Below are 57,671 nucleotides of genomic sequence, written 5' to 3' on the forward strand. Positions count from 1 at the left end.
ACCGTACGGGCCGGTGCTGGCGGCTCGGCAGGCTGCGCCCAGTCGTCCAGCGGCAGGGAGAGGAAGACCGGCCCGGCCGGCGGCTGGACCGCGGCGGCGTACGCCCGCATCAACGCCGCCGGCACGTCCTGCGCCCGGACCGGCTCGTGCGCCCACTTGACGTACGGCTGAGGCAGCTCGGTGGGCTGGCGGGCGGTGAGCCGGGGTTCCAGCAGCAGCATCTCCCGGGTCTGCTGGCCGGCGGTGACGATCAACGGGGTGCGGTTGTGCCAGGCGGTGACGATGTTGCCCATGGCGTTGCCGGTGCCCGGCGCAGTGTGCAGGTTGACGTGCGCGGCCCGCCCGGTGGCCTGCGCGTACCCGTCGGCCATGCCCACCGCCGACGCCTCCTGCAGCGCGAGCACATACTGGAAGTCATCGGGGAACGCCTGCAAAAACGGCTCCTCGGTGGAGCCCGGGTTGCCGAAGACGGTGGTCATGCCCAGGGCGCGGAGCAGGTCGTAGGTGGTGTCGCGAACGGTTGCCATCGCCCCTGAATCTAGCCCGGCGCCTCAGATTTGCAGGGCCTTCTCGGTTTTGTCCGGCGTCCCAGCTCGCGGGCGCCCGCCGGTGGTCTGCGTACGCGTCGTCGCCGGTGACCTGGGCCTGACGAAAATCGGTGCCGATCGACCGGTGGTCAGGCCATCGCCAGGGTCCGTGGGCGCACGCTATCGTGCGAGGCATGGCAGTGACAGCGCGGATGGCACCGGTGCGGCCGGCCGTCCCGGGGTGTGGCCGGTTCCGCCTTCCGGTGCACGACTGACGGGTGCGTGATGCAGGGAGAGGGGCAGGCGATCGGCGGGCGGACAACGGAGGCGATGACCGGGAAGCTGCTGGTGGCGACACCAGCGCTGAAAGACCCGAACTTCGATCGTACGGTCGTGCTGTTGGTCGCTCACGAACCCGGTGGCGCACTCGGGGTGGTGCTCAACCGGGCCACCGAGGTGGCGGTGGCGGACGTGCTGCGCGACTGGGGTGACCTGGCTCGCCATCCGGCGGTCCTGTTCGAGGGTGGCCCGGTGCAGCCCGACTCGGCGATCTGTCTGGCCCGCATGCGCCAACCGGTCCGCCGGCTCAAGGGCTTCCACCAGGTCTCCGGTGCGGTCGGCACGCTGGACCTGTCGGTCGACCCGGACCGGCTGCGCGAGAACGTGCAGAGCATCCGGGTCTTCGCCGGGTACGCCGGTTGGGGCGCGGGGCAGGTGGAGCAGGAGATTGAGGAAGGCTCCTGGTTCGTGCTGGACGCCCTGCCCGGAGACGCCTTCGTCGACCGGCCCGACGACCTGTGGCCGATGGTGCTGCGCCGACAGGGCGGCATGATGGCGGCGGTGGCCCACTTCCCGCCCGACGTGGCGCTGAACTGACCCGGCGCGGCTGTGCTCGCGGGAGACCCCCGCGAGATGACCATGCCGGCGGGCGTGTGTATAGTTCTCCCAGTGCCCGGGAGACCGGGTGCGACACCAAGGGGCCGTGGCGCAGCTGGTAGCGCACCACACTGGCAGTGTGGGGGTCAGGGGTTCGAGTCCCCTCGGCTCCACCTTGTGTCCGTGCAGGTCAATCGGCATCAGTCACCGACTGGTGCCGATTGTTTGTGATCTCGTGGTCACATAGCGCCCCACACTACGTTGCGGCGATCGGTGTCGAAACGTCCGATAAAGTTGCCTCTGACCAGGGATTCTGCTCCTCGGGATGTCCGAGATGCCTAGGCCGGAATGTGGGGCGCAGAACCGTGTAGTACGGCGATGTCTGCTCGTGTCGCTACATACGGATCGGTCGCTGGTTTACCCGTTCGATGCCTTTCCGTCCGAGGGAAGTCCTCCGGCGAGTGATCGGGGCCCAGCAGTCGCCGATCTGCGTTGATTCAACGCCGTCTGACCTCCCGAAGCAAAGCGATTGGACTACCGGAAGCCCGATCTGGTCGTCCAGCCAATCCTTTTCGGTAAACGGCCAATATGGACAGACGGCCGAGGACCAATACGCGCGAGTGTGGTACTCATCGAAGGCGTTCGCCGTGTCGGGTCGGAGGTAGTGGTATGGACGTAGATGTGACTTCGGTGGCGGGGGCGGTGGTGCCGTTCGTGACAGCCGCCGTCGGAGCGTATGGCGCCGGCGTGATCAGCCGGATTCAGGACGGAGCAGCCGATGCGACCGTGAACATGGGTGGAGAGTTGCTTCGTCGCCTGCTCAGGCGTCCGGAATCGGCGCCGGAGCTGCAGCAGGCCGTCACCGATCTCGCCGTTGACCCTGCCGACGAGGGGCGGCTGGCCATCCTCCAGCTGCGCGTCCTGGAAATCCTGCACGCGGATCGGCAGATCCGCAGTGAGGTCGTCGAGATTCTCCAGGCGTCAAAGCCGGACGTGAGCGCCGTGGGCACCCGTTCCGTCGCCACCGGCAGTATGAGCGGCGGAATCGTGGTCACCGGCGACAACGCCCAGATCACCCGATGACGACGCCGCCCCACGGATCGGCCGAGGACCCGATGTCGGATATCCGCGCCGACGATGCCCCGCCCGGCGAGCCCGGTGTAACGCTGGAACGGCTGCTCGGCGAGATTCGCAAGTTGCAGACCAGCTTCGATGCCAAGATCCGATACGACGAGTCGCGGGAACGTTCGATCCAATCGATGAGCGACGAAATCGCGGCGTACCGGGAGAACAGGGCGCAGCTACAACTACGTCCACTCCTGATGGACCTGATCACTCTGTACGACGACTTGACCAGGGTCGGCGGGGCAAGCGACTGTGCACCGGGCACCGCCAAGATACTCGGTGAGTTCCGGGACGCTGTGGAGCAGACCCTCGCCCGTTACGGAGTGGAGCCATTCACCACAGCGGGAGAGGCGGTCGATCGGAGCCGGCAACGAGTGATCAGCGTATTGGCCGGTGACGAGCCGTCACACGACCGAAAAATCGCCCAGCGGCTGCGGCCGGGGTTTCAGTGGCACGACCAGGTGTTGCGCCCGGAGTGGGTGAACGTATACCGCTACACCGCGCCGAGCTCGTCGGCCGAGCCGAAGCCTTTGTCACCGGCCGAACTGGCCGAGCCGTCCGCTCTGCCGACAACGCCGGTCGAACCGAGCGTGCCGTCGGCCCCATCAGCCGTCCCGGAAGCCGACGAAGGAGCCCTCCATTGACCGACAGTCGTGTCTACGGCATCGACCTGGGAACCACCTACGCCTGCATTGCGTACTTCGACGACCGCAGTGGCCGGCCGATGATCACCCCGAACATCGAGGGGGAACTCACCACCCCGTCCGTCGTGCTCTTCGAGGACGAGCAGACCCGCGTCGTGGGGCGCGAGGCGAAGAATACCGCCGTCCTGGAAGCCGACCACGTGGTCGAGATGGTCAAGCGGGGGATGGGGACCCCGGAATGGCGCCGAGAGTTCTTCGGCCGGGAGTACTCCCCGGAGGAGATCTCCTCGTACATTCTGCGCAAGGTCGTTGACGACGCAGAGCGCTACGAAGGAGTGCGGCCGACGAAGGTCGTGATCACCTGCCCGGCGTACTTCGGCATTCCGCAGCGGGAGGCGACGGCGGCGGCCGGCAAGATCGCTGGCCTGGAGGTGCTGGAGGTCATCAACGAGCCGACCGCGGCGGCGATCACCTACGGCAGCCAGCACCCGGAGGACCAGGTGGTCCTGGTGTACGACCTCGGCGGTGGCACCTTCGACGTCACCGTCATCGAGGTCAAGGACCGGGCTATCACCGTCATCGCCACCGACGGCAAGCACGAGTTGGGCGGCCGGGACTGGGACGCGGAGGTGGTCAAGTACCTCGCCGCACAGTGGACCGCCCAACACCCGGGCGCGACGAGCGATCCGCTGGACTCCCCGGAGACCGTCCAGGATCTGTGGCTGCGGGCGGAGAGCCACAAGCGCACCCTCAGCAGTCTCATGCAGACCAAGGTGCCGGTGATCCATGACGGCCAGCAGGTCACGGTGCCGCTGACCCGGGAGAAGTTCGACGAGCTGACCCAGCACCTGCTGGCGGACACCGTCAGGTTGACCAGGAAGGTCATCGAGACCGCCGGCGAGCTGGGATACCCGACGATCGACCGACTGCTGCTGGTGGGTGGCTCGACGAAGATGCCACAGGTCGCCGAGCGGCTAGCTGCCGAGTTCTCCTTCGAAATCAAGGGCTTCGAGCCCGACCAGGCGGTCGCGAAGGGAGCGGCCATCTATGGCCAGAAGCTCGCGATCGGTGACGAGGTCTGGCGTGAGATCGGCAAACGGCTCCCGGACCACGCTCCGGATCGGGACATCGCCAGCGTGCCGGCGGAGATTCGGCAGGCGGCCGAGGAGGCTGTCGCCAGCGACCTGGGACTGCGGCTAGACACGGTGCAGCAGTTCGGCGAGATGACGGTCAAGAACGTGGTCAGCCACAGCTTCGGCATCCGGGCGTTGAAGGGCGATAAGGAGATCCCGGTCATCGCCAATCTCATCCTGGCCCAGCAGACGCTGCCGATCGAGGTCAAGGGCACGTTCGGCACCCGTCGGGAGGCGCAGCCGTCGGTCAGCATCGAGATCTACGAGAACACCTCCCGGGAGAAGTACGTCGAGGACTTCGAGACCGGCGAGCAGGTGGGCAACGCGATTCTTGAGCTGGCACCGGGGCTGCCGGCGAACTCGCCGATTGAGGTGACCTTCCAGCTCGACAACGACGGGCGGCTGCTGATCACCGGCCGGGACGGCTCACCGGGTGGCAAGGAGGTCACCGCCACCGTGCAGACCGACCGGGCCCTCTCGGCGGAGCAGGTCGCGCAGGCCATCGAGCACGCGCAGGGCATCCGGGTGATCGGTTGACCGGGCGGCTGGGCGAGTCGGCTCAGCTCGCCGTCGGTATCGACCTCGGGACCACGTACTCGGCGGTGGCGTGGATCAATCCGGACGGCGACCCGGAGATCATCCCGGACGCCCTGGGTGAGCCGCTCACCCCGTCGGTGGTCGGTCTCCTCGACGGCCGTCCGGTGGTCGGCGCGGAGGCGAAGGCGGAGCAGGCCCGGGGCGGCACCGAGGTGGCGCACCTGTTCAAACGGGCGATGGGTAACCCGGCGTACGCGTTTCCACTCGGCGGCGAGCTGTGGACCGCTCCGAGGCTCTCCGCGTTGGTGCTCCAGCGACTCAAGCGGCAGGCCGAGGCGGCACTCGGCCGCCCGGTGAGTCGGGCGGTGGTCACCGTGCCGGAGTACTTCACCCATCCGGAGCGGGCCGCCACGCTGGAGGCGGCCCGCCTCGCCGGGTTGTATGTACCCCGGATCATCAGCGAACCCACCGCCGCCGCCCTCGCGTACGGGTTGCGGCCGGGACCGCAGACCCGAACGGTCCTGGTGTACGACCTCGGCGGCGGCACCTTCGACATCACGCTCGTCCGGATTGCGGCGGACGAGATCCGGGTGCTGGGCAGCGCGGGCAACCACGAACTGGGCGGCCGGGACTGGGACGACCGCCTGGCCCAGCTCGTGCTGCGCGAGTTCCCCGCCGAGGCGGAGGCCCTGGCGGAGGAGCCGGACGCGCTGCTGGTGGAGGTCGAGAAGCTCAAGCGCACCCTCTCCGTCCGGCAGTCGACCGAGTTCCGGGTCCTCTTCGGCGGCCGGTCGCTGACCTGCCGGGTGACTCGGGAAGCGTTCGAGGAGGCCAGCCGGGACCTGTTGGAACAGACCGGCTGGCTCATCGACCAGGTCCTGCGGGACGCGGAGCTGGGGTGGGCCGACATCGCTGGCATGCTGCCGGTGGGCGGGTCGACCCGGATGCCGATGGTCCAGCGGTATTTCGAAGAACTGTCGGGTCGGCCCCCGATGGGTGGCATACATCCCGACCACGCGGTGGCCCTTGGCGCCGCGGCGCAGGCCGCGATCCTGTTGGAGGAGGAGGCCGAGACGCGGCTGCGGCTGGACGGATCGGTCGAGCCACTGCTGCGACTCGACGCGCCGCGCCGGGTCCACAACGTGGTCGCGCACAGTCTCGGCATGATCGCCGAAAACACCGCAGGTGACCGGTACGTCAACAGCGTCCTGCTGCCGCGTAACCGACCCATTCCCGGTGCGGAGACCCGGCCGTACCAGTTCCAACTGGACGGCAGCGGCACGGAACTGCTGGAGGTCTTCCTCACCCAGGGCGAGACCGACGATCCGGCCACCTGCGTCTACCTGGGCCGCTACCTGGTGACCGGCTTCCCGCCGGGCGCCCGGGGCCCGATCGTCGTCGACCTGACGTACGCCTACGACGACAACGCCATGGTCGTGGTCACCGCGTCGGAGGGAAAAACCGGCGGCGCGCTGCGGGTGGAGGTGGCCAGCCTGCCGGAGGACATCCCGCAGCGGTTCCTCGAAGCACCAGAGCGTCCTGTCTCCCGGGAACCGAAGACCATCTACCTGGCCTTCGACCTCTCCGGCAGCATGGCGGGCCATCCGCTGCTGGAGGCGCAGCGGGCCGCTCGTGCCTTCGTCAGCCAACTGGACCTCACCACCACCTCGGTCGGCCTCGTCGCCTTCTCCGACGATGTGGCGGTGACCCAGCAGGCGACCAGCAACGCAACCGAGATCGAGCACGCGATCCGTGGCCTGACGGTGGGCAGCACCGGCTACGGCAACGCCACCCACCCCTTCGACGAGCTGCGTGAGCTGCTGGAATCGGTGCCCGGCCGACGCTTCGGGGTGGTACTGGCCGACGGGGTGTGGGCGCGGCAGGATCTCGCCGTACGGCAGGCACAGAGGTGCCACCGCGCGGACATCGACATCGTCGCCGTCGGGTTCGGCGGCGCCGACCAGGCGTTCCTGCAGCGGATCGCCTCTTCGACCGAACAGGCGCTCTTCACCGATCTCGGTGAGCTCACCGCCGTGTTCGGAACGATCGCGCGGGAGATCACCGAGGGTGCCGCGGCGTCATGACCGGTCAGGACGACAAACGGCCGAACTTCTTCCTGTTGCTCGGGCTCGACCCCAACGCCTCTTGGGACCAGGCGCTGTTCACTCGCGAGTTCGCCCAGCATCGGGCGAGCTGGACGAAGGCATCGACCGGGTTGGGCCGGCGTGCCCAGGAGGCCAAGAAGAACCTGTTCTTGGCGAAGAAGATCGAGCAGCTCATGCGCGATCCCACGTTACGAGAGCAGGAACGAGACCAGGCCAGCCAGCTCCAGGAAGCCGGCCGGATCGCCCGGCGCAGGGATCTGAACGACCGGCTCGACGTCCTGCTCGCCCGGGGTTTCCTGCTCGACGAGGAGGTGAGCAAACTCCGGGAGGACTTCGCCGAGGCACTGGAGTCCAGCCCGGAGCTGCGGCAACGACTGGACGCGGCCTCGGTCCGTGAGGCGAAGCCGGCCGACGAGGCGTCGCTCGCCCCGTCCGTGGAGACGGAACTTCTCAACAATCTCAGCGGGGTCGGGGCGAAGTCGCTGTACGACGTGTTGCGGGACATCGACCAGGCGATCACCGACACCAGCCCACGCGAGCTGCTGCTGGCCGCCGCCGATCAGCTCGCCGACCGGGCCCACAAGATCAAGGACAAGCGCGACCCGAAGGTGCTGCACTGGGAACGGCTCAGCAGGCTCGCCCGAGTCGTGTTCGGTACCGAGGAGGAACGGCGCCGGCACGACGTGTCGATGCGGCGAGCCCAGCTCCGATTTCTGGTGTCGACCTTCGAGGAAGCCCTGTCCGTCGCTCGTGAGATGACCGCGGGCCAGGTGGAGCTGTTTCTGCGTAGGGCTCGGGAACAGGGGATCGACGATCTCGACGACGCCCGGTCCTATCTCGTCGCGTACTTTCAGACCCGGAAGTGGCCGGTACAACTGCCGGCCGAGGAGAGCCAGCGGCAGATCGCGCGCTTGATTCAATGCGTGTACTGCCATGAGTTGAACCAACCCAACGAGCGGGCCTGCCGGACCTGTGCGGAGGATTTGCAGATTCCCTGCCCGAACTGCGGTCAGGTCGAGCCACGGTACGGCGGCGGCTGCCGCTGTGGTTTCCCGATCGGGCAGCGGATGCTGGTGGAGAGTCTGCTCGTCGAAGTGCGGTCGGCGACGGAACGGCTCGACTTCGCACAGGCGGGGCTCCATCTGGAACGGGCGGAGCGGATCTGGCGCCTACCGCCCGGCCGGAGCGACGACCTGACCGTTTCGATCCTGGCCGCCCGAGGTGCGCTCGACGAGACACAGAGGCAGGTCACCACGATGGTGGCGACGGTCGAGCGGTTGATCATGGGGCGTCAGTTCGTCGCCGCGGAGCAGCGGTTGCGGGCCGCGTCCGAGGGACTGCCGCGGCGGGACCAACTGCTGAAGCAGGCCGGGCGAGCCGTGGCGCAGGCCCGAAAGCTCTACCAACGGGCGCGGCACCCCGACCTGCCGGCGGCCACCCGGGCCGAGCTGTACGCCGAGGCGCTGCGCATCTGCGACGACTTCGAGCCGGCCCGGTCGGAGCTTCAGCAGATCCCGCCGGAACCGCCCAGCCAGGTCGTCGCCCTGGTGGACAGCCCGGCCGTGGGAGTCCGGTTGACGTGGCGGCCCGCCCCCGAACCGGACGTCTCCTACCTGGTGGTTCGGGGCACCGCAACCCGCGCTCCGCGCCATCCCGAGGACCTGCCCGACCAACAGCGGCTCACCACGACGACCGAGACCACTTGGTGGGACCGAACAGCGACCGAGCTACCGGGACAGACGCTGTGGTACGCGGTCTTCACCGAGCGGCGCGGCACCTTCTCGACGCCGGCCGTAGCCGCGCCGGTGCTTGTCGCCGCCGACGCGGCCGACGTACGCGCCACCGCCCAGGACAGTGCGGTGGTGCTGACCTGGCGGGCACCTAAGCACGCCGCCCGGGTCGAGGTCCGCCGGACACCGCTCGACTCCGGAGCGGACGGGGCGGTGCTGACCGGATTCGCGGCCGGCCGGGCGGTCGACATCGAGGTCCACAAGGGAGTGCGCTACCGATACACGGTCCGGGTCGCCTACCGGGACGCCAGCGGTGCCCTCTGGTGGTCGCCCGGGGTGCACCAGGACATCACTCCGGTCGAGCGGCCGGCTCTGCCCGGACCACTGACCGTCACCGCGAAGCCCACCATCACCGGGATGTACCGGCACCGAGTGCAGCTACGGTGGCCGGCGGCGGACGCCGGGGCCGTCCGGGTGGTCCGCCAGGCCGGTGCTGGCTGGCTCCGGGAGGGCGAGGTGGTGGCCGAGAAGGTGCTGGGTCGAGACGGCCGCATCCTGGCCGATGGCGAGGACGACATCTGGATCGATTCGCAGTTCGACGTCTGCTCGTACTTTCCGGTGTTGTTGCTGGAGAACCTCGGCTACGTGGGCCGGGCCCGCCGGTACGCCCACGTCGACGAGCCGACCGACGTCGAGGGCGAGTTCGGTGGCGGGTCGGTCCGGCTGGGCTGGAGGTGGCCGGACGGGGCGGTGGCGGCGTTGGTCGGCCACGACGCGGTGGCGTTGCCGGTCGACCCGACCACCGCGCCCGGGCAACTCATGGTCAACCGGGTCGGCGCGGAGCTGTACGGCGGGCTTGAGCTGCCGGACGGCGGCGACGAACGATACGCCCTCGTGGCGACTGTGATACGCCGGGACGGGCTGGAGTTCGTGACCTCCGGTGTACCCGTGTCGGTTCGGCGGCCTGCTGTCCGGGTCGAGTACGCGGTCCGGCACCCGGCCCTTCGACGTCCCGAGTTGATCCTGTGGGCCGAACGGCCTACGGCGCTACCCTCTCTGGTCCTGGTCAGTCGGCTCGGACGGGCCCCGCACACCCGCGCCGACGGCACTGAGGTCATGAAGGTGCCCGAGCGGACGGTGCGCGGACAGCAGACGCTTGCGCTGCCGCGCAGCACCGGTGACGAGCCGCAGTACCGACTCTTCACCGCCACGACGAGCGACAGCGTGGCGGTGGAGTTGGCGCAACGGCCAGCGGTCAGCGCCTGACCGGCAGCGACGGGTGCGCTGTCGGGGCGCAGTCAGAGCTTGAACAGGTAGACGTCGATGGTGAGCGCCGAGGGCGGTGAAGCGAGGCTGAGGAACGGACGGTAGACCGTCCCCCGGAAGATGATTCCCTCGTCGCCCAGTTTCTTGAGTGCGGCGTTCGCTCGGCGGGCGATCCGCATGGCCCGGTCGGTGTTGTCGTTCGAGGCGCCGCCGAAGGTCAACACCAGCCCGGCGCGGCGGCCCTGCAAGCCGGGATGCTTGCGCACCTTGTTCTGCAACGTACGGATCGCCCGGGGATCGTTGGCCAGCAGGCCCTGCCAATCGACCGAAGTCAGCCGAATGCTGACCGGCTTGAGTTCCAGCACCGGCTCGGGGGTGGGGGACGCCGACGCCGACGGCGACGGCGATGCCGAGGCGGCCGGTTCGGGTTCCGCAGGCAGGGGCGCCCCCATCGTCGTCGCTACGAGATAGATCATCGCGAGTGCGAACATCAGGTCGGCGAAAAGCCAGCCGATGGTGCCGAAGACCAGGTTTCCCTGGTCACGTCCAGCCGCCCGGTACCGCCTTCGAGCCAGGAACCACATGCGACTTCCTTCCGCGGGTCGTAGGCTGGCTTGTTTCGCCTCGTCATCGGCTGAGGGGCCGGAACCTGGGCCACCATCCGCCCCGGCTGGTGCTCGCTGCCGCGAGGCCGGCCGCGACGCCGGCCAGGTCGCTGGCGACCCGGTCCAGGTTGGTCGCGGTCGCGTGCAACGCCCTGGTGGTCAGTTCGAGGGCACTGCCGGTGGTGACCAGGTCCCGGTCGACCTCGGCCAGCCGGGTGCTGGCGGCGACCACGTTGCGGGTCAGGGCCTCCAGGTCGGTGCGGAGCCGACCGCTCATCGTCTCGGTCGCCTCGCGCATCGAGGCCGCCGCCGTCGCCATGCTCGCCGAGTTCTCGGTGAGCCGCGCCACGAAGGCGCTCTGCGACTCGTCGATTCGCCGTAGGTGTTCGTCGATGGAGGTGACCGTCCTCGCGTGCGTACCGGTGCTCTCCGTGAGCAACTGCGCCGCGGCAGCCAGGTCGGTCACGCCACTGGCCAGCGTGGCGGCGCTGGTCTGGTATGTCTCGTGGTCGCCTCGGTACTCCCGCAGAGCTTCCCGGAAGCCGGCGAACAGCGGCGACATCTGCTCCTCGATGAGCTGCCGGTTGGCCGACCCGGCCTGCTGGAGAACCTCTTTGGCCTGCTCGGTCGTACCGGCGATCAGTTGGGCGTTCTCGGCGCGTACCGCGATCATCGTGGCCCGGGTCTCCTCCGCCAGCCCGCTGACGAACTCCCGTCCCTGTTCCTGGAGGGCCTGCGCGGCCTGCTGCCCCTGCGCGTACAGGGCGGCCAACTCCGTGCGGCCCTGCGCGTAGAGAGCGGTCACCGCCTCCCGCCCTTCGGTGACGAGTTGATTGTTCGTCTCGGCGAGGGCCTGAGTGTCGCGGACCGCCGCCTCCAGGAGGCGCTGAGTCTCGCCGAGCACCCGCTGTGCGGCCGCCGCCCACTCCTCCGCGGTCATCGGGGGCCGGATTCCGCTCGTCTCGGTGGCCAGGGCGAGGGCGGCAACCGCGTCGTCGGCTCGGGCGCGGAACCGACTGATGACCCGGTTGGCCTCGGTTTCCCGCCAGTGTGCCAGCACGGTGAGCACCAGCACCAGCGTGAGCATCAGGAAGGCGACGATCGCCGTTTGGGCGAAGGTGGGGACGAGGGCGCCGTCGAAACGCTGCTCCCAGAGCAGAAGGAAGGGCTGGGCGGCCAGCTCCGGGTTCGCCGTGATCTGACGGTGGTAATGCCAACTGGCCAGGCCGAGGAAACACCAGGTCAGCAGGAGAGGAACCAGGGCTGCCGCGTTGCGCCAGCCGTTGAGCGAACGAGCCCGGGCGTGCTTGAGCTCCGCGAGCTGGTCGAGCGGATGCTCGACGGCGAGCATCCGCTCCAGACTGGGGTAGTCGCGCCGGGCGGCCGCCCGATCCAGGGCGAGCAGACGCTCCGCGTCGGCCGTGGCACCGGCCGCGACCAGGTCGCCATGCAACGTCCGTAGCTTCCTGGCCGCCTCGGCGCCGTTGGGTTCCAGGGTGGCTACGTTCTCGAACGGGTCGTCGCTTGTCTGGGCCGTGGGTGGTACGGCGACCATGAACCGCTCCTCAGCAATCAGCGCGGATAAAGGGTGAAAAGCCGAAGCGTATCGACCTTAGGTACATCTGGTAGCGGACGAATCCGTCGGACCGCGCAACCCGACTGTCCAATGTGACCATGATCGGCAGTCGAACGTTGTCTATCGGCCGTCGAGTCGGGCTCTGATTTCCCCGATCGTCGGATCGTCTGCCGGAAGGTTGCTCGTCGCTATCCGCAACGCGCGTTTGAGTAACGAGATCTCACTCCCAGGTCGGCCGCCCTCTCGGTAACTGGCGGCGAGGTTCATTAACCGGAGCACCAGGTCCGGATGGTGTTCGCCACCGGCCTGTTCGGTGATGGCCAGTGCGCGTTCCTCGACCTTGATGGCGCTGCCGAACTGGCCGTGGTTGTAGTAGTAGTAGCCGAGACAGCCGAGTAGTTCGGCGAGATCGAGATGATCCCTTCCATACGTCGCTTCGGCCAACGCGACTGCCCGGCATTGCAACAGGATCGCCTTGGCATACTGCCCGGCCCCGGCATGCGCCGAGGCGAGCCGGGTCAGTCGGGGCAGCACCTCGCGGTCGTCCTGCCCATACAGTTCCTCCGCGAGGCCGAGAGCACGTTCGTCACGGGCGAGGGCCTGCCCGGCCTGCCCCGCCATCCGGTGGCTCGCGGCCAGGCTCTCCACCCGTAGCAGCAACTCATCGCGGTCTCCGGACGCCTCGGCGATCTCCAGTGCCCTGGTCTCGAACGGAATGGCCTCCGTTGCCCGGCCAAGTTCGTAGTAGGTGAGACCGAGGCGTACGAGCAGGGGAGACACCTCGGGATGACGTGGACCGTACAGGTGCTCCATGATGGCCAGTGCGTGATGCAGAAACGGTAGGGCTTCCAGAGGCCGCTCCAGCCGGGCATACGCCGAACCGAGCATGCTTAACGACTCGGCGACTTCGTCGTGTTCTTCGCCGTACTCATCCCTGGCGACCTCGACGGCGCGTTCCAACAACGGCACTGCCTCGGCCCATCGGTCCAGGTCGCTGTACGTGATGGCGAGATTGTGCAGACGCAGCAGCAGTTCCGGCCGGGGCGTGTCGGGGTCGGCTGCGACGATGGCCAGTGCTCGTTCCTCCAGCGGTGCCGCCTCGGCGTACCGTCCGGCCCGGTGGTAGGCGGTGCCGAGTAGGCCGAGCTGTTCAGCCGTCCGGGGGTGATCGGGGCCGTCGATCGCCTCCGCGATGACGAGTGCCCGCTTCAGGGTCGCGATCACCCGCTGGGGCCGGCGCAGCTTGCGCTGCAGGCGTGCGGCGGTGTTGAGCCGCTCGATCAGCTCCTCGTCGTGCCGGCCGTGCGTCAGCTCGATGATCCGCAGGGCGCTCTGACACAGCGCGTGCGCCTCGTCGAACCGGTTGAGGTGCTGGTAGTTGTCGGCGAGGGCGTCCAACCGGGGTACGAGGTCCGGGTGATCCTCAGGCACCAGCTCGCGTGTCACGGCCAGCGCTTGGCGGTTGGCCTTGGCCGCGTCGGTCACCCGGCCCAGGCTCTCGTAGACGTCGGCCAGCTCGGTCAACGTGTACGCCAGCTTGGCGTGCTTCTCCCCGTACGTCTGCCGGGTGATCTCGACCGCACGTTTCAGCAGCGGCTCTGCGTCCTGGAACCGCCCCAGCCCGCGGTAGCTGTTGGCGAGGCCGATCAGCCGATCCGCTACGTCTCGGTGGTCGAAGCCGAAGTGGGTCTGGGTGATGGTGAGGGCGCGCTGGTCGAGCCGCCGGGCCTCCTCGGCCCGCCCTTGCAGTCGATAGGTGGTGGCCAGCCGGGCGAGGCAATCGGCGACGTCAGGGTGGTCGGGGCCATGCCGGGACTCGGTGATTCGCAGCGCCCGCTCGTGCAGGTCGGCTGCCTGCGTGACCCGTCCCAGATTCCGATAGGTGCTGGCCAGATCGTTCAGCCGGGTGGCGACATCGGGGTGATCGTCGTCCAGGGCCGCCGTGGTGATCTCCAGCGCGGCTTCTTCGAGCTGCAACGCCTCCTCGTGCTCGTCCAGCTCAGTGCGGACCGCGGCCAGGGCAGCGAGGAACGTCGCCAAGTATGGGTGCTCCGGCTCCAGCCGGCTTTCGGCGATGGCCCGGGCCCGCTGGGCCAGTTGCAGGGCCTCGGCGGTCTGCCCCAACTCGCGGTAGCTGCCGGCCAGATCAATCAAACGGCGTGCCACATTGATGTGCTCCGACCCGAGTTCTCGCTCGGTGATCGCCAGGGCGCGTTGCTGCAATGGCACCGCCTCCTGGGTCTGGCCGAAGTTCTGGTACACGGCGGCAAGGTTGGCCAGGTGCAGCGCGACGTGGTAACTGTCTGAGCCGTACGCCTGCTCGGTGATCCGTACCGCGTCAAGCAGCAGCGGTACGCCCTCGCTGGCTCGGCCGAGCCCCGCGTAGGTGATGGCGAGGTTGCTCAACCGGGTGGCGATGTCGGCGTCGTCCGCCGCGTGGCTGCGTCTGGCGATCCGGAGTGCCTCCTCCTCCAATTCGACCGCGTCGGCGGGCCGACCCAGCTGCGAGTACGCGACGCCAAGGTTGCCGAGCAGCGTCGCCAGCTCCGGATCGGTCAGAGTCGGAGCAGACCTGCCGATGTCAAGGGCGAGGCGCGCGAACTTCATGGCCTCGCCGTAGCGGCCCTGACTGGCGGCGAAGAGGCCGGCCTGGTTGAGCAGTCGACTCAGCGTCCAGTCCTGGTTGTCGGCACCGATGTTGTCGGCCAGGGAGTGGACGTGTGGCAGCAGGCTCCACCAGCGAGGCCAGCCGTCCATGTTCTCGTCCGGATCGCGGGGCATCGCGGCGTCGATGAGATCGACGGCGAGACTGGCGGCCGGCGTGAGACCGGTTTCGGTCCGTTGTGTCTGCGCGCCTCGCAGCACCGCTTGGACCAGCCGGTGGATGCTTACCGTGGCCGGTGTCAGGCTGACCATGCTGTAGGAGTGCAGCAGGCTCAGCAGCCGGTTCGCGTCGTTGACGCTGCCATCGGCAAATGTGGTGACCAGATCGCGGGGCAGGTCTGTCGGGCCGAGCCAGGCGAGCACGTCGAGCAGATCGACGGCGCGTGGATCCTGCTCCATCAGCGCGTCGAGGGTGATCTGCCAGACCTGGCTGACCGCCAGCTCCTGCCGGGCGCCGGGGGCTACCTCCGCCATGGCCGCCGGAAGGCCGGTCACCAGCCGGTCGGCGTACGAGGACAACGGCTCCGCGGCCGCCTTGACGTACGCGATGGCCTGTTGCAGGGCCAGCGGAAGGCAACCCAGGGCGGCAGCGATCCGTTCCGCGGCGACCCGGTCCCGCTGGCCGGTGCGCTGAATCAGCAGGTCGACCGCCTTGGCGGGGTCGAGCATGTCGAGCCGGACGGGGCTGAGCCCGTAGTCGACCCAGTCGACATCGCGGCGAGTGGTCACCAGGATGTGACCGCCGTCGGCATTGGCGAGGATCTCGGTGATATCGGCCGGATTCTCGACGTTGTCGAGGACCAGCAGCCAGTCCGGGTAGCGCTGCAGCCAGGCCATCGCCCAGTCGGCGGCGGCCTCGGGAGGAGCGGACAACCCCGGTGCCAGCCGGCGGGCCACCTGGGCGAGGCCCTGAGTCAGGTTCGTCGAACTGTCGGCGGTAATCCAGAAGACCGAAGAGTATTCCGCCCGCTTCGCCGTCGCGTACTGGAGGGCCAGCTCTGTCTTGCCGACTCCGCCCAGGCCGGCGACACTCTGTCCGACGACCCCGCCCCGGCCGGCCATGGCCCGCGTCAGGTCAGTAAGAGCGCGATCCCGACCCACGAATATTGCCACGGGGCGTCGGGGTGCCATCCACACCCGTCGTCGGCCGATATCCTCAAGCGGAGGCAGGTTGGCCGGAAAATTGTTGATCGTTGCGTTGTCGCCGGTCGCGATGGTGCTATTGCTGATCGTCCCGCCCGCGAAGGACCGTTCGCCGCCCGCACTGACCCGTCCTGGTCCCGGGCTGCCGGGGCGGCCCCACCGCTGGTCGGCACGATTTCCATCGGGGCGGCTCAACAGATCGAGTCCTATAGTCGTGATCTTTCCGCAGGTGCGAGAGTCATCAATGCTACATGGATCCTCGAGGGCGCGATCGTCAACGGGCCGAAGGTGTCACTGCCGCCTCCTTCTCCGTCGTGGCGTACACCGCCCCGAGCATGCCTCCCGCGGCCTTCAGTGCCTCGTCCTGAGAGTGCACATAGGTCTTCATGGTGAAGGCCACGTTGGCGTGGCCCAGCGCCAGCGTCCCGGCACGTTCTTCTACCTCGATGACGCAGCGGCCGATCTCGTCGCGCGCCAGGGGTTCCGGCTGCCGACGAGGCGCAGGTATAGGTAGATGAGGTGGCCGCAGTGGCGGCAGGTCGCGTCGCGCTGTCCGCCGGGCGGCAGTCGCCGCTGCCCTGGGTCGCGGCCCAGGCACTACGCTGGTTCGGGTCGAGAGGAGCCCGATGTCGCACACCGCGACCCACGCCGGTCACCCCGGCACCGACGGTGGCGAGAGCGTTCCGCAGATCGGGCAGCAGGCCGGCTCGGCCGACGGTGAGCTGCTGCGGGAGCCACTCGGTGACCGGATCCGCCGGCTGCGGGTGGCTCGGGGGCTGACCCAACGGCAGGTGGCCGGCACGCGGTACACCCGCGCCTTCCTCGGCGCGGTCGAGGCCGGAACGCGTACTCCCAGCCGTGACGCCTTGGCCCATATCGCCGGCCAGTTGGGGACGTCCGTGGACGACCTGCTCTTCGGCCGGCCCGCGAACGTGACCGCCGAGCTGACGGCCCGGTTGGAGGCTGCCCGACGCGCGTTGTCAGCCGGCGAGCTGCGCACCGCCGAGCGGGACCTGACGGACGTACACCGTCGGGCGGAGCACTACCACCTGACCGAACTCGCGTGCTGGGCGCGGTATCAGCTGGCCGAGGCGCTGCTGCACCGAGGGCGGGCGAGCGAGGCTGCGGCGGCGTATGACGAGCTGGCGGTGGCCGTGCAGGGATCGGCGTCGCCGTTGCGGGCAGCGGTAGCGGCCCGCCGGGCGTACTGCCTGCTGGTGGGCGGCAACGCCCCCCGCGCCGTGGCGCTGCTGGAAGCCGAGCTGCGCCGGCTGGGTGCGGCGCCGCCGGTGGACCCCGATGCCGAGCTGAGGTTGACCAATGCGCTGATGTACACGTTTCTGGAGTTGGGCTGGCGGGACCGGGCGCGGCGGCTGGAACGCGCGGCGGCGGTGCTGGTCGACCGCGCCACGAACCGCGAGTGGGTGGCCCAGTTCCATGCGGTGGCCGGCCAACTGCGCCGCGACGGTGAACTCGACGAGGCGGACCGCCATCTGCGGGAGGCGGCACGCCGCTACGCCGAGCTGGGATTGACCCGCGAGATAGCCCTGTGCCACTGGGGCCGGGGTTATGTGCTGCTGCGGGCGGGCCGACCGGCCGAGGCCGAGGCGCAGTTGCGGCGGGCCCGTGACATGCTCGGCGAGGTCGGCGCGGTCCTCGACCACGCGGGGGCGACCTTGGAGCTGGCGGAGGCGTGCCGCCGTGTGGGCGCGCTGGCCGAGGCGGGTGAGCTGGCGCTGGAGGCCGCGCGGGTGGCGGCGGCCGGCCGGCACCGGGAGATCATGGCCGAGGCGGACCGGGTCCGGGGGTTGGTGCGGGCCGCGGAGGGCGACAGCCCGCAGGCACGTCGGTTGCTCGCCCGATCCATCGACCGGTACGAGCGGGCCGGGCTGCTAGCGGAGGCCGTGGTCACCTGCCGTCACCTCGCCGATTTCCTGCTCGCCGCGGGAGAGCGCGCCGAGGCCATGGTGGTGCTCCGGCGTGGCCTGCAGGCGGCGGAGCGGCTGCCATGACGATCGACGTGCCCGCGGTGGGCCCCCGCATCCAGCGGCTGCGGACCGCCCTAGGGCTGACCCAACGGGCGCTGGCCGAGCCCCGGTACACGGCGGCGTACGTCTCGGCGGTGGAGAGCGGCCGACGGGTTCCGTCCGGCGAGGCGCTTGCCCATTTCGCCGACCGGTTGGGCGTGACACAGACCGACCTGACCACCGGCCGATCGCCGGCCGACCGGGTGAGGTTGCTGCTGCGCCTGGTGCGGGCCGCCGGCGTGGCGCGCACCGACCGGGCGGAGGCGGAGGCGACCTACCGGGAGACGGTGGACGCCGCGGCGACGTTCGAGGACGCCATCCTCGGTGCTCGTGCCCTACTCGGCCTGGCCGACATCGCGCTGCGGGCTGGGCAGACCGATGTGGCGGTGGCACACGTGGGCCGGGCCGAGGCGCTGCTGTCCGGTGCCTCGCCGCATGTACGGGCCGAGGCGGTGGTGGCCCGGGCGCAGGTGGTGGGCCGATCCGGCGATCCGCGCTACGCCACCTTCCTGCTCGCCGAGGCCCGCGACACGTTGCTACGGGACGGGTATCCCGATCCGGCGATGTTGCTCGATCTGCACTCGGAGCTGGCGCTGTGGCACGGTGAACTCGACGATGAGCCGGCCGCGGCGGACGCGGCAGAGCGGGCGCTCGCCTTTGCCGTCCTGCCGGATCCGGCCGGCGTCGCGGAGCTGCACCTGACGGTGGCCGAGTCGCTGCTCGTGGACGGGCGCGCGGCGGAGGCGGAGGCCGCCGCCGAACAGGCCCGGCAGGCAGCTCGGCAGGCGGCGTCGAGTGTGCAACTGGCCGCCTGTCGTCGTGCCCGCGGCCGACGCCGGTGGAGCACCGGTGACGTCGCCGGCGCCCTGATGGACCTCACTGCGGCACACGCCGCGTTGGTCGCTGCCGGGTACGCCACGGCGGCGGCCGAGTGCGGCGTGGAACTGGCGGAGATCTACCGCACGATCGGGCGCCGGGACGAGGCTCGGGAGTCGCTCGGCCCGGCCGAACGGGTCGAGGAACCGGAGGTGCGGGCACGGGCCGCGCGGCTGCGCGGCCTGCTCCGCGCCGACGTCGGCGACCGGGCGGGCGCGGAAGGAGACCTGCGCGCGGCGCTCGACGGGTACCGGTCGGCCGGTCGGCGTCGGGAGTTGGCGACCACGGTGCTGCTGCTGGCGGAGTGGCTGCAGCGGTGGGATCGGCCGGACGATGCGCTCGACCTGCTGCACGCAGGGTTGCGCGAGGTGGAACTACTCGGCGACCGGCGGTGACCGGCGCGTCCAACTCGTGGTGAGGCAGCGGATACCGCGGGTGGGCGGGAGTACTCACGGGACACGGCCACGCTCCGAGGCATCTGGTCGCCTGTATTGACGCCTCCGGATGCCTGCCCTACCGTAGGGAAACACAGCGCACAACAACAGTTAACAGGCTGGTAGCCCGGCCCTGGGCTGCGCACCGCGCACCACCGACATCCCACCCCCACCGTCCTCATTGGGAGGAGACCCCCATGCGCCGACAATCAGCCATGGTGCTGGCCACGCTGAGCGCCGTCGCCCTGGCATTGCCGCTGACCCTGGCCGCGCGGGCCGACGCCCGTCCCACCGCCTCCACCGCCCCCGCCGTCGCGGCCGCCCCCGACGGAGTCGCCCCCGAGATGTTCGCCGCGCTGCAGCGCGACCTACGGCTGACCGCGGCGCAGGCCCGGGCTCGCCTGGACACCGATGCCCGGGCCGGCCGAACCGAACAGGTGCTGCGCAGCATCCTCGGCGACCGCTTCGGAGGCGCCTGGGTGGCGGACCAGGGGGCGACCGTGACCGTCGGCATCACCAGCCCCGCCGATGCCGCCACCGTGCGTTCCCTCGGTGCCGAGCCCGTCCGCGTGGTGCACACCGAACGGGACCTGGACCTGGCGGTCGAGCGGCTCAACCGGCGCGCCGCCACAGCACCGGCGAGCGTCGTCGGCTGGTACGCCGACCTGCCCGGCAACGCTGTGGTCGTGCTGGCCCGCGACAGCGGCGCAGCCGCCCGGTCGTTCGCCGCCGCCGGGCTGCCGGCCACCGCCGTACGGGTCCAGAACACCACCGAAGCGCCCCGGCCCTACATCGACGTGATCGGCGGGAACGCCTACTACACCGGTAGCAGCCGCTGCTCGATCGGTTTCTCGGTCCACGGCGGGTTCGTCACCGCCGGGCACTGCGGCCGGGCGGGGGCACGCACCTCGCAACCCGCTGGCACCGTCCGCGGCTCCACCTTCCCCGGGCGCGACTACGCCTGGGTGCAGGTGGACGCCGGCAACACCCCACTCGGTCTGGTCAACAACTACAGCGGCGGCACGGTCGCTGTGGCCGGCAGCACCGAGGCACCGGTCGGGGCGGCGGTCTGCCGGTCCGGGTCCACCACCGGTTGGCGTTGCGGCACGATCCAGCAGAAGAACGCCTCGGTCACCTACCCGGAAGGCACCGTCACCGGCCTGACCCGCAGCAACGCCTGCGCCGAGCCGGGTGACTCCGGCGGCTCCTGGCTCTCCGGCAACCAGGCGCAGGGGGTCACCTCGGGCGGCTCGGGCAACTGCCGCACCGGTGGCACCATGTACTTCCAGCCGGTGAACGCGATCCTGGCCGCGTACGGTCTCACGCTGGTCACATCCGGCGGTGGCCCCGGCCCGACCCCCACCGCCACCCCGACCAGCAACCCGCCGGGCACGACCTGGCAGGTCGGCACCACGTACGCCATCGGAGCGACGGTCACCTACGGCGGAGCGTCGTACCGCTGCCTCCAGGGGCACACTGCCCAGACCGGCTGGGAGCCGCCCAACGTCCCGGCGCTCTGGCAGCGAATCTAGCCACCACGCACAGGGTCCCGGGCCAGGCCGCCGAGCGCGGTCGGGCCCGGGTCCGTGCCGTCACCCCATCGGGATGTCGACACCAGAATTGCAGGGCCAGTTGACGGAGGCGAAGGCCAAGGTGACCGAAACCCCGGAACAACAACTCGCCGCACTCCTGGCCAGCGGCGACACCTGGACCGTCAACTGACGGCAGGGGTTCAGCCCAGCAGGGACTTCTGCACCTTGCCCAGCGCGTTGCGCGGCAACGCGTCGAGGAGGTGCACCCGCCGAGGGCGCTTGTGGACCGCGAGCTGCCGAGCCACGAAGTCAATCAACTCCGGCTCGGCGGCCCCGTCCGCAACCACGTACGCCGTCACCCGCTGCCCCAGTTCGTCGTCCGGCACGCCGATTACCGCCGCCTCGCGTACCGCGGGGTGGGCCAGGAGCGCCTCCTCCACCTCGCCGGCACCGATCCGATAGCCCCCGCTCTTGATCAGATCGGTGGAGGCGCGTCCCACGATCCGATGCCGTCCGTCCGGTGCGACCGTCGCGATGTCTCCGGTACGGAACCAACCCCCGGGCAGCCGCACCGCGGCGTCCGCGTCCGGGCGGTCGAGGTAGCCGTCGCACAGGGTCGGCCCGCGTACCAGCAGTTCGCCCAGGCTCATGCCGTCGGCCGGCACTGCCGCACCGTGCTCGTCGACCAACCGGGTCTCCACCTCGGGCAGCGGCCATCCCACGGTGCCCGGTAGCCGGGGTCGGTCGACCCGGGCGCTCACCGTGATCAGCGTCTCGGTCATGCCGTACCGCTCCACCACGCGGTGCCCGGCCAGTCCGTGCAACCCGTCGAACACCGCCGGCGACAGCGGCGCGCTGCCGGACACCAGCAGCCGGGCACGGCGCAACGCCCGGGCGGCCGTCGGCTCGGCGCAGATCCGCGACCACACGGTCGGCACCCCGAACAGCAGCGAGCCGCCGGCTGCGGCGTACCGCTCCGGATGCGGACGGCCCACGTGGTCGAGCCGGCTGCCGACGCGCAACGGCCCCAGCACGCCCAGCACCAGGCCGTGCACGTGGAACAGCGGCAGCCCGTGCACCAGCAGGTCATCCGGCGTCCAGTGCCAGGCCTCGGCGAGCCCGTCGAGGCAGGCGGCGATCGCCCGGCGTGACAGCAGCACACCCTTCGGCAGCCCGGTCGTCCCGCTGGTGTAGAGGATCAAGGCCGGGTGGTCGTTCGGTGGCTCGGGGTGGCGGCTTGCCGACCGGTCGCGCAGCGACACCGGCACCACCGGCAGGTCGCCCACCTCGGCTGGGCCGCCCTCCGGCTGAAGTACCGCCGCCACGGCGGAGTCGCGCAGAATGTGTGCCCGTTCCATCGGGCCGGCGTCCGGTGGCACCGGCACCACGGTCACGCCCGCCAGCAGCCCTCCGACGACGCCCACCACGGTCTCCAGCGAGGCGGTCGCCACCACCGCCACCCGGTCCAGCCCGTGGATCCGGTCGGCCACCGCCGACGCGCTCTCCCACAGGTCGGCACCGGAGATGGCTCGCCCGGCGACCCGGATCGCGTCCGGATGCTCGTTCGGGGCGTGCGACAGGGCCGACAGCAGGGCCACGCGAAGCCTCCCGGGCAGCGGACACGGGTCCGTCGGAGCGGCCGGCCGGGGTCCGACGGGCCTCGGCCCGACCGTAGCTTCACCCGGCGGCCGGCACCACCCCTATCCGTCGCCGACCGCCACGCGCGGCGTGATCTCCAAGTCGACGAGGGCGTGTCGCCATTTCGCCGTAATGGCGGTGCCCCGATCGATCGGACACCGCCGTACCGACGGAACGGAGTCGATCAACTGGCTGCGGAGGCTGGTACGGCGATCGGCGGCCTCAGTCGCATCGACGGGGTCACCGAGGGCCGGGACCGGTCGGTGATGATCGGGCCACCCCGCCCAAGGGCAGGCGATGCGAACCATCAGCCGACCGAGTCTGACTCCGTATGACCACAGTGACACCAGCCGGCCCAAACGTCACCCGCCGGCCCGCCCGATGCCGATGATTCGGTTCAATGGAGTCGGGCCAGCACCGCTGGGCAGCAACCCCGCTTCGAGCGGGCGGTGCCGGAGCCGGGGCGCTCGGCGTACCAGTCACGCATCCGGGTGGCGGCGTCGCGCGGGCTTTCTGCCACGGTGAGCGCGAACCGCGCCGGGTGGGTCGGCCGGAGCGTGGCGACGACGTGCGCGACGTACAGCCGGAGTTCCTGGTCCTCCTCCCAGAGCACCGGGCCGGTGACCGCCGCGTCGACCAGCCGTCGCCAGTCGGTGTCCGCCGCCGACACGGTGAGCCGGCTGCCGTACGGCCAGCGTCGCCGCCATCGGGCACCGAGCTTTTCGTCGAGTTCGCGCTGGGTCGGCGCGGATGCGAAGGACAGGTTGGCGTGCTCCATGGCATGCCGGAAGTAGCGCCGGGCCTCGGCCAGCACGGGCCGACCGTCGAGCCGGGTGCCCACCTCGACACCGGAGAACATCCCGTGTACGGCATCGAAGTTCGCCGAGAAGAGCGCACCGTACCGGCCGTCGGCGATCACACCCTTGGCGTGGGTGGCCGAGTCGCCGTGGATCGTCACGCCCAACTCGGCCAGTGCCGCCGTGTCGGCCCGGTGCTCGGGAACGTTGTTGCGGCCCCGGACCAGCAGCCGTACGTCGAGGTCGTACGCGGTCATCGCCCGGCGCAACGGATCGAGCAGCAGTTCGGGCCGCTCCCGGATGCCGACCAGGCTGAAGGTGGCGAGGAGCAGTTCCTGCCGGGCTCGACCGATCACGTCGTGCAGGGCGGCGAGGATGCCCCGTTCCCGGTGCGGGCCGTCCGCGTCGTCGCCGTCGTACGTCCAGATCACGCCCGGTCCGGCGGCCAGCGGTGGTGCTACGACCGGACTCGCTGCCGGAGCGCGCCGGTGCAGGGCGTACTCGCCACCGGGCAGCGCCGCCCAGGTGCAACCGGCGAACCAGAGCCGGGTGAAGAACCGGGCCAGCCGGTCGACCTCGGCCGGGTTGCCGACCAGCACCCCGTTCTCCCCGGTCGCCGGCCGATCGGTGTCGACCAGGGCGCTGGTCTCCAGGTTGGCGCTGGAGACCAGCGCCACGCTGTCGTCGACGATCAGGAACTTGGCGTGGCAGCCTTCGTGCCCGCGCAACGCGATCCCGCGCCGGGTCAGCTCGTCGAACCGCTTCTTCTGTGCCTGCACGTCGATCCCGTCGACGTCCTCCACGCTCGACAGGTCGCGCCGCAGCGACTGCTCCGTCCAGGAGGTGACGACGTACACCCCGCCGTGCAGCCGGTCCACGGCGGCGAAGAGTGCGTCCAGCAACTCCTGGTCGCCGATCCGGAAACTGGCCAGGAAAATCTTGTGCCGGGCCGCCTGGATCAGCTCGATCGCCGTCCGGCGGATCGAGGTGACCGAACCCCGGTAGGTGAACCGGTGACGGTATTCCGGGTCGGTGTCGGGTGCACCGAGGAACGGCTGCCCGGGGGCGTCGCGGAGCAGGAAATATCCCTCCGGCGCGGCGATCGCGCCCAGGTCCAGGCTCTCCGGCGTGGCGGCACCCTCAGGCATAACGGAAGTCCTCCGTCTCGCGTAGCGCGTACACCAGACCGGGAAAGCCCAAGCGCCAGGCGCGGTGGCGCAGTTCGGGGTTGTTGGGCAGGGCGGTGAGGTCGGCACCCGGCGCGGCGGCGGCGGTGATCCGCCGATCCACGTCGATCAGCTCTTCGGCGGTCCGGTCGGCGCCGACCAGGTCGATCATGATCTCGATCAGGGCGTCTTCGCCTCGGGCGAGCAGCCCGAGCGGTAGCGAGAGGTTTCGGCCCAGGTCGGCGAGGCGCCGGGCGGCCGCCCCGGAGATCCAGCAGCGCCAGCGGCCCGGGCCGGTCCGCTCCGCCCGCGGGGCCACCCGCTTCGTCCAACCGAGCAGCCCGTCCCAGGCCCGGGCACGGGTGGCCGGGTCGTGCAGCGCGTCGACCAGCCCGAGCCAGTGCCGGACGAGCCCGACGGCGCCGGGCAACTCGATGCTCACCGGGTCGCGCCTGCCGTCCCCGGGCAGGGTGAGAACCGGTCGGTACCCGTCGTCGTCCGCCCGCAGCTCCCCCCGGCACCGGTGTACCGGGCACCAGCCGTTGCGGCTGATCACCGGTGATCCGTTCGTCACCTCAGCCACCTCGGTGATCTCCCCGTCCACCCCGGCGAGCGTGCCGGCGGCCAACCGTCTGCGCAGTTCGTCGGCGAGCGTGCTGCCGGCCAGTTCGGGCGGCATCGGGGCGTTCCCGGCCGACCGGGGACGCAGCCGCTCGACGTCGCGTAGCCCGGAGGAGCGCGGGTCGAGCGCGAGCAGGTCGCCGGTGCGCGGCAACAGTACGACGTCCAGGCTCTCCGGGCGCTTGCGATAGAGCGTCTGACTCCGAGCGGCCCGCCTTGCGTCGGGCCACAGTGGCCGGTAGCCGTCGCCGTCCGGCATCAGCGCTCCGGTGGCGACCAGCCGGCGGGCCGCCACCGGCAGCAGCGTCGCCCCGGGCAGGTTGGTGATCTCGAAGAACTCGTCCGGGTCGGCCCGGCCGGTGGCCATCGCCAGCTCCAGCACGAACCGCTCCAGCGGCGTCATCCGCACCGGCGCGGCGCGTTCGAACGACACCCCGCGCCACCACCGGATCGGCACCAGCACCTCGGGTAGGACGGCGACCGTCCCGGGTGCCGGCTCGGCGGGCGGGTCGGCCGGAACGAACTCGATCACCCGATACCCTTCGCGATCTCCATGTCGGACCGTGTGTCCAGCAACCGGAACAGGTTGCGGTAGAACTCCTCCGCGGCCGGTACGCCGTTCAGCTTGCGCAGCGTCGGGGCGTGCCCGACCAGCACCAGCCCTCGACGGGCCCGGCTACAGGCGACGTTGAGCCGACGGATGTCCTGCAACCAGCGACCGTAGCGGGCCGACGGGGCGCCCCGGCCGACGAAGGCCCGGCAGAACGACAGGAAGACGAGGTCGCTCTCCTGGCCCTGGATCTTGTCGATCGCGTCGACCACCTGGAAGTCGAGGGCCCGGAAATCATCGAAGGTCGGCCCGCCGAGTCGGCCCCGGATTTCGGCGGCCTGCCGCCGATAGAACGTCAGCACGCTGACCGTCACCCGCTCGCCGCCCGACCGTCGCAGCCGCGCCTCCCAGGAGCGGCACATCCGGGCGATCAGGTCCGCCTCGATTTCGTTGACGAAACCGCTACCGACGGTGCGCTCCCTCGCCCGGCCGCCGTAGACCGAGGTGTCCACCAGCACCACCGGCGTGTTGGTGCCGCCGTACCGCAGCGGTGTCACGTCCGGCCGCTCCGGTGTGAGGTAGTCGCCGCCGTACACCGGAGCGGAGATCAGCGACGCGATCGGCTCGATCATCCGGCGTTGCACGCGCAGTCGCTGCCGCAAAGCCGACGGCACGCCGGCGACCGACACCTCGAAGAGACTGCGCACCAGGTGCTCGCGCATCGCCTTGAGCAGGGTGCGTTCGGCGTCCACGCCGCCTTCGCCCAGCCGGCGCCAGGCGGCCTCGAAGGTGGGCCGGTACGACTGCCGCCAGGTGCCCGAGGCCCGCAGCCGCTCCGCGGTCGCCAGCACGGTGTCGGTTCGGAACTGGTGCAGTTCCTCGTCCTCGGTCCAGAGCGCGGCCAGGTGGTCGACTGCGGCCGGTAGGTCGGCGGCGGCGCCCCGACCGACCATGTGCAACGCGGAAAGGGCGTGCAGGTGGTGCTCGTCGGCTGGCTCCACGTACGGCGGGAGCTGATGCTCGTCGCCGACCAGCACCCAGCGGCGGGCGCGGACCGCCCCGATCAGGAACTCGCTGTCCACCACCCGGCTCGCCTCGTCCACGATCAGCGTGTCGAAGTCGGCGTCGCCGAGATCCCGACTGACCCCGGTGGTCGTGCAGCAGATCAGGTTCGCCGACCTTCGCAGGTCGGCGTCGACCTGGTCGGCCAGCGACTCCGGGGAGCCGCCGGCCAGCCCGGAGAGTTCGAACCAGCGTCGCTCCAGGTGGATTCGCTGCTCGCGTCGGGTCAGCTCGGCGTCGAGCCGGTCCCGCCACCGCCGTACCTCCGGCTCGGGTCGGCCGACGGGATCGTCGCCGGTCAGCGTGCGTACCCGGTCTGCGGCGTGCTCGGCGGCGGCGCGGCTTGCGTCGCTGTCGGCCTGCCTGCGCTGCACCTCCGCGCGGTGCTGCTGTTTCCCGGCGACCCGCTCCGCCTCCAGGGCGGTGGTCCGGGTCAGGGCCGCCTGTCGGCGGTCGGTCCAGGACCGCCGGTCCTGGTCGAGCCGGCGGCGCTCCGCCTCGCTGGACCGGTACGCCTCGCCGAGCCGGGTCAACTCGGTCGGCGACCCGAAGAAGGCCCGGACCGAGGACCAGATCCGCTGGCTCATCGGCACCGCCGCGAGCTGTGCACGAAGCGCTTCGGCCCGGGCCGCTACCGCAGGCAGCGTCACCGCCAGCCGGTCCAACGCGCCGGCCGCTTCGACCGCCGCGGCTCGGCTGGCGGCCAGGTCGGCCGCCAACCGCTTCCGCCAGGCGGCGCGCTTCCGCTCCGCCGACCGCAGCTCCTCGGTGGCCGCTCGCCGCCGGGCGTCGGCGACCAGGTAGGCGTCGACCGCGTCGCGCCGCTGTCGCAGCCCGTCGGCCTCGGCCTGCCAGCGTCCGGCCTGCGAGGTGGCCGGTCGGCGGGCCTGCCGCAGGTACGTCCGACTGACCTCCGTCGGCAGGTATCGGCGGAGTTCCCTGGCGACCCGGGACTCGTCCCAGGAGATCCGCAGCGCCAGGATCCCCGGCTGGTCGGCCAGCCGTCGCAGCACCTCGTCGACGGCCACGTGCATCGGGGCGAGCAGCAGCACCCGCTCGCCCCGACCGACGAGCTGGCGCACCACCTCGGTGATGACGGTGGACTTGCCGGTGCCGGGTGGCCCCTGCACGTGGTAGGCGTGCGGACTCCGGACGGCGCCGGTCACCGCCGCCCGCTGCTCCGGGTTGAGCCGGTCGTCGAAGTACGCCGGCAGTGGCGGCATCGCCACCACCGGCAGCCGCTGCGGGGCGCAGAGCAGCAGCGCCAGGTGCGCCCAGTCGCCCTCGACCTGCTCGCCGAGGAACCGGCCCAGTGCCGCGCTGTGCTTGCCGAGCGCGAACCGGCCCTGCTGCTCCAACCGGACCGGAGTCTGGGGCGCGATCGGCGTGCCGGGTGCGGCCAGGGCGAGCATCGGCTCGTCGCCGTCCAGTTCGGCCGAGAGCAGCCGCAGCTTCGCCGTCACTTCAGGGCCGCGCACCGTCACCGTCCGGCCCTCGGCGAAGGTGACCCGATCGTCGAGTCGGAGCCAGAGCACCGGCTCCTCGGCCAACCGGCCCTCGCCGACCACGGTCGCGCTGCCGCGTACCGTTCCCTCGTGGTTGCTGCGCTGCTCCAGCAGTTCGAGCATCTTCAGCAGCGGCTGGTACCGGCGGCGGACCTGGGCGTGCAGGTCGGCCCGTGGCCGGGGCGGCGACGCGCTCCGGTGCAGCTCGCGGCGCGCCGCGTCACGCAGCGACCGTCGCCGTTGGATGACTCGGAGTCCCTCGGTGAACGCCTTCACCAGCTCCGGGAGATCGCAGTACTCCTCGTGCCAGACCGGTGCCAGGCGGACCTCGCGGGGCCGGACCTTCTCGGTGCGGCCCAACCCGCGCGCCGGTTTCACCGATGTGACGTACGCCTGGGGCACCCCGCTGTCCCGGGCGGCGCGTGCCTGGGCATAGACCTCGAACCGGGTGCCGGTCAGCCGGTAGTAGGGGCCGTCACGCCCGGTCAGCTCCTCGACCAGCAGACCTCCGGCCAGGTCCGTCCGAACCTCTTCGAGGTCGTGGTCGGCGAGCCAGCGAGCCCGTTGCGGGTACGACAGGCACACCTCGGCCCGCTCCGCCGCGGAAGGCGAGAAAAGTTCCGGCTCGGTCGCCCGGCAGTGCTCCTCGGCCCACGACTGCGGAACGCGTAGCTGCTCCATCCCGGCCGCCCTCACCGGTCGTCGCGGAGGAAGCGGAGCCCGGCGCAGAGCTCGTCGACGTCGTTTCCGTCCCCGTGCAACGCCCAGTACGCCGTGAGTAGTCTGGCCGCCTCCGTCCGCAGCGACTCGGTGTGCTCGGCCGCGATCGGCTCGGTGCCGTGGGCCAGCACGGACTTGTTCCGGGCCCAGGTCCGGTCGCGCAGCTCGCGCAGCCGTCCCGGGTCCACCAGCCCGGTGCGGCGGGCCAGTTCGTCGTCGAGCGAGGCGAGCAGGATCGCTGCGGCGAACAGCGTCAGCTTGTTGGGTGGGCCCGCGGGGGCGGGCGGGGTGAGCGAACGGGACACCTCGGTGTAGCGGGCCCGGACGGCGGCCGGGTCACCGAGGCGGGCCCAGTCGCAGTCGTCCGGGTCGAACCCCGGGTAGTGGTGCCGCAACCGGCTGGTCAGGCAGGCCTCGATGGTCCGATAGAACAGCAGCGCCGCGAAGTCGTGCCGGCCGAGCTGCTGGTAGTGCAGCCCGAGGACGTAGAAGCAGACCACGAAAGCGGTGGCGTCGCCGGCCGCCAACCGGCGGGCGAAGGCCAGCTGCCGGTCGATCGTCGTCGCGGTTTCCGGCCGCAGGTGTCGGCGGTCCTGCCGCAGGCTCTGCTCCATCGCGGCGACCGCCGCCGGCAGCGCGGCCAGGTCGAGGTCGCACCAGGTCCGGTACAGCTCGGCGAGGGTACGCATCAGCCGGGCCCGGCCCGGCACCGCGATCCGTTCGGCGATCTCGTCGTAGCGGCGGCGAGCCGCCTCGAACGCGCCGGACCGGAACATCTCCAGGGCCCGGGCGAGTTCCTGCTCGCCGAAGAGAGTGGTCGGGTTCTCCAACGAGATGAGCCGGACCTCACCGTGCCGGAGCTGCCGGGTCACCGGGTCGAACTGGTTCTCGATGTAGGTCAGCCCCAGATTGAGCTGCCAGGCGGCCAGCGCCGCGGCGGCACTCATCACCTTCCGGCCGCCGGTGATGTCGATGACCGCGTGCCGGCCGTCCCGCCCGGCCAGCTCCCGCGCGATCTGCTGGTACATGTCGATCGGGTCACTGGCGTCCACCGGTACGTGCCGGAAGTCCTGGTAGCGCAGCCGGTCCCGGCCGACCAGCCGCTGGCCGATCAGGTCCACACTGTCCGGTGCGTCCCGTGAGGTGATCACGACCAGCCTGATCGGGCGGAGCAACTCGTAGGTGAGCACCGTCGGGGTCGCCGCGAAACCGCAGAGGCTGATCAGCACGTCGACCTTGCGTCGAGGCAGATCGCTGGCGGCGCGGGCCCGGGCGACCGCGTCGGCGAGCAGATGGTCGAGATAGTAGGCGGTGGCCTGGAGCGCAGGGCTGCCGTCGGCGTACCGCTGCTCGCCGCGTTCGATGCGGCGCATCGTCTCGACTCGTTCGGCGAAGGACCCCGCTTCGTCAGACGGCATGCCTGACTCTATCGAACACGCTCGCTCACTGTGCGACACGTTCCGTGCCAAGGTTACGAGGGACCGTGCGGGTTGAGCGGGCCGTACGTGGCCAGCAGGTATTCGCGGACGGGGTGCTCGGCGACTGAGGATCAGGTCTACGCTGCATCCGACCCAGCGCCGCGGCCACCTCCCGGCATGTCACCCAGGCTGACAAGTTTCGATAATCTCCGGCAATGTCCAGCCCTGGTTCCCCGCCGGACGCAAAGAGGGTGCCCTAGCCGGCGGGCTCTGTCACGAAGTCGATGAGGCGCTCCATGGGCCCGCCCATGGCTCTCAGACCGCTACGGCACTTTCAACAGGCTGCCCGAATCGGCGCCGACAAGTCTTGTGATCAGTCGGCCTCCGCCGCGCATCGAGTGGTGTCGAATACCGGTTCAGCGATGGCATCGAGCAGCCGCCTTGCTGGCGCATAGTTCGGATCCACGTGCCGACCGAGGACGATCGTGGCCACGGTGGCGGCACCTGCGACCTTCAGGGCGTAGGCAAGTGACTGCACGCGGGCACCTGTCGTCCAGGTGTCTTCGAGGATCAGTGCGTGGATCGGCGTGCGGGACGAGGGCAGGGCCGGAGCGAACCAATCGGCGTGGAAATCGTGGTCGTCCGGCCCGTAGTTCGGGTTGACCGCGCTGGCGATCCAGGGCAGACGGAGCCTACCGCCGACGAGCTCGGTGAGCGGGTGTTCCCCGGGACGGCTTCGGGTGCTGGGGACGGTGATGACATGCGTTGGCGGGGCGCCGGTGCGGGTCGTCACGCAAGCAAGGTGGTTGTGCAGAAAGAGCAGCAGGAGGGCGAGCAGGTTTCGCCGACTCTGCTCGGACCGGGCTGCGCCTTTGTACGTCCGGAGATTGTGGTGGTGCTGCCAGGTGCGTGGGGAGTAGGAAATCGGAAGGATGAGGTCTGCGAGGACGCCGCCTGATCGGGTCAGGTGAGACTGACAGCGGAAACAGAACGCGAATCCCTCACGCCGAACCCCTCGGCACGTGGGACAGATCCAGGGGTACGCCGGCAGCGGATTGCGTAGGTAGCCGCGCTGGACTTCGACGTATCGGCGGATAATGGTCCAGCGATGGTCAGTGGAGTGCGAAGTCAGGGAAGTTCTCCAGGCCGGCTTCGGTGGGCTGGTAGCTGAGGATGTCATCGACGGCTTCCAACAGTTGCGCGGTGCCGTGGACGACGTAGACGCCGGGTTTTTCGGCGAACGCCCTGGCCCAGTCGCACTGCATGACCTGACTAGTGAGAACGACGGGGCGGCCGTGCTGAAGAGCGAGCCGGGCCTGGACGCGAGCTCCGCTGGTCTCGCCGGCCTCGACGACGACAGTCGCGACTGCATAGCCGCTCATCACAGCGTTGCGCATGGGAAAACTCTGTCGGCTCGGCGGGGCGTCGGGCCAGAACTGCGAGATCACCAGCCCCACGTCGGCGATGTGATCCTGTAGGCGCCGGTTGTCTGTCGGGTAGTACCGGCGAATCCCGGTGCCGACGACGGCGACGGTGCGCCCTCCTGCCTCCAGTGCGGCGGTGTGAGCAGCGGTGTCGATGCCGCTGGCGAGCCCGCTGACCACGGTCACTCCACGCCCTGCCAAGGTGGTGGCGCACGCTCGGGCGATCCGTAGACCATCCCTACTTGCCTTACGGCTGCCGACAACGGCGACCGCCCGGTCATGAACCCGCAGGTCACCTCGGCTGAACAGGAGCGGTGGCATCTCCCGGATGCCGAGCAGTTGGGCTGGATAGGTGGCGTCGAAGAAGGCGTGGACGCCGATCCCCTCCGCCTGCCAATCGGCGATCTCGGCGGCGGCAGCGTCGAGCAGGTTGGTCGTCGAATCCGCATCCGGGAAGAGTGTGTCGGATTGGCCGACTGTGTGGTCAAGGACGGCCTTGGCGCTGCCGTTCTCCTGGATCTGCAGCGCCGTCTCCGGCCAGCGGGCATGAGGACGACGGAGCAGGGCAACCAGGGCCGCCCGCTCGATCGTCTCAGTGTCCATGCGCATGATGGTAGGCCCTGGCCCGCCCGCATGGCTCGACCATCCCGGCCGCTGCTGCCGGTGGGAGTTCTCGCAGGATATCATCGCTCGAACATATGTTCGACTCCGCTCAAGGTCAAGCGAGACCCGGAGGGCAGGAAGGTGGCGGCGGCCAGAGGCCGTGCCGGGTAACGACGGCTCAAGAGTCCCCTGTTGGCCGCTCGGCCGGGACCAGGACTTCGCTGCCGGACCAGTTGATGTTGTCGTCCGCGATTAACTTGTCCGGCTCGTCGTCCTCGTCGAGCGTGGAACAGGCTGCGTAGTAGCGCCCGAAGCCGTAGCTGCCGGCCGTCAGGGTGGCCAGTGCCCAAGCCCGAAGCTGATCGCGCAGCGTCTCCGGCGCCCGCTCGCTGACCGGCACCTGAATGACTCCGAGCAGGTCGTACCACTCATCCCGGGTGCCGGCGTCGACCACCCGGCAGAGCGACAGGGCATGCCGCACCTCCGGCTCCCGGGAAACCCACCTGACCTCACTCAACATGCCGCCTCCCGCGTCTTGTTCCGAAACCTTAGATGAGAATGCACTCGACAGAGGTTGATATCAAGAGTCACGGCAGCAATACTCGGAGTCGTCGTCAAAGTGGGAGGTGGCAACGATGCGTGATTCGTCTTCGAAACTCCCGGGCCCTCACCGAACGTCCGTCCACCCAGGACCCTCGCCGATCGTGCAGGCTTGGGAGCTGGGGTTACGACTACGCCAGCGCCGTGAGGAGATCGGCCTGACTGCGGCAGCGGCTGGTCGTGCGATCGGCATCATCCAGGCGTACGTCTCGGGAGTGGAGTCGGGCAGGGTGAAACTTCCCGCCGCCCGACTGGCGCGGATGGTCGAGGTCTACGAGTTGGAGCCGGAGGACGCGGCCGAGCTGGAGGAGCTGCGCCTGGGGGCGAGCCGACGCGCGTGGTGGCACGAGTACTCGCAGCTTTTTCCGGCCGAGTTCATCCGCTTCCTCGGCTACGAGGCCGGTGCCGAGCACATCCGCTTCTACGACAACGAGCTCATGCACGGCCTGTTGCAGACGGAGCAGTACGCCAGAGCCGTCATCGCCGGAGGAACGACGACCATCCGCCTGACCGAGGTGGAGCGGCGGGTGGCGGCACGGATGGCCAGGCAGGCGCGGCTCCACGCCGAGAACCCGCTCCGCGTGACAGCGTTGCTGGGCGAGGGAGCGCTACGCCAACAGGTCGGCGGCCCGGTCGTGATGAGCGAGCAACTCGACCACCTGGTTCGGCTGATGACCGAGCGGCCGGAGCAGATCGAGATCAGAGTGCTGCCGTTCGCCGCCGGAGCGCACCCGGCGCTGGGCGGCTCCTTCCAGATCCTGTCGTTCCCGTCGCCGCGGCTGCCCGACCTGGTCTGGCAAGAGGTGCTGACCTCCATCGACATCATCGACCAGTCCACCCGGGTCACCGACTATCAGGTCACCTTTGCCGAGGCGCGCGAACGAGCGTTAGGCTCGGAAGACTCGCTCGACCTGATCCGCCGGATCGCCAAGGAGATGACGTGACTACGTCGTACAGCTCCGGAGTGGGCTGGTTCAAGTCCTCCCGTAGCTCAAACAACGCCAACTGCGTCGAAGTGCGGTTCGGCGGCGGTGAGGTGGATGTCCGCGACACCAAGGACCGCAGCGGCCCGATGCTCACCTTCGACGGCCGCTCCTGGGCCACCTTCGTGACCGCCCTCAGGACCGACTCGGCAAGCTGACGCCGAGCCTCACCCCTGCACCCAGAACTGCCACCCCTCCGGCGCTGGTGGCCACGACGGGTCTGGCCGCCAGCCCTCAGGCGGTACCCAACCCGGTGGAGGAATGCGGCGACGCAGGTTTCCCAGTCTTCCCGCTCCTGTGCCCAGATCCGAGCCTGCACCTGCGGCATCCAGCCCTGATCCAGAAGCGCGGTCAGCACGGGTGAATAGTCCCGGGCCTGCTCCTTCGGCAGGTAGCCGACGTGCGACCCGGAGCAGACCACCTTGACGGCATATGGGTCGTACCGGTTGGTCGGCTCCGGAATGAGCTGAGCCGGCATGATCATCTCGTTGTCGCCGTCAGGGTCGAAGCCGTGCCCGATGCGACGAAAAGTCGATAGTAGGCAGCCGATCGGCGGGGGTGGCCGGGATTGACGGGGCTACTACGTACTGCGATGCTACGTGGGACGTAGTAAGGAGGCTTCGTGGCCGGACTCGCCGACCTCGGCCGGTTCTCCGAACCGGCACTGCACATCCTGATCAGCCTCGCCGCCGGGCCGAAGCACGGCTACGCCATGCAGGAGGACATCGGCGCGCTCACCGGCGCCCGCCCCGGACCGGGCACGCTCTACGGCGCGATCCGGCGGCTGGAGGAGCACGCCTACATCGAGGCCCTGCCCGAGCAGGAGCGGCGCAAGCCGTACCGGCTGACCGACGCCGGCCGCGTGGCTCTCGGCGTCGAGCTGCAGCGGATGCGGTCCCTCGCCGCGACCGGGCTGCGCCGGCTGGCGGTGGCCTGATGCGCGCCCGGCTCATCCGCGCCGTGCTGGCGCTGTACCCGGCCGCGATCCGTGAGCGCTACGGCGACGAGATCGCCGAACTGCTCGCCGCCAGCGCCAACCCGGCCCGGGACCTGGCCGACACCGCCCGGTGCGCGTTGCGCGACCGGCTCACCCACCAAGTGGAGACGATGACCGTGGCCCAGGCGCGTACCGCCGCCCGCACCCTGATCAAGCTGGTCGCCGCGCCGCTCGCGTTCGGCGTACTGCTGCTGTTCCTGTGGACCACGGCGGGTCTGCTGGCCGACGTGACCGGCGCACACGAGGCCGCGCCCTACGGGGGCACGCTGGCGCTGGTGCTCGCCGCGGCCTCGATGTGGTGGTTCGGCCGGTGGATGGCGCGTACCGAGCGGATCGTCGCGGCCGTCGTCGTGGTTCCGGCGGCGCTCGCGTTGGGCGTTGCGGGCATCACCGCCGTGCCGCGGGTCGGTGAGGTGCACAGCGAGGTCCGCGCCGGATCGCTGGCGGCCGTGGCCTGCTGGGCGATCGGTGCCGCTGGTCTCGGCTGGGCGGTGAGCGTCCTGCTGCGCCACGGCCGCCGCGCCGTCGGCTGGCTCACCAGCGGGGTGGGCGCACTGCTGCTGCTCGACGCGGTCACCGCCGTGTACGTGTTCACCGCGCTGCCGCCCGAACGCGCCCCCCGGCACAACGCGCCGCTGTGGTACCTGTCGAGCATGAGCGGGTGGGATCCGGGCCTGGTCGACGGCGCACACCGGCAGCTGGAGGACTCGATCAAAATGCTGCCGCCGATGCTGACCATGTGCACGGTGTTCCTGCTCGCCGTGCTCGGCGTCACCGCGAGCAGACCCCGCCCGGCCGGGTCAGCGGCGTGAGCGACCGCCGGCCCGGCGGTGACCGTCGAGCCGGCGGGACGCTTCGGTCAGGCCAACTCGGCGTTAATGTCGGCCAGTTCCTCGGCGGTCAGGTCGAGGTTGGCCACCGCGGCGACGTTCGCCTCCAACTGCGCCACGCTGCTGGCGCCGATGATGAGGCTGGTCATCCGGGGGTCGCGCAGCGCCCAGGCGAGCGCGAGCTGCGCGAGAGACTGGCCCCGGCGCTGGGCGATGGCGGCCAGTGCACGGATGGTGGCCAGCCGCTGCTCGTTGACGTCGCTCTCGTTGAGGAAGACGCTGGTGCGGACCCGGGAGTCAGCCGGGATGCCGTCGAGGTAGCGGTCGGTCAGCAGGCCCTGGGCCAGTGGGCTGTAGGCGATGCAGCCGGCACCGACCCGCTCCAGCGTGTCGAGCAGCCCGTCCTCCTCGGTCCAGCGGTTGAACATCGAGTACGCCGGCTGGTTGATCAGCAACGGGGTACCCAGGTCGCGCAGGATCGCTGCGGCCCGCTCGGTCTGCTCGGAGTTGTAGTTGGAGATGCCGACGTAGAGGGCCTTGCCGGAGCGGACCACGGCGTCCAAGGCGCCCATCGTCTCCTCGAGCGGGGTGTCCGGGTCGTACCGGTGGCTGTAGAAGATGTCGACGTAGTCCAGGCCGAGCCGGCGCAGCGACTGGTCGAGCGAGGCGATCAGATACTTGCGGGAACCCCACTCGCCGTACGGGCCGGGCCACATCAGGTAGCCGGCCTTGCTGGAGATGACCAGCTCGTCGCGGTACGGCTTGAGGTCGCTGGCGAGCATCCGGCCGAAGTTCTCCTCGGCGGAGCCGGGCGGCGGCCCGTAGTTGTTGGCCAGATCGAAATGGGTGACGCCGAGATCGAAGGCGCGTCGGACGATGTCCCGCTGGCGCTCGAAGGGGCGGTCCGGCCCGAAGTTGTGCCACAGGCCGAGCGAGATCGCGGGCAGCCGAAGCCCGCTGGCTCCGCTGCGTCGGTAGGTCATCTGGTCGTAGCGCGTGTCGGCGGCGAGGTAGGTCACGATCATGACGATAACCGGAGGTCTACGGGGCCACCCGACGCCGCCCGTGTGAGGCTGGCCGGGCGACAGCGCGGCGGCTGAGTGCGGCGGCGGGTAGCGTACGAACTCATGCGGTACGTGCGGCTCGACACACCGAAGCCCCTGTCCAAGGTGGGCCTCGGCACCTGGCAGTTCGGCTCGCGGGAGTGGGGCTACGGCGCCGACTACGAACGGCTGGCGGCGGACATCGTCCGGCGCGCCGTCGAGCTGGGCGTCACCGTGTTCGACACCGCCGAACTGTACGGCTTCGGCCGCAGCGAACGGATCCTCGGCGCGGCCCTGGCCGGCGACCGGGACAAGGTGACCGTGGCGACGAAGATCTTTCCGGTGCTGCCGGTCGCGTCGGTGGTGCAGCAGCGGGCGGTCGCCTCGGCGGCCCGGCTCGGCGTCACCAGCATCGACCTCTACCAGGTGCACCAGCCCAATCCGGTGGTCGCCGACCAGACCACCATGCGCGGGATGCGCGCGTTGCAGGACGTCGGCCTGATCGGCGAGGTCGGGGTCAGCAACTACAGCCTGCGCCGTTGGCAGGTCGCCGAGGCTGCGCTGGGCCAGCGGGTGCTGAGCAACCAGGTCCGCTACAGCATGATCGACCGCAGGCCGGAGGAGGATCTGCTGCCGTACGCCGAGCAGGCCGGCCGGGTGGTCATCGCGTACAGCCCACTGGCGCAGGGCTTTCTCTCCGGGCGGTACGACGCGCACCACCTGCCGACGGGCGCGATACGCCGGGCCAACCCGTACTTCCTGCCGGAGAACCTGGAACGGGGCACGGCGCTGATCGAAACGCTGCGCCAGGTGGCCGCCGCGCACGATGCCACGCCCAGCCAGATCGCCCTGGCGTATGTGCTGCGTCACCCGAACGTGGTCGCCATCCCGGGCGCGTCCAGCGTCGAGCAGATGGAGCGCAACGCCGCCGCCGCGGAGATCGATCTGAGCGAGGACGAGTACGCCGCGCTGATGAACGCGGCGCGGGCGTTCCGCCCGGTCACCGGGCTGGCCGCGGTGCCGAAGCTGATCCGGGCCCGCACCGGGAAGTGACCTCCCGGGCCAGGATGGCCGGGATGGTTCCCCATCGTGGGGGAGTCGCCGGCGGGTGCGGCGGCGGCATCATAGGGCGATGGATCTTCGTGCCGCGCTGCGGCCCCTGAGCGCCGGCACCACCTGGCGGCGGGGCGTGTTCCTGCTGCTCGGCGGGGTGCTCGCGCTGCCGTACGCGCTGCTCGTGGTGGCCTTCACGGAGCTGTTCGGCAACCCCGAGGTTCCCCGGCCGCTGGTGCTCGCGCTGCTGGTGCCGGCGGCCGCCATCGCGGTCGTGCCGGTTTTCCTCGGCGGCAGTCGGGCGCTGGAGATCGCTGCCGTACGCGGCCTGCTCGGGGTCGACCTGCCGGAGCCGGTGCCGGGTCGCCGGCTCGACCGGGAGACCCGGCTGCGCGCCGCACTCTGGATCGGGCTGCACCTGGTCAGCGGTGCGCTGGTGGTGGCCGCCCTGTTCAGCGCGGTGCCGATGGCGTTGGCGTTCATCGTCGCGCAGGTCGGCGTCGACATCGGGTTCGCCGGTGACCAGCGGGTCGGCCCGTTCGACGGGCAGGACACCGGCTGGCTGTCGGCCATCGGCCTGCTCGTCCTGGTCGCCCTCGGCTACGCCGTCGCCGGGTTGGGCGCGTTGGCCGCGTCGATGGCCCCGGCGCTCCTCGGTCCCGCACCGGCCGAGCGGATCGCCGCGCTGGAGGTCCGGGCCGCGCGGCTGGCGGAACGCAACCGGCTGGCCCGGGAACTGCACGACTCCGTCGGTCACGCGTTGACCGTCGCCACCCTCCAGGCCGGTGCCGCCCGTGAGGTGCTCGACCGGGACCCCGAGTTCGTCCGCCGGGCGTTGGCCGCCATCGCGGAGACCGGCCGGCGCGCGATGGACGACCTTGACCACGTGCTCGGGCTGCTGCGGGAAACTGGGGAGGCGTCGCCCGCCGGCCCGCAGCGGACCCTGGCCGACCTGCATGAACTGGTCGCCGCCACCCGTACTGCCGGCCAGCCGGTGCGCAGCCAGGTGCGCGGATCGCTGAACGGTTTGCCGCCGGTGGTCGCGCGGGAGGGCTACCGGATCATCCAGGAGGGGTTGACCAACGCTGCCCGGCACGGCCGGGGGCCGGTGACGCTGCGGGTCGACGTACCGTCCGACGGTTTGGAGATCGAGATGGTCAACGACCTGCCCGGTCCGGCCCTCGGCGCGGCGGGTTCCGGCGGCGGGCGGGGCCTGGTCGGCATGCGGGAGCGGGTGCTGCTGCTCGGCGGCGCAATGACCGCCGGGCCGGAGAATGACCGATGGCGGGTGTGGGTGCGGCTGCCGATCGGAGCGTTCGGATGACCATCGGCGTCCTGATCGTCGACGACGACGAACTGGTGCGGATCGGGTTGCGGGCGATCATCGACGCCCAGCCGGACCTGCGGGTCCTCGCCGAGGCCGTGGACGGCGCCGAGGTGCCGCCGCTGGTCGCCCGGCACCGGCCGCAGGTGGTGCTGATGGACGTGCGGATGCCGGGAATCGACGGCATCCAGGCCACCCGGCACCTGCTGGCAAGCTCCACCGACCCGCCCCGGGTGCTGGTCGTCACCACCTTCGCCAACGACGAGTACGTCTACGAGGCGCTGCGGGCCGGGGCCAGCGGCTTCCTGCTCAAGCGAGCCCGGCCGGCCGAGGTGGTGGAGGCGGTGCGGGTGGTGGCGCGGGGCGAATCGCTGCTGTTCCCGGCCGCGATCCGTCGGCTGGTCGGGGCGTACGGACGGCGGGGCGCCGACGGGCTGCGGGCGGCCCGGCTCACCGAGCGGGAGGCGGAGGTGCTGCGACTGATGGCCGCAGGGCTCTCCAATCCGGAGATCGCCGCTCGACTGGTCGTCGGCGTCGAGACGGTGAAGACACATGTCGGGAACGTGCTGGCCAAGCTCGGGGTACGCGACCGTACGCAGGCGGTGATCGCCGCGTACGAATCGGGGTTCGTGATCCCCGCCGGCTGACCTCTCCCTATGCGTGGTGCTTTGCGTGGTCCCTCGCGTGGGGGAGGCGGTTCCCCGCCCGGCGGGAGGGTTTCCCGGTCGGATCGTTCGAGGCTGAATGGCATGACGACGAACACCGCACCCCCACGCACCTCGACCCGGTCGCACCGGCTCGCCGTGCTCGCCGCCGGGTGGCTCGGTCTCTGGGGCGTCCTCGCCCTGCTCGCCACGATCACCGGTGCCGGCTACCCGCTCGGTGCCAGCGCCCCGGGCGGTGGCGGAGCGAACCTGCTCCGGCTCGTCCCGGCCGGACTCGCGCCGCCGCTGTTCACTGTGCTGCTGCTCGCCGCCTCGCTGGCGGCGCTGGTGATGAGTCGCCCCGCCGCCGGTCCCGCCGCCCGCTGGCGGGTGCCGCTGCTCGGCCTCGGCTGGGCGGTGGCCTTCGTGCTGGCCGTCGTGGTGCCGGACGTGCAGGCGCTGGTCATCCTCGGATACACCCCGCTCCTGCTGCTCGGTGCGCTGTCCGGCTGGCCGGAGGTGAATTATGCCGGGGTCTTCACCTGGGCGCTGTTCGTGAAGGTGGCGGCGCTGGTGGGTGGGCTGCTGCTCGGCGGCGCCGTGCTCGCCTGGCAACGGCGTACCGCCGACGGGTGCGCGGCGTGCGGCCGGGCCGGCGGCGACGCGGGTTGGAGGGCCCCGGCGGCCGCCGCCCGCTGGGGCCGATGGGCCGCGTACGTGGCGGCGGCCATTCCCGCCTGCTACGGGCTGAGCCGGTTCGCGTGGGCGGCCGGCATCCCGTTCGGGATCTCCGAAGACCTGCTCGCCGAGATGCGGGACACCGGTGCGGTCTGGGGCGGCGCGGGGCTGGGTGCGTTCGCGGCCGTCGGCGCGATCCTCACCCTCGGCCTGGTCCAGCGCTGGGGCGAGCGGTTCCCGCGCTGGATGGTGGGGCTGGCCGGGCGGCGGGTGCCGGTGCGGCTGGCCGTGGTGCCGGCGGCCGTGGTGGCGGTGGCGGTGACGGCGGCCAGCATGGGCTTCCTGAGCAGCCCGGACTTCTGGGCGATGACCGGTGAGCACAGCATGGGCGGTGGCCCGATCCTGTTCTTCCCGGTCTGGGGGCTGGCGCTCGGCGCGGCAGCGTACGCGTACCACCTGCGCCGACGGGGCGCCTGCGCTCGCTGCGGCCGGGGCTGAACGGCTGGTCCGTCCGGCCCGCACAGGGGTCGGGCCGGACGGGCCGGCACTCCAGGTGTCGACGCCGATCTCGCCGGGCGGGCGCAGAAGGTGGCCGGTGTGAGGAAACCTGGGCGCCATGCGGGTGAGCTAGCGTTGGTGCGGTGACCGCGCCAACGCCGGTAACCCCGGTTCCTCCCGCCGACCTGCCCGGCACGCTCGGGGCGCTGCGCGCTGCCGGGCACCGGTACCGCACCGTCAAGCAGGAGCTGCGCGACAACCTGCTGACCAAGCTGCGCGCGGGCGGGCCGCGTTTCGCCGGCATCGTCGGCTACGACGACACCGTGCTGCCCGAGGTGGAGCGGGCGTTGCTCGCCGGGCACGACATGGTGCTGCTCGGCGAGCGTGGGCAGGGCAAGACCCGGTTGATCCGATCACTGGTGACGTTGCTGGACGAGTGGACCCCGGTCATCGTCGGGTCGGTGCTCAACGAGCACCCGATGCACCCGGTCACCCCGGCGTCGCGGGCGCTGGTCGCCGAGGCCGGCGACGATCTCCCGGTCGGCTGGCTGCACCGCTCGCTGCGCTATGGCGAGAAGTTGGCCACTCCGGACACCAGCGTCGGTGACCTGATCGGCGATGTCGACCCGGTCCGGCTGGCGCAGGGGCGTACGCTCGGCGACCCCGAGACGATCCACTTCGGGTTGGTACCGCGTAGCAACCGGGGCATCTTCGCGGTCAACGAGCTGCCGGACCTGGCCGAGCGGATCCAGGTGGCGCTGCTCAACGTGCTGGAGGAGCGGGACATCCAGGTTCGCGGCTACCAGCTGCGGCTGCCGCTGGACATGCTCCTGGTGGCCAGCGCCAACCCGGAGGACTACACCAACCGGGGCCGGATCATCACCCCGCTCAAGGACCGGTTCGGCGCCGAGATCCGTACCCACTATCCGACCGAGCTGGAGCTGGAGCTGGCGTTGATCCGGCAGGAGGCCGATCTGGTCGCCGAGGTGCCGGAACATGTGCTGGAGGTCCTCGCCCGGTTCGCCCGCGCGGTGCGCGACTCGCCCTCGGTGGACCAACGCTCCGGCGTCTCCGCCCGGTTCGCCATCGCCGCCGCCGAGACGGTCGCCGCCGCGGCGCTGCGTCGGGACAGCCTGCTCGCCGCCACGCCGCCCCCGTCATCCGCCCCAGCCGCCCCGTCGGACGCCGAGCCGAGTGCGGTGTTAGAAGGGGGCCCTTCCAATACACGAGGCGTTAACAAGGGGCCCTTCCTTACACCTGTGGCGCGGGTGGGGGACGCGGTGTCGGTGACCTCGACGTTGCGGGGGAAGGTGGAGTTCGAAAGCGGCGAGGAAGGGCGGGAGATCGAGGTCCTCGGCCATCTGCTGCGTACCGCCACCGCCGAGACGTTCCGCGCCCGGCTGGCCGGGTTGGACCTCTCCGGCTTCACCGCGCTGGTCGCCGACGGCCGGACGATCGAGACCGGGGAGTTGGTGTCGGCGGCTGAGCTGCTGGGCCAGGTGGGCACGGTGCCGGGGCTGGCCAAGGTGCTCGCCCGGCTCGGCATTGGCGACGCGCCCAGCCCGGGGCAGGCCGCGGCGGCCGTCGAGTTCGTGCTGGAAGGGCTGCACCTGAGCCGGCGGTTGGGCAAGGACGTCACCGACTCGGGACGCACCCGCTACGGCAACCGGGACTGACCGTGGCCGGCAACCGCTTCCGGTACGGGCAGTGGCGCGGCGGCCCCGACCCGCTGGCGCCGCCGTATGACGTGCAGGCGGCGGTGGACCAGGTCGGCGCGGAGGTGCTGGCCGGCGGCAGCCTGCGCCAGGCGCTGCGGGACCTGTTGCGCCGGGGCCCGCGAGGGCGCGGCGGGCTGGACGAGCTGACCGCCCGGGCCCGCCGGCTGCGGCGCGAGGCGCTGCGCCGGGGTGACCTGGACGGCGCGGTGACCCGGGCGCGGGCCCTGCTGGACCAGGCCCTCGCGGCCGAGCGGGACGAGCTCGCCGGCCGCCGGGACGAGGCGGCCCGGTTCGCCGAGGCGGTGCTGGACAACCTGCCGCGCTCCACCGCCCAGGCGGTGCGCGAGCTGTCCGGTTACCGCTGGGCCAGCGACGAGGCCCGGCGAACCTACCAGCGGATCCTCGACGGGCTGCGGGACGACGTACTCGGCCAGCGCTTCGCCGGGCTGCGGGAGTCGGCGCAGCTGGCCGCCGACCCGGCGGTGCAGGAGCGGCTGGCCGAGATGATGCGGGACCTGAATGATCTGCTGGCCCGGCACGCCCGCGCGGAGGACACCACCGACGCGTTCGCCGAGTTCATGCGCCGGCACGGCGAGTTCTTCCCGGAGCGCCCGAGCGACGTCGACGAGCTGGTGGACGTGCTGGCCCGGCGGGCGGCGGCCGGGCGGCGGCTGATGAATTCGCTGTCGGAGCGGCAGCGCGAGGAACTGGCGGGCCTGATGCGCCAGTCGCTCGGCGACCGGCTCGCCGGTGAACTGGCCGCGTTGGAGGGGAACCTGCGCTCGCTCCGGCCCGACCTGCGCTGGGGCCGGGGCGAGCGGACGCAGGGCGGCCAGTCGCTGGGCTACGGCGAGGCGACCGGGGTGCTCGACGAGGTGGCCGAGCTGGACGACCTGCTCGACCAGCTGGGCCAGGCGCATCCCGGAGCCACCCTGGACGACATCGATGTCGACGCGGTGTCCCGGACGTTGGGCCGCGATGCCGCCGACGACGTACGCCGGTTGCGCGAGCTGGAGCGCGAGCTGCGCCGGCAGGGGTGGGTGACCCGGGACGCCGAGGGGTTGACGCTGAGCCCGAAGGCGCTGCGTCGGCTCGGCGGCACCGCGTTGCGGCGGGTCTTCGCCGAGCTGACGGCCGGCCCGCGAGGGCAGCACGACCTGCGCTCGGCGGGGGCGGCCGGCGAGGTCAGCGGGGCGTCACGGCCCTGGGAGTACGGCGACGAGCAGCCCCTGGACGTGGTGCGTACGCTCACCCGGGCGATCCGTCGGGCCGGCCCGCAGGTGCCGGTGCGGCTCGCCGTCGCCGACTTCGAGGTGGTCGAGACCGAGCGGCGGGCATCGGCGGTGGTGGCGCTCTGCGTGGACCTGTCGTACTCGATGATCTCGCAGGACCGCTGGGGGCCGATGAAGCAGACGGCGCTGGCCCTGGCCCACCTGATGGCGACCCGGTTCCCGCAGGACGCGTTGCAGATCATCGGGTTCGGCCGCACGGCGGCGACGCTCAGCCAGCAGGAGTTGGCCGCGGTCGAGCCGGACATGACGCAGGGCACCAACCTGCAGCACGCGTTGCGGCTGGCCGGGCGGCATCTGCGCCGCCACCCGGACGCCGAGCCGGTGGTGCTGGTGGTGACCGACGGGGAGCCGACCGCGCACCTGGACCCGGACGACGGGGAGGCGCTGTTCTGTTGGCCGCCGTCGCCGGAGACGATCGAGGCGACGATCCGCGAGGTGGACCGGCTGAGGCGGTACGGAGCGACGCTGAACCTGTTCATGCTCGGCGACGACCCCGGGCTGCACCGCTTCGTCGAGGCGGTGGCCCGCCGCAGTCGGGGCCGGGTCTTCACACCGGACACCGGGGACCTCGGCGAGTACGTGGTCAGCGACTACCTGCGGGCGCGCCGGGGTCGCCGATAGGCTCGGCCGGGTGGAGATCGGCGGGCTGCGGCGGGCGTACGACGCGGTGCTGGCCGAGGTCGACGCGGGCGGGTTCGGGCCGCCGCCACCGGGACGGTACGGCGCCGAGCAGATCGTGGCACACCTGGTCGCAAGCGACGAGTTGATGAGCGAGGCCACCGAGGCGGTGCTCGCCGGATCGCCGTACGCCTTCTACGACCTGGACGAGGTCCACCGGCCGGAGCTGGACGAGTTGGCCGCCGAGAGCGGTGGCCTGGTCGGGTTGGCCGACCGGCTGCGGGCCAGCAGTGATCGGCTGATCGACTTGGTGGCCCGGCTCGGGCCGGCGGCCGACACCCCGGTCGAGACACACCTGCGCGAAGGCTTCGACCTGGTCGTCGACGGGCCGCTGCCCTGGGGGCGCACCATCGACCTGCACACCCGCGTGCACCTGCCCCGCCACCTGGCCGAACTGCGCGCACTGCGCGGCACGTGAACGGGCGGTACGTGAGTAATGGGCATGGGCCCGGCGCTAGCGTGCGGTGCGCGCGGCGCTAGCGTGCGGTGCGCTGCGGTGCGTGCGTGCGGTGCGCGCGGCGCGTGCGTGCGGTGCGCGCGGCGCGTGCGTGCGGTGCGCGCGGCGCGTGCGTGCGGTGCGCTGCGGTGCGTGCGTGCGGTGCGCGCGGCGCTAGCGTGCGGTGCGCTGCGGTGCGTGCGTGCGGTGCGCGCGGCGCGTGCGTGCGGTGCGCTGCGGTGCGTGTTAATAAGGGGCCCTTTCCATGCACGAGGCGTTAATAGGGGGCCCTTCCTTTAAACGTCTGCCGATAGGTGGACGGCGCTACGCCGATGCGCTGCTGCAGTTGCTGGCGCAGGGCGGCGCTGGTGCCGAAGCCGCTGCGGCGGGCGATCTGGTCGACGCTCAGGTCGGTGCTCTCCAGCAGCAGCCGGGCGTGGTCGGTGCGTTCACGCAGCAGCCACTGGGTCGGGCTGAGCCCGCTCTCCGCGCGGAACCGGCGGGTGAACGTGCGTACGCTCATCCGGGCCTGCCCGGCCAGGTCGCGCAGGCTCACCGACTCGTGCAGCCGTTGGCGTGCCCATTCCCGCGCCCCGGCGGTGCTGGTGTCGTGCGCCTGCGGCACCGGGCGTTCGATGTACTGGGCCTGGCCGCCGTCGCGCCACGGTGGCATCACGCATCGGCGAGCGGCCTGGTTGGCGACCTGGCTGCCATGGTCGGTGCGGACCACGTGCAGGCACAGGTCGATCCCGGCGGCCACCCCGGCGGAGGTGAGCACCCGGCCGTCGGCGACGAAGAGCACGTCGGGGTCGAGGTCGACGGCCGGGTACAGCCGGCGGAAACCATCGGTGTGCGCCCAGTGGGTGGTGGCCCGGCGGCCGTCGAGCAGCCCGGCGGCGGCCAGCACGAACGCTCCGGTGCAGATGGACATGATCCGTACGCCGCGGTCGTACGCGGCCCGCAGCGCCTTGGTCACCTCAGGCTCGATCGCGTCGTGGCGCTGTGTCGCGGCACCGTACACACCGGGCACGATCACGGTGTCGGCTGCCTCCATCAGTTCCAGCCCGTGGTCGGGTAGCACCTGGAAACCGGCGGTGCTGCGTACCGGCCGGCCGCCGGGCGTGCAGGTGTCGACGGCGTAGAAGTGCCGGTCGTCGGCGTCCCGAGCGGTGCGGAAGACCTGGGACGGGGTGCCCAGGTCCAGGCCGACCACCTGGTCGACGGCGAGGACCGCGATGCGGTGCGGAGTCATGGCCCGATTGTTGCGGAGGATGGCCTTCGGGCCACTCGCCGGATCCGGCCCGTCGGCCCAAACTCGTTTGGTGATCAGATCTGTCCGCCTGCATCCGGCCTGGATCGTCGCTGCGGTCGCCTTCGTGGCGCTGGTCGGCGCCGCCGGTTTCCGGGCCACGCCGTCGGTGCTGCTGCATCCGCTGCATGCCGAGTTCCGCTGGCCGCTGGCCACCATCTCCGCGGCCGTCTCGGTGAACCTCCTGCTGTACGGGTTGACCGCGCCGTTCGCCGCGGCGCTGATGGACCGGTTCGGCATCCGTCGAGTGGTGGCCGCCGCCCTGCTGCTGGTCGCTGCCGGCAGCGGGCTGACCGTGTTCATGAGCACGAGCTGGGAGCTCATCGCCTGCTGGGGCGTGCTGGTCGGGCTGGGCACCGGCTCGATGGCGCTGGCCTTCGTGGCGACGGTGACCGGGCGCTGGTTCGTCCGCCACCGGGGGCTGGTCACCGGTGTGCTGACCGCCGGCGGGGCGGCCGGCCAACTGATCTTCCTGCCGCTGCTGGCGATGCTGGTCGGCGCGTACGGCTGGCGGGCGGCGGCACTGGTCGTGGCCGGGGCGGCGCTGCTGGTCGTACCGCTGGTGCTGCGGTTGCTGCGCGAGCACCCGGCGGATCTCGGCGTGCCGCCCTACGGCGGAGCTGAGGTCGTGGTGCCGGCGCGGCCGGCCGGCGGCGCCGCCGCCCGGGCGTTGCGCGCGTTGGCCGCTGCCGCGCGCACCCGGCCGTTCTGGCTGCTGGCCGCCGGCTTCGCGATCTGTGGGGCGACCACCAACGGCCTGGTCGGTACGCACTTCGTGCCGGCCGCGCACGACCACGGCATGCCGCAGACCACGGCGGCCGGCCTGCTGGCGCTGGTCGGCCTCTTCGACATCGTCGGCACGATCGCCTCCGGCTGGCTCACCGACCGGTTCGACCCCCGGCTGCTGCTCGGCGCGTACTACGCGCTGCGCGGCGGGTCGCTGCTGGTGCTGCCCGGCCTGTTCGCGGCCACCACCGAGCCGAGCATGCTGGTCTTCATCATCTTCTACGGCCTGGACTGGGTGGCCACCGTGCCGCCGACGGTGGCGCTGTGCCGGGAGTACTTCGGTACGTCCGGGGCGGTGGTCTTCGGCTGGGTGTTCGCTTCGCACCAGCTCGGCGCGGCGGTGGCGGCGACCGGGGCGGGACTGGTCCGCGACCAGCTCGGCACGTACACCCTCGCCTGGTGGGTGGCGGGGGCGCTGTCGGTGGGGGCGGCGGTGCTGTCGCTGATGCTGCTGCGCCGACGCGGTGCCACCTTCATCGAACCCGAGCCGGCCGCGGTCGCCGCCGGAAGGGCGTGGAGCTACCGCGACTGACCGAGCCCGCCCGCGCTATCGAGCCGGCTGTCGCTTTGGAGCCGGCTGTCGCTTTGGAGCCGGCTGTCGCTTTGGAGCCGGCTGTCGCTTTGGAGCCGGCTGTCGCTTTGGAGCCGGGGTGTTAATAGGGGGCCCTTTCTCTACCGCAGGCGTTAAAAGGGGGCCCTTCCTTATAGCTTCCAGCGTTGGGCGGGGTTGCCGTCGCAGGGGGCCTGGACGATGTCGTCGCCGGGGGCGGTGCCGCCGTCGCGGACCTGGGCGCACTTGCCGCTGTGCACGGCCACCAGCAGCATCGTGCCGTCGTCGGCCGGCTGGAGGCGCCACTGCTGGTTGTCCTCGCCGTGGCAGCCGTACTGCTGCAACCGGGCGCCGTCGTCGCCGCTGCGCCCCTCCACGTCGAGACACTGGTTGTACGCGGCGTTGGTCAGCGTCACCGTGTCCGGGCCGAACGGGTTGACCACCCACTGTTGCTCCGGCCCGCCGTTGCAGGCGGCGAGTTCGGCGCTGGCCGTCTGATGGCCACCGTCCAGGCCGAGGCAGAGTCCCGAGGCGACGCCCTGCAACACCCTCGGACCGGCGAGCGGGTGGGGCTCGGCGGTGGGGGTGGCCGACTCGGTGGGTTCGGGTGTCTCGGTGATGGGCGGCAGCTCCTCCTCGGTCGGGCTCGGCTCGACCGGTGTCGGGCTGCCGGCCGCCGCGCTCGGGGCCGGTGCCGGGTCGTCGCCGCCGAGCACGCCGCAGGCGAAGAGCACCCCGACCAGCACCCCGACCAGCCCGACCGCCAACGCCCCCCGAAGCAGCGGATCGCGCGGCAGCCCGACGCGCCGGGTGCCGTACACGCTGCCTACCCCATCCCTCTGCACCATTCCGGCATCCTGACCCATCCATCCCGCCGCTGGCCAACCACCCCCGCCTCCCGCCACGAAACGCGAAAGACTCTCGGTGGATGTCCCACAATGGTCACAGGTGGCGCGTAAAGTGATCTCATGCCCGCTCTGCGTGATCATGACCTGGCGGTGGCCCAGCTGCGGCGGTCGTACGCGGCAGTGCCGCCGGGCCAGCCGGTGCGACTGGCCAAGCGGACCTCCAACCTGTTCCGGCCGCGCGGCGCACCCCGCGCGCCGGGGCTGGACGTCAGCGGGCTCGGTGGGGTGCTCGTTGTAGACCCGGCCGCCCGCACCGCCGATGTGCAGGGCATGTGCACCTACGAACGGCTGGTCGAGGCGACTCTCGCCCACGATCTGATGCCGCTGGTGGTGCCGCAGCTGCGCACCATCACCCTCGGCGGGGCGGTGACCGGGCTGGGCATCGAGTCGACCTCGTTCCGCAACGGCCTGCCGCACGAGTCGGTGACCGAGCTGGACGTGCTCACCGGCGCCGGTGAGGTGGTCACCGCCCGGCCCGAGGGCGAGCACGCCGACCTGTTCGCCGCGTTTCCCAACTCGCTGGGCAGCCTCGGCTACGCCACCCGGCTGCGCATCGAGCTGCAACCGGTCCGCCGGCACGTGGCGCTGCGCAACGTGCGGTTCACCGACCTGGCCGATCTGACCGCCGCGATCGGTCAGATCGCCGCGACCCGCGCCTTCGACGGCCAGACCGTCGACGCGATGGACGGGGTGATGTTCAGCCCCGTCGAGGCGTACCTCGTGCTGGCGACCTTCACCGACGACGTGCCGTCGGTCTCCGACTACACCGGCCAGGACATCTACTACCGGTCGCTGCGCCGGCGCCGGCGCGACGGGCTGACCACGCACGACTACCTGTGGCGGTGGGACACCGACTGGTTCTGGTGTTCGGCGGCGTTCGGGGTGCAGCACCCGGTGGTGCGGCGGCTGTGGCCGGCGCGGTGGCGGCGCAGCGACGTCTACCACCGCATCGTGCGGCTGGAGCACCGGCACCGGGTGGCGGCCCGCATCGACCGGTGGCGCGGCCAGCCGGCCCGGGAGCGGGTGGTGCAGGACGTGGAGATCCCGCTGGAGGCCACGGCGGACTTCCTGCACTGGTTCGCCCGGCGGGTGCGGATGACGCCGGTGTGGTTGTGCCCGCTGCGGCTGCGCGAGCCGGCGGGCGCGGGATCGGCCCGGTCCTGGCCGCTGTATCCGCTGCGGCCGGGGCAGGACTACGTCAACATCGGGTTCTGGGGGAGCGTGCCGATCGCCGAGGGCGCCGCCGACGGCGACGTCAACCGGGAGATCGAGCGCGCGGTGTCGGAGGCGGGCGGGCACAAGTCGCTCTACTCCGACGCGTACTACGACCGGGATTCGTTCGACCGGCTCTACGGCGGCGACACGTGGCGCGCCGTGCGGGACCGCTACGACCCGGAACATCGGCTCACCGGACTGTACGAAAAGGCGGTAGCAAGAGCATGAGCCTCACCGACCGAGACCAGGGAGCGGCTGGCGCTCCCGCCACGCCGCCATCGGGGAGCGGGCGGCGGGGAACGACCGTGGCGGACGTCATCCGGGCGGTGACCAACGGCCCGCTGCCGATCCGGGTGACCGCGTACGACGGCAGTGCCATCGGGCCGGCCGACGCGGGCATCACCCTGTCGATCCGCTCCGAGCGAGGGCTGTCCTATCTGCTCACCGCCCCGGGTGACCTGGGCATGGCGCGGGCGTACGTCAGCGGCGACCTGGCCCTGGAGGGTGTGCACCCGGGCGACCCGTACGAGGCGCTGCGGGTGCTCAAGGACGAGGTACGGGTACGCCCACCGGCGCTGGCCGAGGGGCTGGCGCTGGTGCGCGGGCTGGGCTGGGAACGGCTGCTGCCGCCGCCGGCGCCGCCGCAGGAGGCGCAGCCGCGCTGGAAGCGGATCGTGGGCGGGTTGCGGCACTCCCGGTCCCGCGACAGCACCGCCATCTCGCATCACTACGACGTGTCGAACGCCTTCTACGAAAAGGTGCTCGGCCCGTCGATGACGTACACCTGTGCGGTGTTCCGCAGCCCGGATGACACGCTCGAGCAGGCGCAGGCGGCCAAGTACGACCTGGTCGCCGGCAAGCTCGGGCTGCGAGCGGGGATGCGGCTGCTCGACGTGGGCTGCGGGTGGGGCGGCATGGTCCGGCACGCGGCGCGGGAGTACGGCGTGAAGGCGCTCGGGGTGACGCTGTCCCGGGCGCAGGCGCAGTGGGCGCAGGCGGCGATCGAGCGCGAGGGGCTGGCCGGGCTGGCCGAGGTGCGGCACCTGGACTACCGCGACGTGCCTCGGGACGACTTCGATGCCGTTTCCTCGATCGGCCTGACCGAGCACATCGGAGTTCGCAACTACCCGGCGTATTTCGGCTTTTTGCGCGACCGGCTGCGCCCGCAGGGGCGGCTGCTCAACCACTGCATCACCCGGGCCGACAACCGGGCGCCGCACCGCTCCGGGGCGTTCATCGACCGGTACGTCTTCCCTGACGGCGAGTTGGCCGGGCCGGGCCGGGTGATCAGCGAGATCCACGACGTCGGGTTGGAGGTGCACCACGAGGAGAATCTGCGCCAGCACTATGCGCTGACCCTCGCCGGCTGGTGCCGCAACCTCGTGCAGCACTGGGATTTCTGCGTCTCGGAGGTGGGCACCGGCACCGCACGGGTGTGGGGGCTCTACATGGCCGGGTCGCGGCTGGCGTTCGAGCGCAACGGGATCCAGCTGCATCAGGTCCTGGCGACGCGCAACGACTCACAGGGGGCGAGCGGGTACCCGCTGCGCCCGGATTGGCTGCCCTGACCGGCTGACCCGACGGCCGCGCCGGTCGATCCCGGCGCGGCCTTTGTCGTCGCTATTGACAAATAAGTTTTGTACGTTCAAGAATAACTTTGCTATGAGGGATGTCCTGTATCTGGAGCAGATCGAGCAGGCCGAGGTGCTGCTCAAGCCGCAGCGCGTGGAGATCCTGCGCCAGCTGGCCGAGCCGCGCACCTGCACCGAGGTGGCCACCCGGCTGGAGCAGACGCCGCAGCGCGTCTACTACCACGTCAAGCAACTGGTCGCGGCCGGGCTGGTCGAGCAGGTCGACCAGCGCAGGGTTCGCGGCATCACCGAGGGCATCTACCAGGCCGTCGCCCGGTCGTACTGGCTCTCGCCCCGACTGGTCGGGCGGATCGGGCTGCGCCGGGCCCGCGACGAGCTGAGCCTGGGCTACCTGCTGGACCTGATGGAGGAGGTCCAGGCCGACGTCGCCGCTCTGGATCGCACCGCCACCGAGTTGCCCTCGATCGGGGTCTCCGGCGAGATCCGCGTGCCGGGCGAGCGCCGGCAGGAGTTCATGCACGACCTGCAAACCGCTCTCCAGGAGCTGTTCACCCGCTACGGCGGCGCCGAAGGCGACGCTTTCAAGCTCGCCGTGGCCTGCTATCCGAAGGGGACCAACCGTGACTGAGCCCATGATCATCATTACCCGCCTCGCCGCGCCGATCGCCCGGGTCCGCCAGGCCCTGACCGACCCGGCCGAGCTGCGCGTCTGGCTGGCCGAGCACGCCGAGGTCGACCTGCCCAAGCGGTACGAGTTCTGGGGCCGCTACACGCCCGAGGGCGACGTCGCGCACCAGCGGCTGCTGCACGCCGACGACGACGTGCTGCGCTTCGCCTGGCTGCTCGACGGGGTGGAGACCACCACCGAGTTCGCCCTGCGCCCGGATGGGCCGGACGCCACCGTGCTGCGGCTGTCGCAGACCCACTTCGACTTCAGCGACGTGATCAACGGCACCAGCATCCGGGGCGTCCTCCAGACCTTCTGGTACCTGACGACCGCCAACCTCGAGGCCCACCTGGCGGGCAGGCCGCTGCTGCCGAAGGTGGACTTCACCAGCACCGACCTGCGGGCCGCACTGGTCATCGCCGCCCCGGCCGACAAGGTCTGGGAGTCGCTGACCGACTCCGAGCAGGCCAGTGCCTGGTTCGGCCACCCGATCGGCATCGAGCCCTGGCGCGGCGGCCGGTACGCCATGGGCGGCTTCGACGCCGGCTACGCCGCCAAGGTGGTCGACATCGAGCCCGGCCGGAAAATGTCCGTCGACTGGGGACCATCCGGCGTCACCAGCTGGGAGCTGGCCGAATCGGGCGGGAAGACGAAGTTGACCTTCGTGCAGAGCGGCTTCGACGAGCAGCACCCGCCGTACGCGGCCTGGGCCGGGTCGGTCGCCGGGCTGGCCGAGCTGCGCCGCTTCCACGAGGTGCCGGACTGGCAGCCGATCTGGCTGCCGGAGGAGGCCGCGGCGACGGTCGAGGCGACCGGCTGAGAGGCGATCTCACGGCACCCGCCCGCGCCGGCTCGAGCGCACGCCCGCCCTGGCCCCGCCTGGAGATGAACGGTGGGGCCAGGGCCAGGTCGTTGACGCATGGGGATCGACGAATGGCCCGTTGGATTGCGGACTCGGGCCCCACGGATCTGGCAGAATGGGCGCCCCCGTGGCTAGGCTTTCGGGGTTTGCCAGAGCCGGGCCCCACCGTCGAGCGGTACGAGAGAGAGCCGGAGCGATCGCGGTGTCGCGAGAGGACGTCGAGCGGGCTGCCGCCGCGTGGTCGCCCGAGCGGGACCGGGCCGGCCGGGTGGGATTGCTCGGCGCCGGTGTGGTCGTCGCCGTCGAGGTGCTCTGGCTGGCGCTGGACCTGCCCGCGAAGGCCATGGTCAGTGATGCCGCCGCGGTGTCGATGGCGGGTTGGGCCGGGCTGGCCTGCGTCGGGGCGGCGCGCCGGCACTCGGCGTCGCTACGCCGGTTCTGGCTGCTGCTCGCGGCCACGATGGCGCTCGCGTCGGCCGGACGGGCACTCTGGGCGGTCCAGCGGCTGCTCGGCGAGGACCTGCCGCACACGCTGCCGGTCGGGCTGATCTTCGCGGCCAGCCTGCTCACCGGCACTACGGCCATTCTCTGCGCGATCACCGCCCCGCGCACCGGGCTGCGTCGCGCCCGGACCCTGCTCGACGGGGTGATCGTCGGGCTGGCGCTGATCCCGGTCGGCTGGGTGCTCATCTTCCGCATGGCCACCCTGGCGGACCTCGACGAGCCGCTGCGCACCGCCGCACTGCTCTACCCGATGTTCGACCTGATGCAGCTGACCATCCTGGTCGCGGTGATCGCCGCCGGCCGGCCGGTGTGGCGTGCGCTGACGCTGCTGGCCGTGAGCCTGTCCGTGAGCACGGTGGCTGACGCGATCTACGTGTCCTGGGTGGCCGCGGGCACCTACCAGCTCGGCACGATGGTCGACGTGCTCTGGCCGGTGAGCTACCTGCTGATCGGTGTGGCGACCCGACTGCCTCCGCCGCGACACCTCGACCGCGCCGAGGAGACCGGCGAGTGGCCGCTGCCGTCCAGGTGGCGGGTGGCGCTGCCGTACCTGCCGGTGGGTGGGGCGATCGGGGCGACCCTGCTGGCCCGCGAGCCCGGCGGCCACACCCCGCTGCCGGTTTTCCTGGCGATGATGGCGCTGCTGGCGGCGCTGGCGCTGCGGCAGGGCCTGGCGGCCAACGAGAATCTGCGCCTGGTGGCCCGGCTGCGCCAGCTCGCCTATGTCGACCAGCTCACCGGGCTGCCCAACCGGTTGGCGTTCACCCGCCGGCTGCGGGCCGCCCTGGGCGGGGCGAACCCGGTGGCCGTGCTGCTGCTGGATCTCGACGGGTTCAAGCAGGTCAACGACCGGTTCGGGCACTCCACGGGGGACACCCTGCTGACCGGGCTGTCCCGCCGGATGCGCCGGGCGGTCGCCGACGACGGCCTGATCGCCCGGATCGGGGGAGACGAGTTCGCCGTGCTGGTCACCGGCGATCGAACGGCCGCGCCGGAGCGGCTGGCGGAACGGCTGCTGGCGGCGCTGCATCCGTCGGCCGGGGAGGAGGTCGTCGGGGTGCACCCGTCGGCGAGCATCGGCATCGCTGAGTACGGCCCGCAGCACATCTCGTACGAGGATCTGCTGCGCGACGCCGACATCGCGATGTACGCGGCGAAGGCGGCCGGCAAGTCGGCGTACCGGCGGTGCACACCGGGCCTGCGGGAGTCGGCGGTGGGCCGGGCGGAGCTGATCGCCGACCTGCGACGGGCGGTCGACGAGGGGCAGCTCCACCTGGAGTTCCAGCCGATCGTGGACCTGGCCACCGGGGCGGTACGCAGCGCGGAGGCGCTGGTGCGGTGGCGGCACCCGCAGCTGGGCATGCTCAGCCCGGCGCGGTTCCTGCCGCTGGCCGAGGAGACCGGGCTGATCCTGCCGATCGACCGGTGGGTGATCCACGAGGCGTGCCGGGCTGCGGCCACCTGGCAGGACCGCATCCCGTCCGCGACGGTGGCGGTGAACATCGCCGCGTCGCACCTGCGCCGGCCGGACCTGATCGCCACGGTCACCGAGGCCACCGCCGGAGCCGGCCTGGCGCCGCGCGCGTTGACCCTGGAGCTGACCGAGTCGGCGCTGATCGAGGGCAGCGACGCGGTGCTCGATCGGCTCAGCCAGCTGCGCGAGCTGGGCATCCGCATCGCCATCGACGACTTCGGCACCGGGTATTCGTCGCTGAGCTACCTGCACCGGATCCCGGCCACCGAGCTGAAGATCGACCGGTCGTTCGTGGCCCGGGTCGCCGAGGACAACCGGGCGTACGCGACGGTGGAGATGGTGACCCGGCTGGCCGGCGCGTTCGACTTGGCTGTGGTGGCCGAGGGGGTGGAGACCGACCGGCAGCACGACGCGGTGGCCGCGATCGGCTGCGTGCAGGGGCAGGGCTTCCGGTACGGGCGCCCCGCCGCGCTGGGTGAGCTGCGTACCGTTCTGGCCCGGCGCCGCCCGACCGGGGTGACCGACGTCGCAGAATCGGACTTGACCCTCACGTAACGGCAGGCGGGACCGTGGTTCCCAGGAAGGGAGGGAACCATGGCCTACACGGTGGGGCAGGTGGCCCGGCTGGCCGGCGTGACGATCCGGACGTTGCACCACTACGACGGGATCGGGCTGCTGTCGCCGAGCGGGCGCACCGCTGCGGGATACCGCCGCTACGACGACGCGGACCTGGAACGGCTGCAACTGATCCGGCACTACCGCGAGCTGGGGTTCCCGCTGGAGGAGATCGCCGTGATCCTCGACGACCCGGCGAGTGACCCGGCCGCGCACCTGCGCCGCCAGCACGAGTTGCTGACGGTACGGATCAAGCGGTTGCAGGAGATGGTCGCGGCGATCGAGTTTGCGATGGAGGCGAGCAAGTTGGACATCCGACTCACCCCGCAGGAGCGCTTCGAGGTTTTCGGCGACTTCGATCCCGAGGCGCACGCCGAGGAGGCGGAGCAGCGCTGGGGCGGCACCGAGGCGTACCGGGAGTCGAACCGGCGGGCGTCGCGCTACACCAAGGAGGACTGGCAGCAGATCAAGGCCGAGACCGAGGACTGGGGGCGGCGGATCGTCGCCCTGCTGGCCTCAGGCGTGCCGGCGGACAGCCCGGCGGCGATGGAACTGGCCGAGGAGCACCGGCAGCAGATCAGCCGTTGGTTCTACGAGTGCTCGTACGAGATCCACACCGGGCTGGCCGACATGTACCTCGCCGACGAGCGGTTCCTGCGGCACTACGAGGCGATGGCGCCGGGGCTGGGCGCGTACCTGCACGAGGCGATCCACGCCAACGCGATCACCCGCGCCTGACGGGTCGCGGGATGGCTGTCACTCCCCCGATCGGGTAATTCTTGCCGGGTTGGCCGTGTCCATCGCGGTGCCCGCTGCCGTTAACACTGTGACACCCCCACCTGGTGGCCTGCGGTTGGTGGCATGCGCGGCGAAGGAGTCGGCGTGGCGAGGACTGATTCGACGGGTTCGACATGGCGGTACCGGTGGGCGTGCCGGCAGAACGAGCGCCGGCTGCGGCTGTTCCGCAGCGACGAGGCAGCCTGGCGGCGGCGCGACGACGAACTCCGCCGCCTGCGTACGCTCGCCGAGCAGTGCCACGGTTCGGCGGCGGCCGGCGACGGCCTTCCGCTGGAGCTGGCCGGAGACGAAATCGTGCTGCGGGTGGTGCCGGCCGCCCAGCTGGTGGAGGTGCGGCACACCGCCGTGCTGCCCGCGCCCGAGCTGGCCGTCGACGCGCAGACCGGCCGGCTGCGGCACCGGCTGCCCGACGGGGTCCGGGTCACCGACGCCGGCATGGCGGTGATCACCAACCGCCGGCTGGTGCTGCTCGGCGGTCGGGGCCGGCGGGACTGGGCGTACGGGCGGATGAGCGGCCTCGCCCACGACCCGCAGGCCCCCGTCACGCTGATCCAGGTGCTGGACCGGCGGCGTGTCTCCGGGGTGCTGCTGCCCGCCAAGGCGGCGGCTGAGTTCCGCTTCGTGCTCACCCTGGCCTTCGCCGACGCCATCGAACAGCGGGACGCCGTCATCGCCCAGCTCGACGAACTGGCGGCCGAACACGCCAAGAACCGTCCGTGCCGGCCGGGTATCGCCACGCCCGGCCAGGCCCGGCTGTCGGCGCTGATCCCCGGCGGTCGACGCACCGCGATGGTCGCCGCCGGGCTGGCCGTGGCGGTGCCGCTCGTGCTGGCCAACGTCGGCCCGTCGGATCCGACCGGCCGGGAGACCGCGGTCGCCGCCATTCCCGCGACGGCCGTGACCGCCTCGAAGGCGGTGACCGGGAACACGTCGCCGGCACCGGCCATGGGCACCTCGCGCGAACCGGCCACGGGCGCCTCGAAGGCGTCGAAGGTGTCGGAGGTGCCCCGCGCCATCGGCGCGGCCACGCCGCAGCCGGCCGGCCCGACCGACGAGCCGCGCTGCGGCGCCCCGGCCAACCCGTTCGGGTACGGCTTCTGCGGCGGCGACAAGATCCGCGAGCCGGCCAGCGAAGTGTGCGACCACTTCGACTGCGTACCCGGGTTCTGGGAGGGCCGGGGCTACCTGGTGGAGTGCGCCAACGGCAAGGTCAGCCTGGCCGGTGGCAGCCCGCGGGCGTGCGGCCGGCACGGCGGCGTGCGCCGCATCGTGCTGGCCTGAACGCACGTGCCACCCCGGCGAGTCGGGGATGG

At 71.3% G+C, this 57,671-nt stretch carries 43 protein-coding genes, 1 tRNA gene and 1 pseudogene (1 of these 45 only partly in view); 29 read left to right on the top strand and 16 right to left on the bottom strand.

The genetic code is table 11. From position 1 onward, the window contains the following. On the bottom strand, positions 1-527 hold the beginning of the coding sequence (gene mdlC / locus Vqi01_RS10745) for a benzoylformate decarboxylase (protein ID WP_204034590.1). 1,069 nt of this gene lie to the left of the window's left edge; 527 of the gene's 1,596 nt are visible here — the first part of the coding sequence; its start codon is at positions 525-527; its stop codon lies off the left edge, out of view. A gap of 285 nt (positions 528-812) precedes the next feature. Between mdlC and Vqi01_RS10750 the strand changes: the two genes are divergently transcribed. The 7 genes from Vqi01_RS10750 to Vqi01_RS10780 all read left to right on the top strand — a co-directional run bounded on the left by Vqi01_RS10750 (position 813) and on the right by Vqi01_RS10780 (position 9,943). Continuing rightward, on the top strand, positions 813-1,403 hold the full coding sequence (locus Vqi01_RS10750; protein WP_204034591.1) for a YqgE/AlgH family protein: 591 nt from the start codon (positions 813-815) through the stop codon (positions 1,401-1,403). A gap of 100 nt (positions 1,404-1,503) precedes the next feature. After that, a tRNA-Ala gene (locus Vqi01_RS10755) sits at positions 1,504-1,576 on the top strand. Between the two features lie 517 nt (positions 1,577-2,093). After that, positions 2,094-2,486 (top strand): hypothetical protein, encoded by a 393-nt coding sequence (locus tag Vqi01_RS10760; RefSeq protein ID WP_239098312.1) that lies wholly within the window; start codon positions 2,094-2,096, stop codon positions 2,484-2,486. Continuing rightward, complete coding sequence (locus Vqi01_RS10765) at positions 2,483-3,172, top strand: nucleotide exchange factor GrpE (RefSeq protein WP_204034593.1); 690 nt, start codon at positions 2,483-2,485, stop codon at positions 3,170-3,172. The genes Vqi01_RS10760 and Vqi01_RS10765 overlap by 4 nt, the downstream gene beginning before the upstream one ends. Next, on the top strand, positions 3,169-4,842 hold the full coding sequence (locus Vqi01_RS10770) for an Hsp70 family protein (RefSeq protein WP_204034594.1): 1,674 nt from the start codon (positions 3,169-3,171) through the stop codon (positions 4,840-4,842). The genes Vqi01_RS10765 and Vqi01_RS10770 overlap by 4 nt, the downstream gene beginning before the upstream one ends. Beyond that, positions 4,839-6,926 (top strand): Hsp70 family protein, encoded by a 2,088-nt coding sequence (locus Vqi01_RS10775; RefSeq protein ID WP_204034595.1) that lies wholly within the window; start codon positions 4,839-4,841, stop codon positions 6,924-6,926. Before Vqi01_RS10770 ends, Vqi01_RS10775 begins: the two co-directional genes overlap by 4 nt. Continuing rightward, complete coding sequence (locus tag Vqi01_RS10780; RefSeq protein WP_204034596.1) at positions 6,923-9,943, top strand: SaeA-related protein; 3,021 nt, start codon at positions 6,923-6,925, stop codon at positions 9,941-9,943. Before Vqi01_RS10775 ends, Vqi01_RS10780 begins: the two co-directional genes overlap by 4 nt. 32 nt (positions 9,944-9,975) lie before the next feature. Here Vqi01_RS10780 and Vqi01_RS10785 read toward each other — a convergent pair whose 3' ends face one another. From Vqi01_RS10785 to Vqi01_RS10795, 3 genes are all read right to left on the bottom strand, one after another. Continuing rightward, positions 9,976-10,527 (bottom strand): hypothetical protein, encoded by a 552-nt coding sequence (locus Vqi01_RS10785; RefSeq protein WP_204034597.1) that lies wholly within the window; start codon positions 10,525-10,527, stop codon positions 9,976-9,978. 43 nt (positions 10,528-10,570) lie between these two features. Then, entirely contained in the window at positions 10,571-12,103 is a 1,533-nt protein-coding gene (locus Vqi01_RS10790) for a hypothetical protein (protein WP_204034598.1), read from the bottom strand. A gap of 141 nt (positions 12,104-12,244) precedes the next feature. After that, positions 12,245-15,901, bottom strand: a complete 3,657-nt coding sequence (locus Vqi01_RS10795) for a tetratricopeptide repeat protein (RefSeq protein WP_204034599.1) — start codon at positions 15,899-15,901, stop codon at positions 12,245-12,247. Between the two features lie 656 nt (positions 15,902-16,557). Here Vqi01_RS10795 and Vqi01_RS10800 point away from each other — a divergent pair. The 3 genes from Vqi01_RS10800 to Vqi01_RS10810 all read left to right on the top strand — a co-directional run bounded on the left by Vqi01_RS10800 (position 16,558) and on the right by Vqi01_RS10810 (position 20,800). Then, positions 16,558-17,943 carry a helix-turn-helix domain-containing protein gene (locus Vqi01_RS10800; RefSeq protein ID WP_204034600.1) on the top strand — a complete coding sequence of 462 codons (1,386 nt, stop codon included), beginning with the start codon at positions 16,558-16,560 and terminating at the stop codon, positions 17,941-17,943. Then, positions 17,940-19,229, top strand: a complete 1,290-nt coding sequence (locus Vqi01_RS10805; RefSeq protein ID WP_204034601.1) for a helix-turn-helix domain-containing protein — start codon at positions 17,940-17,942, stop codon at positions 19,227-19,229. Before Vqi01_RS10800 ends, Vqi01_RS10805 begins: the two co-directional genes overlap by 4 nt. Positions 19,230-19,465: 236 nt before the next feature. Further along, entirely contained in the window at positions 19,466-20,800 is a 1,335-nt protein-coding gene (locus Vqi01_RS10810) for a carbohydrate-binding protein (protein ID WP_239098313.1), read from the top strand. A 200-nt stretch (positions 20,801-21,000) separates the two neighbouring features. Here the strand turns inward: Vqi01_RS10810 and Vqi01_RS10815 are convergent, their stop codons facing one another. The 8 genes from Vqi01_RS10815 to Vqi01_RS10850 all read right to left on the bottom strand — a co-directional run bounded on the left by Vqi01_RS10815 (position 21,001) and on the right by Vqi01_RS10850 (position 32,824). Then, the gene (locus tag Vqi01_RS10815; protein WP_204034602.1) at positions 21,001-22,398 is read right to left on the bottom strand and encodes an acyl-CoA synthetase; all 1,398 of its coding nucleotides are present in this window, start codon (positions 22,396-22,398) and stop codon (positions 21,001-21,003) included. Between the two features lie 437 nt (positions 22,399-22,835). Beyond that, the gene (locus Vqi01_RS10820) at positions 22,836-24,383 is read right to left on the bottom strand and encodes a phospholipase D-like domain-containing protein (RefSeq protein WP_204034603.1); all 1,548 of its coding nucleotides are present in this window, start codon (positions 24,381-24,383) and stop codon (positions 22,836-22,838) included. Continuing rightward, on the bottom strand, positions 24,376-25,554 hold the full coding sequence (locus Vqi01_RS10825; protein ID WP_204034604.1) for a hypothetical protein: 1,179 nt from the start codon (positions 25,552-25,554) through the stop codon (positions 24,376-24,378). The genes Vqi01_RS10820 and Vqi01_RS10825 overlap by 8 nt, the downstream gene beginning before the upstream one ends. After that, on the bottom strand, positions 25,551-28,820 hold the full coding sequence (locus tag Vqi01_RS10830; RefSeq protein ID WP_204034605.1) for a DEAD/DEAH box helicase: 3,270 nt from the start codon (positions 28,818-28,820) through the stop codon (positions 25,551-25,553). Before Vqi01_RS10830 ends, Vqi01_RS10825 begins: the two co-directional genes overlap by 4 nt. A gap of 11 nt (positions 28,821-28,831) precedes the next feature. Further along, on the bottom strand, positions 28,832-30,277 hold the full coding sequence (locus Vqi01_RS10835) for a TIGR02710 family CRISPR-associated CARF protein (RefSeq protein WP_204034606.1): 1,446 nt from the start codon (positions 30,275-30,277) through the stop codon (positions 28,832-28,834). A gap of 373 nt (positions 30,278-30,650) precedes the next feature. Then, positions 30,651-31,070, bottom strand: a complete 420-nt coding sequence (locus Vqi01_RS30680) for a hypothetical protein (protein WP_239098314.1) — start codon at positions 31,068-31,070, stop codon at positions 30,651-30,653. 319 nt (positions 31,071-31,389) lie between these two features. Next, positions 31,390-32,304, bottom strand: coding sequence for a DNA-processing protein DprA (locus Vqi01_RS10845; RefSeq protein WP_204034607.1), 915 nt, complete (start codon positions 32,302-32,304; stop codon positions 31,390-31,392). 178 nt (positions 32,305-32,482) lie between these two features. Then, positions 32,483-32,824 (bottom strand): hypothetical protein, encoded by a 342-nt coding sequence (locus Vqi01_RS10850; RefSeq protein ID WP_204034608.1) that lies wholly within the window; start codon positions 32,822-32,824, stop codon positions 32,483-32,485. 184 nt (positions 32,825-33,008) lie between these two features. Between Vqi01_RS10850 and Vqi01_RS10855 the strand changes: the two genes are divergently transcribed. Together Vqi01_RS10855 and Vqi01_RS10860 are read left to right on the top strand one after the other, a co-directional pair. Next, a complete protein-coding gene (locus tag Vqi01_RS10855; RefSeq protein ID WP_204034609.1) occupies positions 33,009-33,848 on the top strand; it encodes a helix-turn-helix domain-containing protein in 840 nt (279 codons plus the stop codon). Beyond that, complete coding sequence (locus Vqi01_RS10860) at positions 33,845-34,045, top strand: DUF397 domain-containing protein (protein WP_204034610.1); 201 nt, start codon at positions 33,845-33,847, stop codon at positions 34,043-34,045. The genes Vqi01_RS10855 and Vqi01_RS10860 overlap by 4 nt, the downstream gene beginning before the upstream one ends. A gap of 200 nt (positions 34,046-34,245) precedes the next feature. Here the strand turns inward: Vqi01_RS10860 and Vqi01_RS31570 are convergent. Continuing rightward, positions 34,246-34,371 (bottom strand): annotated as a pseudogene (locus Vqi01_RS31570) (HIRAN domain-containing protein); the annotation flags it as partial. Positions 34,372-34,509: 138 nt separating this feature from the next. Between Vqi01_RS31570 and Vqi01_RS10870 the strand changes: the two are divergent. Together Vqi01_RS10870 and Vqi01_RS10875 are read left to right on the top strand one after the other, a co-directional pair. Beyond that, a complete protein-coding gene (locus Vqi01_RS10870; protein ID WP_239098315.1) occupies positions 34,510-34,824 on the top strand; it encodes a PadR family transcriptional regulator in 315 nt (104 codons plus the stop codon). Further along, positions 34,824-35,696, top strand: coding sequence for a hypothetical protein (locus Vqi01_RS10875; protein WP_204034611.1), 873 nt, complete (start codon positions 34,824-34,826; stop codon positions 35,694-35,696). The genes Vqi01_RS10870 and Vqi01_RS10875 overlap by 1 nt, the downstream gene beginning before the upstream one ends. 47 nt (positions 35,697-35,743) lie before the next feature. On the opposite strand, the gene mgrA is transcribed toward Vqi01_RS10875, so the two are convergent. Continuing rightward, entirely contained in the window at positions 35,744-36,739 is a 996-nt protein-coding gene (gene mgrA / locus Vqi01_RS10880; RefSeq protein WP_204034612.1) for an L-glyceraldehyde 3-phosphate reductase, read from the bottom strand. Between the two features lie 102 nt (positions 36,740-36,841). Here mgrA and Vqi01_RS10885 point away from each other — a divergent pair, with 102 nt between their 5' ends. From Vqi01_RS10885 to Vqi01_RS10915, 7 genes are all read left to right on the top strand, one after another. Beyond that, positions 36,842-37,810 carry an aldo/keto reductase gene (locus Vqi01_RS10885; protein ID WP_204034613.1) on the top strand — a complete coding sequence of 323 codons (969 nt, stop codon included), beginning with the start codon at positions 36,842-36,844 and terminating at the stop codon, positions 37,808-37,810. A 79-nt stretch (positions 37,811-37,889) separates the two neighbouring features. Beyond that, complete coding sequence (locus tag Vqi01_RS10890) at positions 37,890-39,134, top strand: histidine kinase (protein WP_204034614.1); 1,245 nt, start codon at positions 37,890-37,892, stop codon at positions 39,132-39,134. After that, positions 39,131-39,781: a response regulator transcription factor gene (locus Vqi01_RS10895; RefSeq protein ID WP_204034615.1), complete on the top strand. Its 651-nt coding sequence runs from the start codon at positions 39,131-39,133 to the stop codon at positions 39,779-39,781. The genes Vqi01_RS10890 and Vqi01_RS10895 overlap by 4 nt, the downstream gene beginning before the upstream one ends. Positions 39,782-39,883: 102 nt before the next feature. Then, positions 39,884-40,954, top strand: a complete 1,071-nt coding sequence (locus Vqi01_RS10900; protein ID WP_204034616.1) for a hypothetical protein — start codon at positions 39,884-39,886, stop codon at positions 40,952-40,954. Between the two features lie 143 nt (positions 40,955-41,097). Then, the gene (locus Vqi01_RS10905) at positions 41,098-42,630 is read left to right on the top strand and encodes a sigma 54-interacting transcriptional regulator (RefSeq protein ID WP_204034617.1); all 1,533 of its coding nucleotides are present in this window, start codon (positions 41,098-41,100) and stop codon (positions 42,628-42,630) included. A gap of 2 nt (positions 42,631-42,632) precedes the next feature. Beyond that, positions 42,633-44,585 (top strand): vWA domain-containing protein, encoded by a 1,953-nt coding sequence (locus tag Vqi01_RS10910; RefSeq protein WP_204034618.1) that lies wholly within the window; start codon positions 42,633-42,635, stop codon positions 44,583-44,585. Between the two features lie 10 nt (positions 44,586-44,595). Then, positions 44,596-45,060, top strand: a complete 465-nt coding sequence (locus Vqi01_RS10915; RefSeq protein ID WP_204034619.1) for a hypothetical protein — start codon at positions 44,596-44,598, stop codon at positions 45,058-45,060. Positions 45,061-45,355: 295 nt separating this feature from the next. On the opposite strand, the gene Vqi01_RS10920 is transcribed toward Vqi01_RS10915, so the two are convergent. Continuing rightward, positions 45,356-46,330 (bottom strand): GlxA family transcriptional regulator, encoded by a 975-nt coding sequence (locus tag Vqi01_RS10920; protein ID WP_204034620.1) that lies wholly within the window; start codon positions 46,328-46,330, stop codon positions 45,356-45,358. Between the two features lie 19 nt (positions 46,331-46,349). Here Vqi01_RS10920 and Vqi01_RS10925 point away from each other — a divergent pair, with 19 nt between their 5' ends. Continuing rightward, a complete protein-coding gene (locus Vqi01_RS10925) occupies positions 46,350-47,705 on the top strand; it encodes an MFS transporter (protein ID WP_372444345.1) in 1,356 nt (451 codons plus the stop codon). A gap of 170 nt (positions 47,706-47,875) precedes the next feature. Here the strand turns inward: Vqi01_RS10925 and Vqi01_RS10930 are convergent, their stop codons facing one another. Further along, a complete protein-coding gene (locus tag Vqi01_RS10930; protein WP_204034622.1) occupies positions 47,876-48,571 on the bottom strand; it encodes an RICIN domain-containing protein in 696 nt (231 codons plus the stop codon). Between the two features lie 120 nt (positions 48,572-48,691). On the opposite strand from Vqi01_RS10930, the gene Vqi01_RS10935 reads away from it, so the two are divergent. From Vqi01_RS10935 to Vqi01_RS10965, 7 genes are all read left to right on the top strand, one after another. Beyond that, complete coding sequence (locus Vqi01_RS10935) at positions 48,692-50,074, top strand: FAD-binding oxidoreductase (protein ID WP_204034623.1); 1,383 nt, start codon at positions 48,692-48,694, stop codon at positions 50,072-50,074. Next, positions 50,071-51,414 carry a class I SAM-dependent methyltransferase gene (locus Vqi01_RS10940; protein WP_204034624.1) on the top strand — a complete coding sequence of 448 codons (1,344 nt, stop codon included), beginning with the start codon at positions 50,071-50,073 and terminating at the stop codon, positions 51,412-51,414. Before Vqi01_RS10935 ends, Vqi01_RS10940 begins: the two co-directional genes overlap by 4 nt. 94 nt (positions 51,415-51,508) lie before the next feature. Further along, on the top strand, positions 51,509-52,066 hold the full coding sequence (locus tag Vqi01_RS10945; RefSeq protein WP_204034625.1) for a winged helix-turn-helix domain-containing protein: 558 nt from the start codon (positions 51,509-51,511) through the stop codon (positions 52,064-52,066). Beyond that, on the top strand, positions 52,059-52,925 hold the full coding sequence (locus tag Vqi01_RS10950; RefSeq protein ID WP_204034626.1) for an SRPBCC family protein: 867 nt from the start codon (positions 52,059-52,061) through the stop codon (positions 52,923-52,925). The genes Vqi01_RS10945 and Vqi01_RS10950 overlap by 8 nt, the downstream gene beginning before the upstream one ends. Before the next feature lie 244 nt (positions 52,926-53,169). Beyond that, positions 53,170-55,500 (top strand): putative bifunctional diguanylate cyclase/phosphodiesterase, encoded by a 2,331-nt coding sequence (locus Vqi01_RS10955; protein WP_239098316.1) that lies wholly within the window; start codon positions 53,170-53,172, stop codon positions 55,498-55,500. A gap of 39 nt (positions 55,501-55,539) precedes the next feature. Then, entirely contained in the window at positions 55,540-56,298 is a 759-nt protein-coding gene (locus Vqi01_RS10960) for a MerR family transcriptional regulator (RefSeq protein ID WP_204034628.1), read from the top strand. A gap of 144 nt (positions 56,299-56,442) precedes the next feature. After that, positions 56,443-57,639, top strand: coding sequence for a hypothetical protein (locus Vqi01_RS10965; RefSeq protein WP_204034629.1), 1,197 nt, complete (start codon positions 56,443-56,445; stop codon positions 57,637-57,639). Positions 57,640-57,671: the final 32 nt, after the last annotated feature.

Origin of the sequence: Micromonospora qiuiae, from assembly GCF_016863555.1 — a bacterium.
GTDB lineage: Bacteria > Actinomycetota > Actinomycetes > Mycobacteriales > Micromonosporaceae > Micromonospora > Micromonospora qiuiae.

What these genes read in the sequence shown, in the direction of transcription:
- Vqi01_RS10750 (WP_204034591.1), top strand. Translation starts at nt 813, where the DNA reads ATGCAGGGAGAGGGGCAGGCGATCGGCGGGCGGACAACGGAGGCGATG.
- Vqi01_RS10765 (WP_204034593.1), top strand. Translation starts at nt 2,483, where the DNA reads ATGACGACGCCGCCCCACGGATCGGCCGAGGACCCGATGTCGGATATC.
- Vqi01_RS10780 (WP_204034596.1), top strand. Translation starts at nt 6,923, where the DNA reads ATGACCGGTCAGGACGACAAACGGCCGAACTTCTTCCTGTTGCTCGGG.
- Vqi01_RS10785 (WP_204034597.1), bottom strand. Translation starts at nt 10,527, where the DNA reads ATGTGGTTCCTGGCTCGAAGGCGGTACCGGGCGGCTGGACGTGACCAG.
- Vqi01_RS10790 (WP_204034598.1), bottom strand. Translation starts at nt 12,103, where the DNA reads ATGGTCGCCGTACCACCCACGGCCCAGACAAGCGACGACCCGTTCGAG.
- Vqi01_RS10800 (WP_204034600.1), top strand. Translation starts at nt 16,558, where the DNA reads ATGTCGCACACCGCGACCCACGCCGGTCACCCCGGCACCGACGGTGGC.
- Vqi01_RS10805 (WP_204034601.1), top strand. Translation starts at nt 17,940, where the DNA reads ATGACGATCGACGTGCCCGCGGTGGGCCCCCGCATCCAGCGGCTGCGG.
- Vqi01_RS10810 (WP_239098313.1), top strand. Translation starts at nt 19,466, where the DNA reads ATGCGCCGACAATCAGCCATGGTGCTGGCCACGCTGAGCGCCGTCGCC.
- Vqi01_RS10820 (WP_204034603.1), bottom strand. Translation starts at nt 24,383, where the DNA reads ATGCCTGAGGGTGCCGCCACGCCGGAGAGCCTGGACCTGGGCGCGATC.
- Vqi01_RS10830 (WP_204034605.1), bottom strand. Translation starts at nt 28,820, where the DNA reads ATGGAGCAGCTACGCGTTCCGCAGTCGTGGGCCGAGGAGCACTGCCGG.
- Vqi01_RS10835 (WP_204034606.1), bottom strand. Translation starts at nt 30,277, where the DNA reads ATGCCGTCTGACGAAGCGGGGTCCTTCGCCGAACGAGTCGAGACGATG.
- Vqi01_RS10845 (WP_204034607.1), bottom strand. Translation starts at nt 32,304, where the DNA reads ATGGACACTGAGACGATCGAGCGGGCGGCCCTGGTTGCCCTGCTCCGT.
- Vqi01_RS10850 (WP_204034608.1), bottom strand. Translation starts at nt 32,824, where the DNA reads ATGTTGAGTGAGGTCAGGTGGGTTTCCCGGGAGCCGGAGGTGCGGCAT.
- Vqi01_RS10875 (WP_204034611.1), top strand. Translation starts at nt 34,824, where the DNA reads ATGCGCGCCCGGCTCATCCGCGCCGTGCTGGCGCTGTACCCGGCCGCG.
- mgrA (WP_204034612.1), bottom strand. Translation starts at nt 36,739, where the DNA reads ATGATCGTGACCTACCTCGCCGCCGACACGCGCTACGACCAGATGACC.
- Vqi01_RS10885 (WP_204034613.1), top strand. Translation starts at nt 36,842, where the DNA reads ATGCGGTACGTGCGGCTCGACACACCGAAGCCCCTGTCCAAGGTGGGC.
- Vqi01_RS10890 (WP_204034614.1), top strand. Translation starts at nt 37,890, where the DNA reads ATGGATCTTCGTGCCGCGCTGCGGCCCCTGAGCGCCGGCACCACCTGG.
- Vqi01_RS10895 (WP_204034615.1), top strand. Translation starts at nt 39,131, where the DNA reads ATGACCATCGGCGTCCTGATCGTCGACGACGACGAACTGGTGCGGATC.
- Vqi01_RS10900 (WP_204034616.1), top strand. Translation starts at nt 39,884, where the DNA reads ATGACGACGAACACCGCACCCCCACGCACCTCGACCCGGTCGCACCGG.
- Vqi01_RS10920 (WP_204034620.1), bottom strand. Translation starts at nt 46,330, where the DNA reads ATGACTCCGCACCGCATCGCGGTCCTCGCCGTCGACCAGGTGGTCGGC.
- Vqi01_RS10925 (WP_372444345.1), top strand. Translation starts at nt 46,350, where the DNA reads ATGGCCTTCGGGCCACTCGCCGGATCCGGCCCGTCGGCCCAAACTCGT.
- Vqi01_RS10930 (WP_204034622.1), bottom strand. Translation starts at nt 48,571, where the DNA reads ATGGTGCAGAGGGATGGGGTAGGCAGCGTGTACGGCACCCGGCGCGTC.
- Vqi01_RS10935 (WP_204034623.1), top strand. Translation starts at nt 48,692, where the DNA reads ATGCCCGCTCTGCGTGATCATGACCTGGCGGTGGCCCAGCTGCGGCGG.
- Vqi01_RS10940 (WP_204034624.1), top strand. Translation starts at nt 50,071, where the DNA reads ATGAGCCTCACCGACCGAGACCAGGGAGCGGCTGGCGCTCCCGCCACG.
- Vqi01_RS10945 (WP_204034625.1), top strand. Translation starts at nt 51,509, where the DNA reads ATGAGGGATGTCCTGTATCTGGAGCAGATCGAGCAGGCCGAGGTGCTG.
- Vqi01_RS10960 (WP_204034628.1), top strand. Translation starts at nt 55,540, where the DNA reads ATGGCCTACACGGTGGGGCAGGTGGCCCGGCTGGCCGGCGTGACGATC.